Annotated in this window: 44 protein-coding genes and 1 pseudogene (1 of these 45 running past the window's edge); 18 read left to right on the forward strand and 27 right to left on the reverse strand. The window is 44.8% G+C overall.

Annotation, left to right across the window (positions count from 1 at the left end; translation table 11 throughout):
- A partial coding sequence (locus A3EU_RS30990) for a transposase domain-containing protein (protein ID WP_020537580.1) occupies positions 1-277 on the forward strand: 277 nt, incomplete at its 5' end.
- Positions 175-540, forward strand: coding sequence for a hypothetical protein (locus tag A3EU_RS34315; protein WP_156825814.1), 366 nt, complete (start codon positions 175-177; stop codon positions 538-540). The genes A3EU_RS30990 and A3EU_RS34315, both read left to right, overlap by 103 nt.
- Here the strand turns inward: A3EU_RS34315 and A3EU_RS0117970 are convergent.
- Complete coding sequence (locus A3EU_RS0117970; protein ID WP_020537581.1) at positions 512-916, reverse strand: hypothetical protein; 405 nt, start codon at positions 914-916, stop codon at positions 512-514. The two genes, A3EU_RS34315 and A3EU_RS0117970, sit on opposite strands and share 29 nt — an antisense overlap.
- Positions 917-931: 15 nt before the next feature.
- Positions 932-1,096 carry a hypothetical protein gene (locus A3EU_RS34320; protein WP_156825815.1) on the reverse strand — a complete coding sequence of 55 codons (165 nt, stop codon included), beginning with the start codon at positions 1,094-1,096 and terminating at the stop codon, positions 932-934.
- A gap of 296 nt (positions 1,097-1,392) precedes the next feature.
- On the opposite strand from A3EU_RS34320, the gene A3EU_RS0117975 reads away from it, so the two are divergent.
- Entirely contained in the window at positions 1,393-5,751 is a 4,359-nt protein-coding gene (locus A3EU_RS0117975) for a hybrid sensor histidine kinase/response regulator transcription factor (RefSeq protein ID WP_020537582.1), read from the forward strand.
- Positions 5,752-5,800: 49 nt separating this feature from the next.
- Here A3EU_RS0117975 and A3EU_RS0117980 read toward each other — a convergent pair whose 3' ends face one another.
- A complete protein-coding gene (locus tag A3EU_RS0117980) occupies positions 5,801-7,606 on the reverse strand; it encodes a hypothetical protein (protein WP_020537583.1) in 1,806 nt (601 codons plus the stop codon).
- 414 nt (positions 7,607-8,020) lie between these two features.
- Here A3EU_RS0117980 and A3EU_RS0117990 point away from each other — a divergent pair, with 414 nt between their 5' ends.
- From A3EU_RS0117990 to A3EU_RS0118010, 3 genes are all read left to right on the forward strand, one after another.
- Positions 8,021-8,452, forward strand: a complete 432-nt coding sequence (locus tag A3EU_RS0117990; RefSeq protein WP_020537585.1) for a hypothetical protein — start codon at positions 8,021-8,023, stop codon at positions 8,450-8,452.
- A 5,038-nt stretch (positions 8,453-13,490) separates the two neighbouring features.
- Complete coding sequence (locus A3EU_RS0118000) at positions 13,491-14,933, forward strand: T9SS type A sorting domain-containing protein (protein ID WP_245569373.1); 1,443 nt, start codon at positions 13,491-13,493, stop codon at positions 14,931-14,933.
- Positions 14,934-16,544: 1,611 nt separating this feature from the next.
- Positions 16,545-17,375: a hypothetical protein gene (locus A3EU_RS0118010; RefSeq protein WP_020537589.1), complete on the forward strand. Its 831-nt coding sequence runs from the start codon at positions 16,545-16,547 to the stop codon at positions 17,373-17,375.
- A 601-nt stretch (positions 17,376-17,976) separates the two neighbouring features.
- On the opposite strand, the gene A3EU_RS0118015 is transcribed toward A3EU_RS0118010, so the two are convergent.
- The 5 genes and pseudogenes from A3EU_RS0118015 to A3EU_RS31000 all read right to left on the reverse strand — a co-directional run bounded on the left by A3EU_RS0118015 (position 17,977) and on the right by A3EU_RS31000 (position 23,422).
- On the reverse strand, positions 17,977-19,011 hold the full coding sequence (locus A3EU_RS0118015) for an alpha/beta fold hydrolase (protein ID WP_020537590.1): 1,035 nt from the start codon (positions 19,009-19,011) through the stop codon (positions 17,977-17,979).
- A 28-nt stretch (positions 19,012-19,039) separates the two neighbouring features.
- Complete coding sequence (locus tag A3EU_RS0118020; protein WP_020537591.1) at positions 19,040-19,741, reverse strand: hypothetical protein; 702 nt, start codon at positions 19,739-19,741, stop codon at positions 19,040-19,042.
- 85 nt (positions 19,742-19,826) lie between these two features.
- On the reverse strand, positions 19,827-20,954 hold the full coding sequence (locus tag A3EU_RS0118025; RefSeq protein WP_020537592.1) for a helix-turn-helix domain-containing protein: 1,128 nt from the start codon (positions 20,952-20,954) through the stop codon (positions 19,827-19,829).
- 199 nt (positions 20,955-21,153) lie between these two features.
- Positions 21,154-21,840 carry a DUF6962 family protein gene (locus A3EU_RS30995; RefSeq protein WP_020537593.1) on the reverse strand — a complete coding sequence of 229 codons (687 nt, stop codon included), beginning with the start codon at positions 21,838-21,840 and terminating at the stop codon, positions 21,154-21,156.
- Between the two features lie 219 nt (positions 21,841-22,059).
- A pseudogene (locus tag A3EU_RS31000) lies at positions 22,060-23,422 on the reverse strand (cryptochrome/photolyase family protein).
- A gap of 85 nt (positions 23,423-23,507) precedes the next feature.
- Between A3EU_RS31000 and A3EU_RS0118040 the strand changes: the two are divergent.
- From A3EU_RS0118040 to A3EU_RS35555, 7 genes are all read left to right on the forward strand, one after another.
- Positions 23,508-24,254 carry a tetratricopeptide repeat protein gene (locus A3EU_RS0118040; protein ID WP_020537596.1) on the forward strand — a complete coding sequence of 249 codons (747 nt, stop codon included), beginning with the start codon at positions 23,508-23,510 and terminating at the stop codon, positions 24,252-24,254.
- On the forward strand, positions 24,220-27,060 hold the full coding sequence (locus A3EU_RS0118045; protein WP_020537597.1) for a M16 family metallopeptidase: 2,841 nt from the start codon (positions 24,220-24,222) through the stop codon (positions 27,058-27,060). Before A3EU_RS0118040 ends, A3EU_RS0118045 begins: the two co-directional genes overlap by 35 nt.
- Positions 27,061-27,167: 107 nt before the next feature.
- The gene (locus A3EU_RS0118050; RefSeq protein WP_020537598.1) at positions 27,168-27,599 is read left to right on the forward strand and encodes a DUF3592 domain-containing protein; all 432 of its coding nucleotides are present in this window, start codon (positions 27,168-27,170) and stop codon (positions 27,597-27,599) included.
- A gap of 120 nt (positions 27,600-27,719) precedes the next feature.
- Positions 27,720-27,899, forward strand: coding sequence for a hypothetical protein (locus A3EU_RS0118055; protein WP_020537599.1), 180 nt, complete (start codon positions 27,720-27,722; stop codon positions 27,897-27,899).
- A 50-nt stretch (positions 27,900-27,949) separates the two neighbouring features.
- Entirely contained in the window at positions 27,950-28,213 is a 264-nt protein-coding gene (locus tag A3EU_RS0118060) for a hypothetical protein (RefSeq protein ID WP_020537600.1), read from the forward strand.
- Positions 28,192-28,314, forward strand: a complete 123-nt coding sequence (locus A3EU_RS35295) for a hypothetical protein (protein WP_020537601.1) — start codon at positions 28,192-28,194, stop codon at positions 28,312-28,314. Before A3EU_RS0118060 ends, A3EU_RS35295 begins: the two co-directional genes overlap by 22 nt.
- Positions 28,315-28,319: 5 nt before the next feature.
- Entirely contained in the window at positions 28,320-28,517 is a 198-nt protein-coding gene (locus A3EU_RS35555) for a type II toxin-antitoxin system RelE/ParE family toxin (RefSeq protein ID WP_425412712.1), read from the forward strand.
- Between the two features lie 26 nt (positions 28,518-28,543).
- On the opposite strand, the gene A3EU_RS0118075 is transcribed toward A3EU_RS35555, so the two are convergent.
- The 12 genes from A3EU_RS0118075 to A3EU_RS0118130 all read right to left on the reverse strand — a co-directional run bounded on the left by A3EU_RS0118075 (position 28,544) and on the right by A3EU_RS0118130 (position 42,819).
- A complete protein-coding gene (locus tag A3EU_RS0118075; protein WP_020537603.1) occupies positions 28,544-29,173 on the reverse strand; it encodes an FMN-binding negative transcriptional regulator in 630 nt (209 codons plus the stop codon).
- 4 nt (positions 29,174-29,177) lie between these two features.
- On the reverse strand, positions 29,178-30,266 hold the full coding sequence (locus A3EU_RS0118080; RefSeq protein ID WP_020537604.1) for an endonuclease/exonuclease/phosphatase family protein: 1,089 nt from the start codon (positions 30,264-30,266) through the stop codon (positions 29,178-29,180).
- A 49-nt stretch (positions 30,267-30,315) separates the two neighbouring features.
- Positions 30,316-32,919, reverse strand: a complete 2,604-nt coding sequence (gene mutS / locus A3EU_RS0118085; protein WP_044086192.1) for a DNA mismatch repair protein MutS — start codon at positions 32,917-32,919, stop codon at positions 30,316-30,318.
- 103 nt (positions 32,920-33,022) lie between these two features.
- On the reverse strand, positions 33,023-33,895 hold the full coding sequence (locus tag A3EU_RS33060; RefSeq protein ID WP_020537606.1) for a glycosyltransferase family 2 protein: 873 nt from the start codon (positions 33,893-33,895) through the stop codon (positions 33,023-33,025).
- A 116-nt stretch (positions 33,896-34,011) separates the two neighbouring features.
- Complete coding sequence (locus A3EU_RS0118095; protein WP_026211454.1) at positions 34,012-34,482, reverse strand: ribonuclease H-like YkuK family protein; 471 nt, start codon at positions 34,480-34,482, stop codon at positions 34,012-34,014.
- 210 nt (positions 34,483-34,692) lie between these two features.
- Positions 34,693-35,421: a 3-keto-disaccharide hydrolase gene (locus tag A3EU_RS0118100; RefSeq protein WP_020537608.1), complete on the reverse strand. Its 729-nt coding sequence runs from the start codon at positions 35,419-35,421 to the stop codon at positions 34,693-34,695.
- Between the two features lie 69 nt (positions 35,422-35,490).
- The gene (locus tag A3EU_RS34845; RefSeq protein WP_020537609.1) at positions 35,491-36,285 is read right to left on the reverse strand and encodes a creatininase family protein; all 795 of its coding nucleotides are present in this window, start codon (positions 36,283-36,285) and stop codon (positions 35,491-35,493) included.
- Positions 36,272-37,804: a hypothetical protein gene (locus A3EU_RS0118110; protein WP_020537610.1), complete on the reverse strand. Its 1,533-nt coding sequence runs from the start codon at positions 37,802-37,804 to the stop codon at positions 36,272-36,274. Before A3EU_RS0118110 ends, A3EU_RS34845 begins: the two co-directional genes overlap by 14 nt.
- Positions 37,805-37,836: 32 nt before the next feature.
- The gene (locus tag A3EU_RS0118115; RefSeq protein ID WP_020537611.1) at positions 37,837-38,904 is read right to left on the reverse strand and encodes a pyridoxal-phosphate dependent enzyme; all 1,068 of its coding nucleotides are present in this window, start codon (positions 38,902-38,904) and stop codon (positions 37,837-37,839) included.
- Between the two features lie 234 nt (positions 38,905-39,138).
- Entirely contained in the window at positions 39,139-40,068 is a 930-nt protein-coding gene (locus tag A3EU_RS31010; RefSeq protein WP_020537612.1) for a DUF4846 domain-containing protein, read from the reverse strand.
- The gene (locus A3EU_RS0118125; RefSeq protein WP_020537613.1) at positions 40,058-40,408 is read right to left on the reverse strand and encodes a translation initiation factor; all 351 of its coding nucleotides are present in this window, start codon (positions 40,406-40,408) and stop codon (positions 40,058-40,060) included. The genes A3EU_RS31010 and A3EU_RS0118125 overlap by 11 nt, the downstream gene beginning before the upstream one ends.
- A gap of 29 nt (positions 40,409-40,437) precedes the next feature.
- Positions 40,438-42,819: an endonuclease MutS2 gene (locus A3EU_RS0118130; RefSeq protein ID WP_020537614.1), complete on the reverse strand. Its 2,382-nt coding sequence runs from the start codon at positions 42,817-42,819 to the stop codon at positions 40,438-40,440.
- A 204-nt stretch (positions 42,820-43,023) separates the two neighbouring features.
- Here A3EU_RS0118130 and aroC point away from each other — a divergent pair, with 204 nt between their 5' ends.
- Complete coding sequence (gene aroC / locus A3EU_RS0118135; RefSeq protein ID WP_020537615.1) at positions 43,024-44,103, forward strand: chorismate synthase; 1,080 nt, start codon at positions 43,024-43,026, stop codon at positions 44,101-44,103.
- A gap of 43 nt (positions 44,104-44,146) precedes the next feature.
- On the opposite strand, the gene A3EU_RS0118140 is transcribed toward aroC, so the two are convergent.
- Both A3EU_RS0118140 and A3EU_RS0118145 read right to left on the reverse strand, forming a co-directional pair.
- The gene (locus A3EU_RS0118140; RefSeq protein ID WP_020537616.1) at positions 44,147-44,743 is read right to left on the reverse strand and encodes a hypothetical protein; all 597 of its coding nucleotides are present in this window, start codon (positions 44,741-44,743) and stop codon (positions 44,147-44,149) included.
- Positions 44,744-44,759: 16 nt separating this feature from the next.
- Positions 44,760-45,260 (reverse strand): KdsC family phosphatase, encoded by a 501-nt coding sequence (locus A3EU_RS0118145; protein WP_020537617.1) that lies wholly within the window; start codon positions 45,258-45,260, stop codon positions 44,760-44,762.
- A 248-nt stretch (positions 45,261-45,508) separates the two neighbouring features.
- On the opposite strand from A3EU_RS0118145, the gene A3EU_RS0118150 reads away from it, so the two are divergent.
- Positions 45,509-49,090: a DUF4397 domain-containing protein gene (locus A3EU_RS0118150; RefSeq protein ID WP_020537618.1), complete on the forward strand. Its 3,582-nt coding sequence runs from the start codon at positions 45,509-45,511 to the stop codon at positions 49,088-49,090.
- A 156-nt stretch (positions 49,091-49,246) separates the two neighbouring features.
- Entirely contained in the window at positions 49,247-51,865 is a 2,619-nt protein-coding gene (locus tag A3EU_RS0118155; protein WP_020537619.1) for an AAA family ATPase, read from the forward strand.
- Here the strand turns inward: A3EU_RS0118155 and A3EU_RS0118160 are convergent.
- The 3 genes from A3EU_RS0118160 to A3EU_RS0118170 are packed head-to-tail and all read right to left on the reverse strand — an operon-like array spanning position 51,846 to position 53,677.
- A complete protein-coding gene (locus A3EU_RS0118160) occupies positions 51,846-52,832 on the reverse strand; it encodes a CdaR family protein (protein WP_020537620.1) in 987 nt (328 codons plus the stop codon). The genes A3EU_RS0118155 and A3EU_RS0118160 overlap by 20 nt on opposite strands.
- Positions 52,813-53,133 carry a preprotein translocase subunit YajC gene (yajC, locus tag A3EU_RS0118165; protein WP_020537621.1) on the reverse strand — a complete coding sequence of 107 codons (321 nt, stop codon included), beginning with the start codon at positions 53,131-53,133 and terminating at the stop codon, positions 52,813-52,815. Before yajC ends, A3EU_RS0118160 begins: the two co-directional genes overlap by 20 nt.
- Positions 53,134-53,188: 55 nt before the next feature.
- Positions 53,189-53,677, reverse strand: a complete 489-nt coding sequence (locus A3EU_RS0118170; protein WP_020537622.1) for a DUF1573 domain-containing protein — start codon at positions 53,675-53,677, stop codon at positions 53,189-53,191.
- 177 nt (positions 53,678-53,854) lie between these two features.
- On the opposite strand from A3EU_RS0118170, the gene A3EU_RS0118175 reads away from it, so the two are divergent.
- The gene (locus A3EU_RS0118175) at positions 53,855-54,382 is read left to right on the forward strand and encodes a shikimate kinase (RefSeq protein ID WP_020537623.1); all 528 of its coding nucleotides are present in this window, start codon (positions 53,855-53,857) and stop codon (positions 54,380-54,382) included.
- Between the two features lie 11 nt (positions 54,383-54,393).
- Here A3EU_RS0118175 and folE read toward each other — a convergent pair whose 3' ends face one another.
- Positions 54,394-55,035 carry a GTP cyclohydrolase I FolE gene (gene folE / locus A3EU_RS0118180; RefSeq protein WP_044086196.1) on the reverse strand — a complete coding sequence of 214 codons (642 nt, stop codon included), beginning with the start codon at positions 55,033-55,035 and terminating at the stop codon, positions 54,394-54,396.
- Positions 55,036-55,735: 700 nt separating this feature from the next.
- On the opposite strand from folE, the gene lpdA reads away from it, so the two are divergent.
- Positions 55,736-57,133, forward strand: coding sequence for a dihydrolipoyl dehydrogenase (gene lpdA / locus A3EU_RS0118190; RefSeq protein ID WP_020537626.1), 1,398 nt, complete (start codon positions 55,736-55,738; stop codon positions 57,131-57,133).
- Between the two features lie 172 nt (positions 57,134-57,305).
- Here lpdA and prfB read toward each other — a convergent pair.
- The gene (gene prfB, locus A3EU_RS0118195; RefSeq protein WP_156825816.1) for a peptide chain release factor 2 occupies positions 57,306-57,671 on the reverse strand; it runs 718 nt beyond the window's last position. Within the gene, positions 57,306-57,671 belong to an annotated coding region that runs on past the window's edge; the region does not span the whole gene.

Below are 57,671 nucleotides of genomic sequence, written 5' to 3' on the forward strand. Positions count from 1 at the left end.
CTTCGCCGACGGCCGCCTACTAATCGACAATAATCATATCGAAAACAAGATTCGCCCCCTGGCCCTGGGGCGCAAGAATTACCTTTTCGCCGGCAGTCACCAAGCCGCCCAGCGAGCAGCCATGATATACAGCTTTGTAGCTTCGTGCAAGGAACAAAACATCAACCCCTACGAGTGGCTGACCGATACGCTGAACCGCATCGCGGAGACGAAAATGTCGGAACTACCGCTGCTACTACCGTCGGCGGTGTGGGAATCGCAGGGGAAGGACCTGTAGTTGGTCGGACGTTTACCAGCTGGGAAAGAATTTACTTTCATGTCAACGTCGCGCTCAGTGCCGTGTCACTGGCCAAAGCGGCCCACCATTTAGATCAGCCCGTGGAGCAGCGAGGAGCCTTTTCCATTGCCGACATCAGAACCCGCTATACCAATGCGTATCAGGCCAAAAGAATATTTTCGATTTGTGGGATCGACCCACAAGAAGCAAAAATTAAATCACTGTGGGAAAAGATCACGAGCTTTGGTAGAAAGGCCGCTTAAACCGTGGCGCACCATTGCAATTGAGGTACTCTACAATAAAGTCAGCATCAATATAGCCTTCGTTGTACATCGAATAAACCTGATTGGTGGCGGTGTCATACGCACCGTAGACATTGATTCGGTAACGACCATGGCCAATGGGAGCATAACGTTGTGTTTTTGCCCAGCGGTAGTTGCTAAATTTGCCGTAGACAAAATGTGCAGCGTCCCCAAAAACCAGATCAAGCTCCTCTTTTTCAGCTCTCTGTATCAAGCCCTCCAGTTTTTCGATACACTGACTTTGTTTTTCTTGCCAAGTATCGAAGTTATCGATTTTTCCTGGAAAAGTCCCCGTCTTTCTGCGTTTGAAGCTGAGGTGAACAAGAAGTTGGCGCACTGCTTCTTTACTGCGTTAGTAATCGAAACGTCGGCATAATAAATCACGGACATCCTCCAGGGTGTTACAAGATGATTGTTCTATGGTCTGCTCCACTTCCTGATAGACTGACGAGAGCTCGTGGCGAGAATTACCGTAATTAGTTTTGCGTACCGCATCCAATCCTCCTTTATCGTACATCTTTACAGTAAGTGGTCACACTATTTACGTGGCAGCCCACTATCTGTGCGCACCTACCTTTACGATACCCTAAAGGCAGCAAGTGTAATACGTACATTCTGTCTCGTATTAATCTACTCTTGTGAGTTTTTCTTGCGATATTTACGCTATCGGCGTCGGCTTGACTGAGGCGGAAGGAGGGCATATGTTTTGTCGTGTGAGAACCACAAAAATAATGCTCTCTGTTTTTTCACAAATCTAACTTTGTCGGACTATATATCCGCTGCAAAATCTTTATTTGATTTATTTTAACCTGTATGACCGTCCGCAAAGTTATCAATATTACCTTTTGTTGTATGCTGGTCCTTGTGGCGAACGCGCAGAAAGCAAACTGGGCGTTTTATGCCACAAAGGATAGCTTATCGGGCAGCGCCTCCCGTAAGTTTTGTGGAAACAAAGGCTTGGTTTCGGCGTATTACTGGGCGTCTTTTCGATGCCTGTTTTTTCTTGCCCTGGCACTCCTTTTTTTATCAGGCACCGCTAATGCCCAGCCGCCTGCCCATTTCATCCAACTAGACCGTATTGGGGAAAAGCAGGGGCTTGGCAGCCAGTATAGTACCCGAATTTATCAGGACCGTAAAGGGTTCCTTTGGTTATGCAGTATCAATGCCTTGCAGCGGTACGATGGGGTCGAACTGAAATCCTATCCAAGAACCGACAACGATTCCCTTGGTATCACGGAAAGCTACCCCTCTTATTTGACCGAAGACCGAAGCGGGAACCTCTGGGCCATTACCGCCTCCGGGAAGCTGTTTCGCTACGATGAAGCCATTGACAATTTCAGGGAACTCCCGCTGCTCCCAAAGTGGGCTCACGATGGAGTCTCCCCCTTGGCGCACTGTCTTTTGGAAGACCGCTGGGGCGTATACTGGATGGGGATAGGGAGAGCCGGCTTGTGTCAGCTTAATGTGGAAACAGGTGAGCTGACCCAATTTTCACCAGCCCAAGGCGAGGAAGTTCCCCTGACGGTCAATGTCATAGAAGAGGACGCTGAGGGCAACATCTGGACAGTAGATAGTGATTTGTTCTGCCTAATGCCTCCCAGCGGACAAAAGGGGGAACGCCATATCCAACGCTATTCGATAGACAGGGCCGACGATGCTTGGCTCTATGCGCTTGAGATAGGTAAGAGTGGTTTGATTTGGGCTGGAGGACGTGGTGATAAGATCTATGCTTTTAACCCCAAGACCAAAGAAACGAAACCCTTTCAATTCATCGCCAAGACGGAGGTTTTCGAAAACCTCATCCGGCGCATCAACCGCATCCGGGAAGATTCCCGTGGCCTTGTATGGGTAGCCGTTAACGGAGGCGGGCTGGTCATCATTGACCCCATCATTGGTGGCCGGACAAATTTGACGCTCAAGCGGGAAGAGCCCTATGGATTTAGCGTAAATTCTACTAACGATGTGCTGGAAGACAATACGGGGCAAATTTGGCTCAGTTCGTGGCCTGGTGGGATTTTTCGTTACTCCCCCCAAGCGGCCCAATTTGGACACGTCCGCTCCGTACCGGTCAACCCCAAAACCCTTAGTAACCCGGTGGTTAACGTCATTACTGAAACGCCCGATGGTACTATTTGGGCAGGCACGATGGACGGCCTGAACCGTTTTGACCCGAAAACCAAAGAAGTCCAGCGCTATAAAATACCCCATCCCGACAAAGACAGGCAAGGCAATGAGATTCATGCGCTGGCCGCAATAAGAGCGGCTGACAATTTACCACCCGATCTGCTCTGGGTAGGTACCGAAAAGGGCCTGAAACAATTTAATCCGCAAAACGGCCAGTTTTCTGATTGGCGTTCCCCCGGCCCAAAGGGCAAAGTCCTGGAAAAAAATTACATCATAGAAATGACCAGGAGTAGTGACGGCCATCTTTTCGTGAGGGCCTTCCCTGATTTTAATACTTGGCTTTATTGGGACAGCTCACGGCGAGATTTTTTGACGGTTGATTTACCCGCTGAATTCAAGGAAGTATCCAATATCTTCCTTGACGGTAATGCCACTTTTTGGGCGCAGACCAACGACGGAAATTTGTTGAAGTATGACTGGAACAAGGAGGTTTTGCAGCGGATCGAAATTGCGGAAGAAGACAAAAAGGGGGTCTCTTTACAATCAAATCTATACGTGCTTACCCGGGCCAAGGGAAAATATTGGATACTTACTAATCAAGGATTTTTCTCTTTCGTTGAAACGGAGAATCCAGCTTCTTTTCGCTTGCAGCGCATCCATCTCGAAAAGTGGCTGCTCCCTGATGAAGTCAGGAGTATGCTGGAAGATTCGGATGGTAATTTATGGATCAGTACGGCTGCGGGGCTAGCCTGCTTCCGGCCAGATGTTGAAACGTTCGATAATTATTCAACCGAAGATGGGGTCCAGGGCAACGAATTCATTGATGGTGCAAGTTTCAAAAGTCCCGGTTCCGGATACCTTTATTTCGGTGGGGTCAATGGATTTAATTTCTTCCATCCAGATAGCATTCGAGAGGACACTATCGCGCCTCCCGTTGCTATCACTTCCATCAAGGTGTTGCGGGATAATGCCATGGAACGGGTTTTCCCAAAACCAAAAGGCAAGGATAGTACACCGTTTATCGAAATAAAACACGCGGAGCGGGTGCTGAGAATCAAGTACGCTGCGCTTCATTTCGCGAACCCTCAGCAGAACCAGTACGCCTACCAACTGGAAGGTTTCGACAATGACTGGCGCTATGTAAGTAATGAGCACGAAGTCACTTACACCAATCTCGACCCGGGAACGTATCTTTTCAGCGTAAAAGCCGCCAATAAGGATGGTCTGTGGAACGAGGTTGGTGCCGGGCTCACCATTCGAATACTCTCCCCTTGGTGGCAGACGTGGTGGGCCTATCTCGCATACGCCCTCCTGGTCGGAGGCATGGCCTTTGGCATCTCCTATTTTTTGAAAAAACGCTGGCAACTGCAAAATGACCTGAAACTGAAACAAGCCGAAGCGACCCGCCTCAAAGAACTCGACCACTTCAAAAGCCGCCTCTACACTAACCTAACGCATGAGTTCCGTACCCCGCTCACCGTCATCCTCGGCATGACGGGGCAAATCAAAAATAACCCCTCAAAGTACCTCGAAGCGGGCTCGCAGCTCATCGAAACCAACGGCAAAAACCTACTCCGGCTCATCAATCAGCTGCTCGATCTATCGAAACTGGAGAACAAGTCCTTCCAGCTCCACCTCCAGCAGGGCGACATCATCCCTTACCTGCGCTACGTCACCGAGTCGTTTCAGACCTATATCAACAGCCACAACCTTTCGTTGCGTTTTTTCACCACTTTGGAAAATCTGGAAATGGATTTCGACCCCGAACAGATTAAACAGGTGATGACCAATCTCCTCTCCAATGCGGTGAAATTTACCCCGTCGGGTGGCGAGGTTCGCATCAATGTCCTTCCGAGTGATCGTTCGGGCGACCTCCACGAGGCTGAAGGAACGTTCGGGAACGCGTTGGTCATCACCGTCACTGATACGGGAATCGGCATCCCTGACAAAGATCTCCCCCATATTTTTGACCGCTTTTACCAAGTGGATGGCTCGCATACCCGGGAAGGTAAAGGTACGGGTATTGGCCTCGCCCACACGCAAGAATTGGTGAAACTGATGGGCGGGAAAATCATCGTAAAAAGCCAACCGGGCAAAGGAACAGCGTTCACCATGGTTTTGCCCATCACCAATAATGCAACAAGGGTGGAGAGCGAACAGGGTCCTGAGCCATTGCCAGGCCTATTTACCCCTTCCTCTCAGTACTCCAACGGCACCATCCCAAGTACCAAGCCCACCAATCAAAACGCCCCTAGACTCCTTCTTATCGAGGACAACCCCGATGTGGTCGTATATCTCAAGTCCTGCCTCGAAGGACTGTACCAAATCGACGTGGCCTACAACGGAAAAATCGGCATTAAAAAAGCCCTCGAATACATCCCCGACCTCATCATTAGCGACGTGATGATGCCCGAGAAAAACGGCTATCAGGTTTGTGATACCCTGAAAAATGATACCCGTACCAGCCACATCCCCATTGTGCTGCTAACGGCGAAGGCCGATGCCGCCTCCAGGATAGCGGGCCTGCGCCGGGGGGCGGATGCTTATCTGTCTAAACCCTTCAACAAGGATGAACTCCTCATCCGATTGGAAATGTTGATGGAGCGGCAACGCCGGATGGCAGCTTATTTTGTTCAAAAAATAAAGGATGGAAACGTAGCCGTCCCACCTGAACCAGCCATCGAAGAGGCCATTGAAATAGAGGATGCTTTTATTCGAAAAGTTCGGGAGGTAGTAGCTGAAAATTCTGCCGACGAAAATTTTGCCTTGCCACAACTTTGCCAGAAAATCGGCATGAGCCGCTCGCAGCTGTTCCGCAAAATGAAGGCCCTGATTGCCGAATCGCCCTCCAGTTTTATCCGCAACCACCGCCTGAACGAGGCCAAAAAACTGCTGGAGACGACTGAAATGAACGTATCGGAAGTAGCGTGGAAGGTAGGGTACAAAGACCCCGCCCATTTTTCAAAATCTTTCCAGGAGGTGTTTGGGGTGCTGCCGAGTCAGGTACTCCAGGACTCCCGTCCAGGAGGTTTCCCGAAAGAGCGTTAGGAGAAAGAACGTGAGTTACTTTCCAGGAACGTATACAGACAACCTTTGACTATCCCTGCGGTGCCACAAAATCATCAAAAGGTTCATAGCCCTGGAGTGGAGCAAACATGATGTCGTTGGCATAGTTGGCTGGATCATAAGGCAGGGCTTTTTCGAAGGCTGCTTTAATGAGTCTTACGGCGGCTTCCCGATCATTGAGCAGGGTGTAGATATGTGCTTGGGCAATGAGGTAGCCCCCATCCTGGGTCTTGGTGTACCACGCTTCCATCTGTTGGAGGTATTGTTTGGCCTTGGCGGGCTTTTGCAGGTGGAAATAGCAACTGGCCAGCCGGGACAATTGCAGCCAACCGGGGCCTTCTTTAGTCATCTGTAGCCAGCTTGGGCCTGCTTCCGTGATGGCTTTTTGCAGCAATGGAAGCGCTTTGTTATATTGTTCGGCCAAAAAATAAATATCCCCCAACACGTAGCTATTCATGGAAGAACGCTCAGCTTGGTCGTTTGCCCAGGCGATGGCCTTTTCAGCCCATGCTATCTGTTGTTCTTTTTTTTGGGCTGCGCCAAATCTTTCGGCAATGAACAGGAAAGTGCTGAGCTTTTCGGTAGCAGGCCATTCATTACTGAGCATTTCTTCGACCAGTTGCTGGAGTTCATGGGGCTGGTTTTGGGCGACGTGTATTTCCGCCATTCGGTCGAAATAGTTCCAATGTCGGCGCAGTTTTGGCGGGATATAGCTCAGGATGTTCACCGCCTCGTCATACCTGCCAAGCCGGTACAAGTTGTGGGCATAGTGGCGATGCCACCAAGTATGGGAATCAAATTCCGGCTTGACGTGGCGAGGGTCTATATTGCTCATGATGCGTATTGCTTCCACGGGCCTGTTCAAATCGTTGGCCATGATGCCGGCTTCCATGTTGGAGAGAAATTGCTTGGGGTCCATTTCAACGACCTTGAGCATGGTTTCCAGAGCGGTACGGAGGTCTTTGTTCAGGATGGCCTGCCAATGGAGGTACCACTGTTTTTCCACCCGGGGCAGATTGTCCAGATCTACCCTTTTTGCAATGAGCGCAAAAACCGAATCAGCATTGTTTTTTTCACCATCCATAAAATAGGCACCGGCCACAAAGATATACGGCCAGAAAAAACTGCTGTCTGCCGCAATGGCCTGGTTCTGCAAGGCTATACTTTTCGCAAAATCCTCGCTGTAGATATCAGCTCCTTCCCGGTACAGTTGGTAGGCTTCGTAGACTGGGGGGTTATGAGCCACGCCGAGAGAGTAACTATGCCCTTTGGCCGAAAAGGCCGTGGCGTACTTCTCTTGTAGTTGGCTCACCAAAGCGGAATAATCCTGCCGGGGGCCTTGTATGGTTGGCAACCTAAGCTCCACCCGCCCGGTGTTCGTGTCCACCAGCTGGCTTTGGAAAATCAAGTCATTGCCGCTCAGGTAATACCTTCCCTTGACGATTTTCTCGGCCCCGGTTCGGGCCGTAAAACTGTCGGAGAACCCCCTCGCCTTCTGTTTGATATTGCCCTGGATCGTCTCAAAACTCACTAGTTGTATATCGTCCACAAACATCAGCCCCTGGATAATCCAATCGGCGGCCATATCGCCCAGTGCATTCAGGTTCCTGTCCCCTGTTTTGTTTTCGAAAGGTAAAATGGCAATTCTGGCCTCCCGTATTTCGTCCGTTACTACAGTGTTTGGTGTGGGGCTTTTCTGCTTTTCTGGTTGATTGCTGAACAAGAAGGCCACCACGATCAAAGTGGCGCACCCTGCCAAGATAATACTCAGTTTCTTTTGCTTTGCACCCTTTGGAACAAGCTTGAGGGTATTGGGTTTTCGAGTGGTGTCTTGCATAGTATAGTTAAAGCTCTCGGACAACGCTAATGCCCGGTTCTCAAATAATCATGTATGTACAAACAAAGATAGTTAAGAGTTTTCGCACTCGTCTTTTTATCCTTAAAAAAAATAGGGCAAGCGTGCTGTTCATCGGAGCTTGAGTAAATTGTCGGATACACAACCAGCAAATAATTGATTTTGAGTTTACTACAAATCAGGAACACGTCCAAATGCAACCGTTTGACAAATTTTTTTATAACTCTGTGCGACCATTCGACAAAGCATTGCACCCATTTGACAAGGTGTTCGGAATGGGGATAGACCATCTTTGTGGCATCAGGTTCCTGAAAGAGCAAACACCTAAAGCTCGTATGAAATCGGAACTTCTTTTATTAATCTGTTTGCTGTAACGCAAGTACAAATTCTTGAGAAATGAATTCAACCAAACTTTTTAAAGTAGTTTGTTTTTTTAGCTTATTTTTCTTTGCGACGACGATGATTGCTCAGGATCAAGAAATCCAATTAGGGGAAAACCCTTCCTCCGCGCTAAGTTGGACGTATGGTATCAACTTTGATGCACAGGTCACACAATTTACAACGGACTTTCTTTTAGACCTTAATACTTCTGGTCCAGATCCAGAGGGATTGAGGGAGTTTATGCAGGCTTATTGTTATACAATGCCTGCCCAAGATTCTGATAAATCGATTGTTCCAGGTTATGAGCAATACGGATTCCAAGAGAACGTTGGTCAGTGTGTGTCGGACAAGCATCTAATAGTACTTGACTGGTGTGTAGTAGCGGGAGAGGGTGTTCCTTCGGCATATCTGTTTGAGGCTAAACCCTGTACCGATCTTAAGGATTAATATACTGACGTCAAAGAGGTTTGGGCGGCCAAACCTTCTTCAAGTACACTATATACTGACCGAAGCGGTTTGGGATTTTCCCAAACCACTTCGCGTCATGTATAGATATTTTTTTGCGTTAATCATAAATATTTACGAACTAGGTAACAATAAATCTACCTTACTGACTTTATACTTGGCTCAGCCTCTCTAGGTGATTTTGACTACCTCTTCTTGCACCCTGTGTCAAGAGAATAACGTCGGCATATTTTCACCTCAAGTGACCGCGCCAAGTACAGCTGTCTTTTCTTTCACCGCCCAAACCCAAATTGGGCCAACACTCCGAGGAGCTGTCTTTCAAGGTTTTTAGGCGGTGCCGTTGACCTCGCTGTGCTCAGGCCCTCCGTCAACAGTAGTCCAATGCAAAGGAATATGGTAATTGCATGTAATTGTTTTGGATCATAATGGGACTCCATTCATCGCAGAGGTTCTTTTCGCTTGATAAGTGGTTTGGGGGAATCCCAAGCCACTTCGATTCCCCTACACAACGGAATGACAAATCTTTGCAACCAAATCACAAAGCCGTTTTAGCGCGAACGCTCATCTTTAGGGCACTACTTTTTATCAATACAACGCAACAAGAAGAGTAAGAGCGTGTTTGGGACTCGTAAACTTACCCTTAGCATAAATCAACACTCACTATGCGGCAGCTTAAACCCTTATTATTTGTATCTGTCATCGCTATTTCTCTTGGTTCCACTCCGCTCACGGGCCAGCGGTCTTTGTACCAGGATGCACTGGCATTGAGGGAGTACGTTGCTCATAACGAAGTCATTCCCGAATTAAAGGTCACCATTAAGCATCTGGACGGAGTACCTACAAACGTACAGGTGTTCTCTCTATATTATCAAGAAGGCAGTGGCGCTGTGGATACAGTCGATATTTCTGCGAATTTGAACGATTTTGAGTTTCCGAAAGGCCAACCCTTTAGTCTGTATTTCAGCAACTTCAGCATTCACGATTCGATTGTGGTGCGCTTTGGGCATGGGGAGGAAACCTTTTCTCCACAGGAATATTACCGCAGGGTGTTAACGGATTTAGAGCCAGATGAATTTGTTGAAAGTGAGGTGCCGGCATTCAGTCTCTACTTCGACCCCGATGCCATCGAGGTTGAAAAAGAAGGTTGGTCAGGGACTATTGTCAACAGCATGACTGTCAGCTTTTATTTGAACGGCTATGCCGTTATATCCAACGCCCCCTCCTTTTCAGTGGCCAGTTATGATCAGTCTACGTTAGATGAATTTGTCCTTAGGCTGGAGCAGCACGCAAAACTCACGGAAGGGAATATTTTCTATTTGTTAGATGAGTTTGAGCTAAAGCAAGCCTACGCGGATAATCCTTTTATCAATATTGAGGAACTACTTCCGGAGCTAAGACTTTTCAAGACGTACGAACCTCAAGTTTGGCGTGCTTCTTACGCGGATTTTCCTTACCAAAGAGTCCTTTACGGCGACTCCTCCCTGGTGGATAATACGCTCGCCATTGGCGTTGATGAGTTTTCCAGCTATCGGCAAAGAATAGTTACCGCCCAAAATCGTCTCGAACAGGCCAATGATGCCTTTGAGCGCCAACGAAAAAAGGGAGGATTACTGGACGCAAACACCGTAGCGGTCGGCCTTTCCGACTTCATTGCTGAGCGTGCTCAGGAAGAACTCAACCTGACATTTTTCAACCGGTTTAAAGAAAACCTTGCCAAGGAATCGGAACTCACCGTTTTATTTCCGACTACCCGTGATTTATTGAACAAGTTTGAAATCTCGAACTACAAGGTCTTTCTGGCTCACGCTAAGGAGCGCTTCAAGGCCGATCTGGATAATTTGGGCGTTAATCTTTCGGGTATCCTGAATCTACCCCGATACCAGCAGTTCAAGAACGACCCCAATGTGTTCAATCTGGCCCTAATTTACGACATCGCCAACGCGGCCTACGAAGAAAAAACGGTGGAAGAGATCATTCTAACTACCCATCAGGAACTCGTTGAGCGGGAAATTAATCTAAGTGAAAGTATTAACCTGGCTATCGCGGATTCTCTTTTCTCCAAAGTAACGTCCCCCGGTAGTCCTGACGTACTCACTTTTGCGTTTCAGCAGCATATCCAAACCTACCTGGAGGAGGTACGCAGGGTCTCGCTGAGCCTGAACAACACCTGCGCCGCTTTTCGAGAGCCAACGGGATATCCCTTATTCTCCATCTTTCAGGATAATGCTACAACTGTAGAAGACTTACTCTCTACTATCAGAAACGGTTATAGGTTATCAGAAGAAGACCGGGCCGAAATGCAAAAAATCGTTGATGATGAAGAATTACGCTTTGAGGCAGAACGCCTGAATCAGTTGTTATTTAAGTTAGCGAATGCCGGAGGGTACAATGGAGCTTATGCCCACGGTGATCCAGGTCAGAAGACGGAGGTGGTTCATCACGGGGAGTATGTCGGTGGGTCATACGTAGATCACAGTTTAGCGGTCATTCCGGCTTATTTGGAGGGGCATGATTATTATGGTTATTATTTAGAAGAGAATCCTGTACTACAAAGAATGGGCTTAAAAAATATTCCATTAGAAGAGCCAAACGGCTACGTAGCCAAGGGACTGGAGCGAGCGCGAAATTTTCTTGACATCCCTTTCGATAAACTAACGCTCAACCACTACCAGGAAATTGTTCGCTCTAAATTGGAACTCGAAGCGGCACAGCGTAAGGCTGAGGACGATATTAACGAGATATTTGAAGTGTCGGTGAAGGGGGCGTTGAAAATAGCTCAAGCAGGATTGCTGCGGCAAATGGAGGCCGAGCTAACAGCTTTACAGCGGGCAATTGATAAACAACCCAATACCGATCGATATTTAGTGGAATTGGAGCTGCTGCGTCAAGAATTAGTTGCTAAAAGTACAGGGGGTGATGATGAACTCTACGTAGGAGAAGACTACCATTATTATGTTACCAAAACAAGTATGGTAGACGGCGCTAACCGGATACTGGATACCTATCAATTGGAATGGGAACAAACAATCAACGCAGCCATTGACTTTCACGGTAAGCGTGTGTCAGCCGTTGGTCGTGTGGAGCTTAATCCGGCTTATTCAGCTCCCGAAGTGCCGGATTATCATACGTATCCGTATACCGAAGATCTCAGGGATACAATACCCTATTTTAAATTTAGTCCCGATAATCCCGCGAGGCTCACCGTAGCGGAAGTACTCGCTCCCCACTTGAAGCAGGCGATGCCGGATTACCAGGAGGCCCGGGAGTTCATCAATGGCCTGAAAACGGAGAAGACCTTAGGATTTGAGCGTATTGATGAATTGCTGAATAACAACGAGCAAGAGATCATCGCGCTGGGCCAAAGGCGTAAGGCTTTAATCGAACAACTAGACTCCTTGGAAAACGCCGCGGCCNCCAAACTTGTCAAATCTCGCCGTAATGCCAAAGAGCTGGCCAAAGCCATTGAGATCTCGGCCCATATTCTTTTCGCCTTCCGCGATTACCGCCAGATCTATGACACCCTGTATTACCTCGATACCCAGCGCGTGGAGATTACCGTCCAAAACACCGACATCAACACCGGCCTGGTGCATACCTTTAAAAAGGACTCCTCCCTGGTGGTACGCACGCCGGTTCCCAGTACTACCGATCCCATACCCGTCGCCAAATGGATCACCCGCAAGCAATTTGATGAGCTGCGCCGCGATCCACAAACCTGGGATATATTTCTCGGCTTGCTGTACCAGCGCCTAAATGCCATTGAGGGTTCTCCAAGTTTTTCGCCCCGGGCCGTCGCCACCTTGGCTACCCAATTCCTGACCGTTGCCAATGAAATTCAGGAGTCACAGGATAAGTTGCGCTTCAAAAAAGGAACGAACCCAGATCAGGTTGGCCTCAAGGAGTATTTTCCCTTCATTCGCTCCACCGTCGACCTGCTCAACATTGTACTCACTACTCCGATCACAGGTGATTCCACGGTGGTCAGCGAGCGTGCCCGGGCACTCGGAAGGATCACCCAAATCTCCAACGAGACGCTTTCGCTCTACGAAAATATCGAGGTCGGCGAATACGGTAACGCCATCCTCAATGCAACGGATTTACTCCGAATCATTACCAGCCGGGAAGACACTCAGGAAGCGTTGGATGCCATGACTAAGGAGGAGCGCAGGCGCCGCAAGCGTAACCAGCAGCAGGTAGCCGCTATCTTCAAGTATGGTACCTTCATGGCGGAAATGATCAACGCACAGTCTTCGGAACAGGTACAGACCATCTTGAAATCGACGACCCTGCCCCCGGGTAGCTCCCGCATCAAACGAGAAGTAGTATCCAACTTTACGATCAACTCCTACCTCGGGGCGGGGGTAGGCCGTGACCGATTGCTTGATGCTCCAACGGGGATTACCCCAGATGCCTTTGGGGCCGCCTTGTCGGTTCCCATCGGGATGACCTACAGTTTCAGTCCCTCTTTTCTCAATAACAACAGCTCTTTCTCTATTCATGTGCCGCTACTCGACTTAGGAGCAATTACTGCTTATCGCTCAAATCCTAATGGAGCAACCGCTAATGTAAATGCGCTGCCCGAGCTAGAGTGGAAGAATCTCTTTTCGCCAGGTGCATATCTGGTTTATAACTTTGCGAACTCGCCGTTTTCGGTTGGGGTAGGCGGGCAGTATGGACCGCAGCTCCGGCAGCTTGAACCGGCGAATGGTGAACCACTTTTCCTTAACTCCTGGCGCTTCCCGATGCTCTTCCTATCGATTGATGTGCCGTTTTATAACCTGTTTACGGGTCCACGGAAGATAGTAGTGGATTAACGTAAAGTTTGCTCTCATCATAAAATATATCATTTTCAATATAAATATGGCTATTGAGAATTATGAAGAAGCATATAAAGACACAGAGAATTACTACCAAACAGCCCCAAATAGCAGCGTAAATCGTCGACTACTGCGCCGTCGCCGAACCGTTGATGGCAACCAAAAAAAACAAAACGATTCATTCACAAAAAAAACAAATCAAAATGAAATTAAATTTACTCTTTGGATTACTAATCCTAACCCGGACACTTTTTGCTCAAACTTTTACAGAAGTGCCTGTCGACCCGCCCTTCGACGGCGTTTCTGACGGTTCGATCGCCTTTTCGGATGTCAACGGCGACGGTCACGAGGATGTCCTCATTACGGGTCAGAACGGTTCAGTAGAGCGAGTTTCGAAACTGTACACCAACGACGGGCTGGGCAATTTCACCGAAATGATGGGCACGCCCTTCGACGGCGTTTCTGACGGTTCGATCGCCTTTTCGGATGTCAATGGCGACGGTCACGAGGATGTCCTCATTACGGGTCAGAACGGTTCAGTAGAGCGAGTTTCGAAACTGTACACCAACGATGGGGGCAGCTTTACCGAAGTCATGGGCACGCCCTTCGACGGCGTTTATGCTAGTTCGATCGCCTTTTCGGATGTCAACGGCGACGGTCACGAGGATGTCCTCATTACGGGTGAGAACGATTCAGGAGAGCGAATTTCGAAACTGTACACCAACGATGGGGGCAGCTTTACCGAAGTCATGGGCACGCCCTTCGACGGTGTTGCTGGAAGTTCGATCGCCTTTTCGGATGTCAACGGCGACGGTCAAGANGATGTCCTCATTACGGGTCAGAACGNTTCAGGAGAGCGAATTTCGAAACTGTACACCAACGATGGGGGCAGCTTTACCGAAGTCATGGGGACACCCTTCGACGGTGTTGCAGGAAGTTCGATCGCCTTTTCAGACGTGGACGGCGACGGCGACAATGATCTGCTGATTACGGGTGTGAAAGCTTCAAACGAGCGAATTTCGAAACTATATACCAACGATGGAGGCAGCTTTACCGAAGTAACGGGCACGCCCTTCGACAGTGTTGCGGAAAGTTCGATCGCCTTTTCGGACGTGGACGGCGACGGCGACAATGATCTGCTGATTACGGGTCGGAAGGCTTCAGACGAGCGAATTTCGAAACTATATACCAACGATGAGGGCAGCTTTACCGAAGTTATCGGTACACCCTTCGACGGCGTGAGGGGAAGTTCGATCGCCTTTTCGGACGTGGACGGCGACGGGGACAATGACCTGCTAATTACGGGTCAGAAGACTTTTGGAGAGCGAATTTCGAAACTGTACACCAATGATGGAATGATTTCTTCATCCGATGATTTATTAGTCAATTTAAGCCAGCGTCTAACGCTCTTCCCCAACCCTGCGATCTCAGATAAGTTGAATATCCGTTTCAATTCGACGGTGAGCAATTCTATCATTATACGATTGTATGATGTGAACGGACGGCTGATCATTCAGCAAAAAGAATTTGTGGGAACCGGAGAGCAAACCCTTGTGGTTGATGTTACTTCTTTGCCGACAGGCAGTTATTCCCTCCAATTGGAGAACGGCAAAAAAACAGGTGTTGCTACGTTTCTGGTTCAGTAGAAAGGGAATAAGGCAGCCACCAACAAAGTATACCTGTCAAGTTTCGCTATTCGCGCCACCTGCAGGTATACTGATCGTTAGCGGAAATTCCAATTATAAGGATTTCCCCAAAAGAGCTCCTGGCGTGATAGGTATTTTCGCGTGTTACGTGCTCTAGTATTCGGCCCTCACGACTTAATAACACGCGACGCTGACTTAACGGGACTTGGTATAATTAGGACAGCTCAACACGACTTGGTATATCTACTTTGAGGCGATCTTGCCAGTAATAAACCCGTCAATAGTTATGGTTATTTGACCACCAAGTCGTTCGGTATCGTATCCCTAAAAAAGAGTTAGCGTGTAAAGAATAAGATGCTCTCCNCTACTAAGAAGTAAGAAAATAAGGGCGCTGTAACGATAAGGGAGTTTAAAATATGCTGAGGAGCGAACCGCACTTGTGAGAGAGATGCTTGAAGCATATTTTAAACATTATGAGTTGAAATAAAGTTTTACGCAATTAATAATTTCACCACCGCTGTCTTTAAGGACTGGCATTGAGTATTTGCCGTTAAGAAAATAGGCAGCTGGTGAATGATTGCGAAGCTTGCGCGGAAGTTGAGCCCCAGGCATATTCCCCAAGGCTTGAAAAAACAGCAAAGCAACTGCTCCCCCACCTCTATTTAGGGTAACTGGGCGAACGGCTTCGCAAGCGTGAGGGAATCACTGCCTATTTTTAGGTAAATGCTCATAGCCTTGATTTTTGGTTCTTTTTATCAAGAAAAAGAACAGTACCACCATCAAGCCACTTGGGAATACATCAATACGGAGCTCTAGATCTGCCGCTGATAAATAAGATTTTACTAAATTTGAAGAGGTATACTGCCGCTAATCGAGTAGGGTAATGAGCAGCGATTTGCTGCTCATTATCCCTCTCACACCACTTAGCGTACGGGCCTCGTACTAAGCGGTTCGTCAGACAGCGTTAGCCGCTCTTTACACCAGCTAGGCCTTGTTCTTTTCACTGAGCCGTAATTATGGACGTACAGGAATCGGTCACCTAATCATCCATCGCCACGAATCAGATACTTCAAACGGTCTGACGTTCAGGCCTTCAGGCTACCCTCTCTGTGTAGGCAATACTCACAACACGGTTTTCTGTCCCACATCAGGTTTGGCTCCCTACTATGCCCTCGGCTGACTTCTTGATCTATAGGAATACCGAACCTAATTCAAGACCTCCCTGGGTAAGCACATCCTCCTTCCACTGATCACAGCTGCATCTACTACACGTGGATTGTTGGTTACGGCCTTTGACATGAAGTGCTGCCTCGACCTCCACGCATAGCCTCTTATGCAATTCCTGTTCGTCCGTACCAGTTTTCGTAGTCCCACTTACTTCAGACCCGGAGTCACCTCACGCGCCCTTGTGGCTTACTTGACGGCTTCACCAACTCGCCGCCGGTGGACTTGCACCACCAAGATTTATCGCTATCTTTATAGAGATGGATGTGCATTCCAGGCACACACTTTGGTGCAGCGTCAATAGCCTTCGCTGAGCTACGGCTACTGCGCCGCCACCAGCAGTTCTGCGCAACAGATTAATTTCTAAGGAATCAAATAATAATAAGTGTGAGTGAATTTCAATACTATGAATTCCATTCAATTGATAAAGCTCTGACTCCACAACAGCAAGAGTCGATTAGAGGGATGTCTAGTAGGGTAGATTTAACACCGACTAGGGCAGTATTTACCTATAGTTTCAGCGATTTTAGATATAATGAAGAGCAAATTATGTTTGAGTATTTCGACTTTATGTTTTATATGTCGAACTGGGGAGCCAAGCGTATCTTGATAAAGATTCCGGAGAGCATAGGTAACTTCAAAGAACTAAAGAAATACAACATCACTGTTGATAGCTCATACGCTCAAGAAATTCGTGTTGTGAAGCGTTCCAAGTTTATATTAATCGACATAAACTTCACCGAAGAAGAAGGCTTAGGGTGGATTGACGAAAACCAAAGCTATGGCTTTGAAAGCATTAGAAATGAAATAATTGAAGGGGATTATCGAGCGCTCTTTATGATCTGGTTAAGATTTATAGAAGAGATGTACGAAACAGCTGAATTCGATGAAAATTACTCCTTTGAAGTTGCTTTTATTCCAGCAAACCTAGAAACTCTACCTTCGAGTGTGTTGCGTTACAAGGATTTTTTTGGTGTGAGCGATACTTGGATTAATGCGTTTTTACCGTACAGTAAGAATGACTTAGGAATAGATTATAAAACTCTAGTGCAAAGCTTGCCAAAAGAAAAAATGACAGCATATTTGCATATGATACTTGATAATGAACCCAATATTCGAGCAAGGCTTGTTAAAGAATTGAAGTTATCCACTAGGCAAGAAGGAACGGAGACAGAAGCTGATACAAGAATGCTAAGATTGGTTGATCTGGGAAAATAGAAAGAGCCTTATGGGCAGTTATGATGAAGGAGATGAAGAATTAATAAATAAGGGAGCGCAGAACTTTGCTTGTGCGACTATACCCGCCCGGAGTAGTATTCCACTCGGTTATATATGTGGGAAGGAACTTAGGCAGCGGTTTTCTTGCTCGGTCTGCGGTGCAGAGGGGCATGTACATCGCAGTAGCCGGAGTTAGCGGAAATTCCAATTATAAGGATTTCCCCAAAAGAGCTTCTAACGTGACAGGTATTTTTCGCGTGTTACGTGCTCTAGTATTCGGCCCTCACGACTTATAATACGCGGCATGACTCAACGGGACTCAGTATAAGTAGGACCGCTCAACACGACTTGGTATATCTACTTTGAAGCGATCTCGCTCGTAATAAGCCCGTCAATAATTATGGTTATTTGACCACCAAGTCGTTCGGTACCGTATCCCTAAAAAAGAGGTCGCGTGTAAAGATAAACAACACTCATATTGCATGATATCAAGATGACGCCAGCTACGTTCCTTATAACCATTGATCGTATGGAACGAGCTGGGTCGATAGTCATTGCCCACTGGCAGCCCCTTCAAAGTTTCTAAACTGAAATAATCACCTTATCGATATTCATTAATAAACGCGATGACCTTTTCGGCAAAAAGATCGGGCTCCGATTCCAGCGGACTATGCCCAGAACGTTCAAAAATGAAAAGCTCTTTGTGAGTAGAACCTAAGTGATCAAAAGCTTCTTGAGCAAACTTAGTAGGAACAACAAGGTCATGCTTACCCCAAAGAACCAATGAAGGTATGGTAATATTGGGTAGGTCGTCGGTGAATGACAGATCTCTCCAAAGGCCTTTTTGAGTTAGAATTAGACCTACCTCTCCATTATTTCTAGCAACAAATGTTATTTCTTCCCCATTCTCATCAACCTTCTGAGGTTTATTGATCACTAGGTCGTCGGCCAGTACCCCTTCCGATTCGTGTGCTTTGCCATTCATATTGCTACCATCCTCTTCATTGTAAATTGGATTTACATTTTGAATGAGTTCAAGAACACCCTCCCAATGAGGGATACTGTTCCCCAACGCAATTTGTTCATTAGCTTTTTCCATTAATCTAATCGGGTATTCGTAGTACAAATCTTTAGGGCTATGCGCACCAGCAATGTCGATCCACCCTAGGAAGTTTTCCTGCCCTTTCAGCAAGGTGGCCGGGCCAAGAGCACCTCCCCAGCTTGCGCCCATTAGAAAAAATTTGATGTCGCTACCGTACCTGGTCCGTAAGACTTTTACTAGTGCCAGAACATCCTCTGCCATTGCGTCGATGTTCATGTCTTCTTCCGAATAGTTTCCTTGTGCATTTCCTGATCCTCGCTGATCAAAATAAACAACGGCGTTATTCTCTTCCACTTCGGTGATCATGGTGTTTATCCGAGCTTCTAGCCCCAGCCCACCAGGGCCACCATGCAGATAAATCAGAAATGTTTTATCAGAAGCGTTGCCATGTACATGAGCGGGCATATCAGCCTGTCGATGTCTTAGGTAGATGGTTTCATTCAGGTTGTCAAGGTTGATCTCGTCTTTCGAACAAGAGAAAATATTTAGTAGTATAAATAGGACAACTACTGTTTTAAGCTTTATAATATTCATTGTATATAAGGTTTCTTAGTTGTTAAAATTAAAATCTACGTCCGAAGTGCAATGAGCGGATGTGTAGCGTGGCTGCATTGTAGTTAGTCAGTACAGTGTACTGGAGGTTTAAGTACCAACCAGATCGTTTTGTCTCTTTACGGAATCGCCCTATTCCAACAGCCACAGACGGTGCGTAGTAGCTTCTGCCAGGAAACGAAACCTTCGTTACATCTTCACCTTCTACGTGGTAGGTTGTGGGTAGTACTGAACGGTAAAGGCCCAATGGGTTTAGTTCTACGGAAAGTTCTCTGCTTTTAGTGTTGACCCTGCGGAAAGTGAAGCCCGAATAGGCGAATATTCCATTCTGAGTTTGGGTAGCAAAATTAGTAGAGTAACCCAGGCTTCCGTTCAACAACAATTGGTGCTTAATCGTTTTTTGCTGATCCCTTCTCTCTCTTATCTTGACATTCTCTTTCCAGAGGTATTCCGCACCGAGGTTGATACCTTGGTTGGCGGATATGTTGCCAAAGTACCCCACTTTAAAATCGGTTCTTTCTCGGAAAGAGGAACATTCGGTTGCGTGTTGAGCCGAAAGTTTAACGGTAAGTAATAGTAGGATAACCGCAAGGTAGGTTTTAGGTAAAGCTAAACGTAGTAAATAGTTTACGCTTAGTTTTTTCTGCCCTCGTTCTATAGTAATAAGAGAATAATGGATTAAAAATCTTAAAAGACTTTTTGTTAAATTCATGATTTCATTTGATTGTTTCTATGGCAATAGTAGGCGAAATGCTACTGCCAGGAGTTCCGAAACCTTGAATTTCAATAAATCCGAACTACTTGTGTGTTTTTCGGTACACATTTGGAGTCATTCCCGTTATTTTTTTGAAAGCTGTATGAAAAGTGGTTTTTGAAGAGAACCCTGCTTCTAGCCCTATTGCCAGTAAACTGTAGTTGCTAAACTCAGCGTCAGCGATCATTAATTTAACGGATTCAACTCGGTAGCGATTAATATAGGTCGAAAAATTGTCCCCCGTAATGGTGTTGACGATTTGAGAAACATAACCTGGACTTATCCCTAATATTTCAGCTACTTGCACTCTATCCAGCGTATTGTCGAGGTAGATCCGTTCATTGGTACAAAGCGCTTCTAATTTTTTGAAATATGAATTTTCGGCGGTTAAAGATACTGTTCGTTTTTCATCACCTACCGAATCCTGTGGAGGCAAGGGGATGGCTGGCTTAACCGAACCTGACTTCCACTTCTTGACCAAAGCCCTGATTTCTTCCTGGTCTTTGGATAACCTGAACTTAAAAATACCGACGTAGGTTATCCAGTGAATCAGAAAGGCAGCACCTAGCGCAATTGTTCTTAGCACCGAAGCAAATTCGATGAAGGAAAACATGGCTAAGACCATGGATGAGACATAGGAAGTCATGAGCACAGCAACCCAGAACCAAAGCTGGGTTAGCCATCGTTTTTCTCGTCGGCCATCGGCGTACTTGATGAAGGTGTAGGCGTATATTAAAACAGATGGAATGAATACAAGTATTAGCAGAAATAGAAGCCCTCCGGTGATGTCGAAAAAAACTTGAATTATCGGAGAATCGATAACAGCATCCAGCCCGCTATGGAGAATCCATAATAAATGTGGAACAAATAGCCACCACCTTTGGGGAGAATTCCGAAACGGATGATCTACTTGGTTGACGATGAACAGCAATATTAGCACAGGAAACAGCGCTCCTGAACTAAAAATGTCGATGATACGCAATGATAAGCTTTGTTCGTAAGATTCAGTGAGCTCTAAACCTAGGATAAGCAACGAAAAGGAAAGTCCAATTACGGCGTAGGCCAAATATTTATTAGCGGCGCTCTTGAAAATGGGTGACCTCAGAATAATCACTCCCAACAAGATTCCCAGAAAAATAGCAATATTAAAAAGGGCTGATAGTAGTGACACTGTTGTGAGTTTTAAGTGAAGCAGTATGGGCAAGATGTATGGATAATTTTCAAATACACGTAGTCCATTAAGTTAGCTCCTTTTATCAATTTTTCTTAAAGGCTATGACAGGAATAAAAAAGTCAATAGACGGAAGAGACCTATTTTAGTGGATACTCTTGGCTTATTTTTAGGCGTACACAACTGCTTTTTTCTCTTTTCAACTGGTTTCATCTTGATTTTTAGAATCAAAATTGAGCCCCCCATGCATAAAAAAGATAGTCGTAATAATCATCAAGACATGTGCAAAATCATGATGATTAAACCATTTGCTCAACACTATTGGATAGTTGAAAATGACTGCGGCAATGGCCAAAACACCTACGCCGTACAGCATGTATAGACTTCCTTTATTTCTGGTTTTACGATAAGTGTACAGATGAAAGGGGAAAATAACCGCCAATACCCCATAAGCAAGATGAATTTGAACAAACAAGAAATTAAGGGTGTAGGCAGCTACTATCATCAGTAGTCCTAATTCAATAATGTTAGCTGCAAGGAAAAATTTAGCTAGTCGAGGTGGTAAAAGACTTTGACTATGTTCTATCGAGGATCGCTCAATCAGCATCACCGAGAACATGCTAATAAACCAACCTGGGATTTTCCATTCAGGTGATAGCAAATACAAAAAACCATGGCCTACCAGTCCGCCAAACAACATGGCAATTGCCAGCACGATGAAATACAATTTTAAATAACGGAGTGCATTTCCTTCGTTTTTTATGTTCCGTAATCGCCAATAGGCATATAAACAAGCAAGTGCTACCAGTACATCTGTGGCAGTAGTGACGGGTTCTTGGATACGAATGCCAAGAAGGTGAATATCAGGTTGGAGAAGTTCTTCCATTTTCCATGATAGGCATTTATCGTCCAATCTACAAATCAAATAATTAAACCCTAGGGCAAATTCATGAATTTGCCCTAGGGTGCCTTTGGTGGTTCAAAAAAAAAATCCCATATCGGTTAAATTCGTGAATTTAACCTAGCAGGCATCCCCTTTAAATGCCCTTACAATTCCTTAAATGGTTCAAAAATCTTCGGTCGGGTGGCCCCTTCGTAGTTCAAACTAGCCCCTGCCCCTATTTAGTCCTTCCTTGTAGGTGGCCAGACAACGTTCGCGGGCCATCTTGTGATCAACGATAGGCTCAAGGTAATCAGCCGTGCCATATTCTGGCACCCAACGTTTGATGTAAACCTTCTGCTTGTCAAACTTTTCCATCTGACTGGTAGGATTGAAGATGCGAAAATAGGGCGCAGCATCCGTCCCGCAGCCTGCCGCCCATTGCCAGCCGCCATTGTTGGAGGCAAGGTCAAAATCCAGTAGCTTTTCCGCAAAATAAGCTTCCCCCCAGCGCCAATCGATCAAGAGGTGCTTCGTCAGTAAGCTGGCGGTAATCATACGCACCCGGTTATGCATAAAGCCGGTAGCGTTTAGCTCGCGCATCCCGGCATCAACGATGGGGTAACCGGTTTCACCTTTGCACCAAGCTGCAAATTCTTCTTCATTATTACGCCACTCAATAAAATCGTATTCCGGGCGGAAACTATTTTCGGCAACGTGTGGGAAATTCGCTAAAATCTGTGCGTAAAAATCTCGCCAAATCAGCTCATTGAGGAAGGTTTCATTCAATTGACGAGCACGGCGGGCTTTCTCCCGAATAGAGATGGTCCCAAACCTAAAATGAATCCCCAGGCGGCTAGTACCGGCCAGTGCAGGAAAATTCCGGGTGTCGTCATAGTTTTTGATGAGGCCACGGCTAACTGTCTTGGAAGGAATATCCGTATCCGTGGCTTCAAAATCCATCTCTGCTAGTGTCGGAAATGAGAATGCTTCGTCTGTCTGGTGAAAATTATGAAAATACTTTTCGGTAGGATAAGGCTTCAGATAATAGGAAAGTTTGACTTGCTGGCCATTCTCCTCAATGGTATCTTCTTTTTCATCCAACTTGGCTTTCCAGGTCTTGCTGTAAGGCGTAAATACAGTATAGACACCACCGGCCTTTTTGGTAATCTCTTCTTTTTCAAAAATGACATGATCCTTGAAGGTGTGAAGAGGAATCTGTTGTTTTTCTAAAAGCACGGATACCTTTTCATCCCTTTGACAAGCGTACGGCTCGTAATCATGGTTGGTATAAACGGCCTTGACCTCAAATTGCGCTAAAACCTCCGGCCATACGTCTTCCGGTGTACCGTATTTTACCAAAAGATCACTGTTTTGATCTTTCAACTCCTTCTTTATCTCCGCTAAAGCGTTATGAATAAACTCGACACGCGCATCTGCACGATTAGACAATTTATCCAAAATGTTACGATCAAAAAATGAAAAGGGGAAGCACCGGCCATTCACTCTTTAGTGCTTGATAGAGCGCCGCATTATCTTCTAATCGCAAATCACGGCGAAACCAAAAAATAGAAATTCCTTTACTCATGGGTTTGTAACAGTAAGGTTAATGCTTAGTTCAAGAAATATTTTACTTTTGACAGGTATTTCTTCACCAATTTGCTATTATAGATATGAGTACCAATTACGTTCTACTAATTGCTTTGCTATTTACCTTTTTTGCCTGTAGCACTCCGGAGCCCAAGGATGAGCTGACACTAATGGAAGAAAGCTTCTATCAGCAACCTGACAAAGAAAAAGGCCAGGCGCTCGTTGCTGCTTTCGAGACGAAATTGGACACGATGCAAGGAGAACCCTCAGAGAAAATAAACCTGTTGAGCAAGACTGCCACTGTTTATTTCCGCATGGGAGCCAACGAAGGATTACAAGCTAATTTTGCGCGCTTGCTCAATGAGTTCAAGGATCAACCTATTGCCACCAAAGCTACCCAGAATATTCTTGACACACTGTTGCATAGTATCACTGACCCTACGACACAGCGTTTGGTGCCTAATGTTGCCAAGCAATACATCGCATTAACAGAGCTTTACGCTAAAGCGAAACCCGATGCCCCTGAAAGTCCTGAGCAACTCTACAAAGCAGGAGAAATAGCTCGCTCTATTGGCGCTTACCAGCAAGCCTTGGGCATCTACGCCACCATCGAAGGGTATTTCCCACAGTATGAAAAAGCGCCAAAAGCCTTATTTATGCAAGGGTTCACCTACGCTGAAGACCTTGGAGACGAAGAAAAAGCAAGGGAGCTTTACGAAGCTTTCATCGCAAAATACCCCAACGATGATTTTGTCGATGATGCTCAAATTTTACTAGAAACATTAGGAAAAACGGATGAAGAAATCTTCCAACAACTGGAGAATCAATAGTAGTCTTGTACTGCTTGTATGCTGTGGGGTTTTGTCTGTATTGAACGGGCAAAACCCTTCCAGCTATTGGCAACAAGAGCTCCTTGTTGACAGCGCGATACAGCAGGGTGTTTTAGCCAATGGCCTCTGCTATTTTATCCGCCCAAACAATGAGCCTCAGCAGCGAGCAGAACTACGACTGGTCATCAAAGCAGGCTCGCTGCAAGAAGAGGAAGACCAACTAGGCGTAGCCCACTTTGTAGAGCACATGGCCTTCAATGGTACGGAGAAATTTGCGCAAAACACGCTCATCGACTTTATCGAAAGAAATGGTTCTCGCTTTGGTGCAGACCTTAATGCTTATACTTCTTTTGCGGAAACCGTCTACCAGCTACAAGTGCAAACGGATAGCCTGGCACTGGTCGATACTGCGCTGCAAGTACTGTCAGAATGGAGTAGTAAAATCACTTTCGATCCGGAAGAGGTAGACAAAGAGCGCGGGGTAATCATTTCCGAGTGGCGCAGCCGCTTGAGTTCCAACCAACGCTTACAAATGCAGGCTTACCAAACTTTGCTGGCGGGATCACGTTATGCACAACGCTTACCTATTGGTAGCCCTGAGTTGATTGACACCGTTTCGGCACAGCGCTTAATTGACTTTTACCAACGATGGTATCAGCCAGAAAACATGGCCCTCATTGTAGTCGGTGATGTTGATCCTGCTTGGATAACAACCAAGATTGAAGACTATTTTTCTGGATTGAGCAACGACGGCTTTCAGCCTGCGGAAAACTACCCACTAGATACCAATCAAGTTCAACGATTTCTCCTGGCCACCGATGACGAAGCGGCTTTTACGCGATGGGAGCTAACATTTCAGCTGGAACCACAGAAAAGCGACCTCACACGGGGAACCCTTAAATACCAGTTGCAACGCTCCCTATTTGGTAGCTTGATAAACAAACGGCTGGCTAAACTCAAGGAAACAGCCATTCCTCCTTTTACTTTTGCCTATTCTGGTTTTGCTTCTCTGCCAGGGAATTACCACAGTTATCGGCTGAGTGCTTTAGGGCCAGCAGAGCAACTTAATGAGGCGCTTTATACCGTTATGAATGAAACTCGTCGGGTAATTCTACATGGTTTTAGTGACGATGAGTTGGCTGTTGAAAAAAAGGCTATGCTTGACCAGTATGAACAGATGGTCAAAGAATTAGATAAAAGATCCAGCAGTAGTATTGCCGGCAGTATCAGAAACGCTTTTCTGGAAGATACCAAGATGGTAGACTTCAATGCACTCCCCTCTTTCGCGGCAGATTGTTTAGGAGAAATCACTTCTGCAGAGTTGCAAAGTTTAGCTCAAAAGGCACTGACTTCCGAAGTTCGTAATGCAATTATCACCACCAATTCGGAGCTGGCCCCTACCCTTCCTGACAGCACTGCGTTTTATCAATTATTAGATCAACTGCTTTTGCTTCAGCCGGAGGCTCCTGTTGCCCCCTCGCAGCAAGGCCCTCTCCTCAGTGAGCAGTTGCCTGCTCAAAAGGCTGTATTAGCCAGTTATGACAGCGTTCTCCAGGTAAGTAGCTATGAGCTGCCCAATGGCGTAAAGGTGATACTTAAGCCTACGGATTTCAAAAATGATCAAATCAGATTTCGGGGCTTCAGCCCAGGTGGTATAAGTCTTTATGAAGACGAAGATTACCCGAGTGCCCGCCACGCCTTGTCTATCCTTGATCAATCCGGCTTGGATACTTTTCGCGAAAGCGAATTGTTACAATTGTTAAGTGATCAAAATGTGAGCGTCAATCCATATCTAGGGTCTTACGAAGAGGGTATCTCTGGCAGTAGCAATCAGGAGGACATTGAAACGATGTTCCAGCTGATTTACCTTTATTTTACCCGCCCTCGGTTTGATAGCCTCGCTTTAGCGGCTTATCAGAAGCGACAAATAGATATCTACGACCGATTGGATGAAGATCCGCGTACTGCCTTTGGCCGAATGGTCATAGACAAGAAATACGGCGACCATCCCCGGCGTCCCAACTTCTCCATTGAAGAGTTTGAGACGATCAACTTGGACCGTGCAGCAGCCATTTATTACGAACGCTTTGCCAATGCCGCAGATTTTAGTTTTGTTTTTGTGGGAAACTTCGCTCCCGACAGCTTAATGCAACTTGCGGCCCAATACTTAGGGAACTTACCTCTAACCAATCAAGCTACCGAGCAGTGGAAAGACCGTGGACTTCGGCTCAGCAACGCACCTTTGGATACCACCGTCATTGCCGGGCAAACGCCTAAAGCAGAAGTCATCTTGGAGTGGCACGGCGATTTCCCTTACAGTAACCGGGATACTCGTTTGCATTTCTCAGCCTTGCGGGAAATACTTTCTTTCCGTTTACGGGAAAAGCTACGCGAAGAAATGGGTGGCGTCTATGGTGTGAGAGTGAACATGAGAATGCAGTCTATCCCCGATTCTTTACACCACACGACGATTCGCTTCAATGCCTCACCCGAAGAAGTAGATACGCTTATCGCAATGGTTTACGAAGAAATAGCCTCGCTTGCAGCGGGAAATACCCGCCAAAGTGACTTGGACAAAATAAAGGCCAGTAGACTGAAATCCTACGAAGAAGCTTTACGCAATAATGGATTCTGGCTGGGCCAAATAGCCCAATGCATCCGCATGAAATACGATCTTGAACGACTTTATCCCGATCGTTACAGGCAACGGCTAGATTCGATCGACGCCGATAAATTTGGTCCTATTACTAAGCGGTATTTGATGAATGCTACCCATTTTAAGTTTGTATTGCTGCCGGAGGAGTAGGGAGAAGGGGCTTACGAATTGGAGTTTTGGGGTGGTCTCGGCGTAGGTAAAACCAACGCCGAACAGAGAGCAAGCTACCTCTAATACTGCTAAAGAAACCTTATCAGATGAAAATAATTAAGTCTAAAACGGCCTACATCAATGTTGTTATCCTGGTAATATTCTTTTCTGTACTAGCTTTTTCTTTGTTAAAAGAAAAGCGAACTGTGAATTCTCTAAAAGAGAATTATGTAGTCACAGTTGCGAGGGGTGTATCTAATGAAAAACCTGAAGGAAAATATTTGTCAAAACTGGAGATAGAGTATATGTATCGGCATAAAACATACAGAAACTACACTCTTCCGTTCTATAGATCAATAAAGACCCCTGAACCAGGAGGTACGTGTATAGTTGCCTATGATAAGGATAATCCTAAAACTGTAGCTATAATAACAGGGGTCTTCCTAGACGAGTATAAATTTGGTGAAGAGCTAAATTCCATAATCGATACTACTCATCTAGAGTTCAATTGGCTAGGAACAGGATATTTAAGGAAATAATCCCCCCCACTAGCTAGCTATGCGACTTGTGCGTTAACATGGACATATAGCGTCCAGTGGGCACTGACGCAGTCCAGCTGAAGAATGCCTTCTACAAGCAGCCAGATTAAATCACTATTTATGTCGATTCAGGAAATTATTCCTACGAGAAAATTTGTAACTGAATTACTTCAAAATATTGACATTGAAGAAGATCAGACTAAAATAGAACAATTCACTATTGCTTTAAAAGCTTGTCAAACCACCGATTATCAAGTGCTAAAAAAAAGCGACAACCAGAAAAATCGCCCTTCGCAATGAATTATTTAACCTGATAAAACGTTATATTTAGGATTGTAAAACAAATGCTTATGAGTGCTGTAGAAATGCGCGAACAAGTCCACCAGCTGGTGGATGAAATAGATGAAAGACTTTTAAAGGCAGTCTTTCTTATGATGAGTTCTTACCAAAACGAGGAAGTACCAATTGGCTACGAAATGAATGGTAGTCCTATTTATGGCAGCGAACTTGGTGAACTACTCGATCAGGAAGTGGAAGCTGCAAAGCAGGGAAATTACATTACCGTTGAAGAACTAGCAAAACGCTCCCAGAAATGGCTGACACGTACAAAGTAGTTGTTACTCCTCGTGCCGAAGCCAGCCTGGAAAAGATCATTAATTATCTTATTGAAGAGGTCTCTTATGAAACAGCGGAACATGTTGAAAAGAAGCTTTAGCTGTTATTAATGATCTTGCAAAGATGCCTACTAGAAATGCTCCAGCAAAGGAGATAATCAGCAAAGCAAATATTACTTATCGGCGAGCATTATCAATGTCATATAGGATAATTTATAAAGTTGAAGAAGATCAACTTATGGTTCTGGTTGTTGAAATTTATCACACAAAAAGAGGAGAACCAACTATAAAAGACATAGAATAAGCTACTTACAGAGTAGTAAAACAGTATTACACCACCTCCCCCTTCCCAATATTCCTCACCATCGCCTCTCCCAAATCACGAATAACGCTATCTGTCGATTGACTCAACTCAGCGGCAATGCGTTCTTGCTCGGAAGTCGTTTTATTTTGACTCAATTTGGCTTTCGCCTGAACTTCGGCCACCTCTAATTCAAAGGCTACAATTCCTGACAGCATGGCTTGCTTGTACCCATCCGAAAGGTCTGCCCATTGTGCTTGGTAATCTTGTTCGAAAGTAGCAATCAAACGTTCTAAATGAGCGAAAGCTTCTGCTTCATTTGTCAAAAGGCGGGCCTTACCATATACATGAACGGCTTGATAGTTCCAAGTGGGTACATTTTGGGCCTTATCGTAATGACGGGGCGAAATATAGGCGTGTGGTTCCGCAAAGATAACAAGAGCCTCTTGCCCATCTTCCAAAAGCTTCCACTGTGGATTAGCGCGGGCAAAATGGGCTTCCAATAACAGCTTGTCATCCACCTGCCTGACAACAAAAGGCAAATGAGTAGCCACCGGACGTTTGCCCTCCTGATTTACGATAGCTGCAAAACTATACGCATGAAGAAAGGATAGAATCTCCTCCTGATCATCTACATTATAGTGAGAAGGAATGTACATAAGCTTACAGTAATTCCAACTGAACCCACACCGGCTGGTGATCACTAAACCGGAATTGCTGGTCCAATGTCTTCACTTTCAAAGCCTTGATATTCGGAGAAATCAGAAAGAAATCGATAACGGTACGGAAGGTGTTTTCGGTGTCGTAAACGCTCCGAAGTTTGCGGTTGCTAGGCACGGTGGGATCGTAGAGCCATTGCCAATCCTCTCCCACAAAATCTGCGGCGATATTGCTCTGGGTGTATCCATCTGTTTCTCCTGGCGAAAAGGTATCGAAGGGAAAGAAAGGCGGGCATTGGTTCCAGTCGGCACCAACGATGACGTAATTTCCTTTATCGTATTCTGTCGTCACCAATTGCTGAAGAAAGACCATCTGCTGCTTTTTGAGCACCCCACCTTTATCATAAGCAGAAAGGTGGGCATTGATCACCACCAGTTCCTTGCCGGAAGATGTGGGGAAACGGCTAATGAGTAAACAACGATCGAGCTGAAAAATTCGGGTTGGCCAATCAAAGCTACCAGGAAGTTGTAGCCTACGTTCAGCTGTGGGTTGCCAACGACTTAGTGACGCGATACCTGCTTCTACTTTTCCGTAAGCGCGCCAAGGCTCCAATATCGGGATAGGCACCCGTGTTACGCGATAATTAGCAGCATAGCTAGCGGCATAATCAGGGCGTTGTGCCCGAAGGCTATCCAGTTGTTGGGTGTAATAAGAACGCCGTGAATTCAGGTCAACCTCCTGAATAAGAAAGATATCTGCTTCTGTACTTTTTACAAACAACTCTGCACCATCGAGGTTTTTCTCCACCAATTCTTCGCTTGGCCGGATCATCTTCCCATTAGACATGAAGAAGCCACCACTGTCAAAGAAAAAGTTAGACTCCTCTCCCAATCCAGCGTATCCCATATTCCAGATCGCCAGAGAAATGATGCTATCCTCGATAACATCGTTCGTGCTTTGCGCATAAACATCAACTGGCAAATCTTCATCAGGCTGCCAATCGGTGAGGGTACCATGTAGCAAAACACCGCCCACATACAGCAAGAAAATTGCTACCAACAGCAAAGATATCCTGATCGTTTTACGCATCATAGCAACTTTATTTTAGAAACGGCACGAAAATAAAACGCAATATTTATGGTTATTCCTCCAACAACTTTTTCAGCTCATTGAGCTTCATCATACACTCGATGGGGGTCATGTTATTGATCTGCAAATCCAGCAATGTGGCCTTCAATTGCCCAGCTACCGGGTCAACGGTTTCGAAGATGCTCAACTGCATAGCCTCTGTACTGATCGATTCTGTAGCAGGGCGTGCAACTTTAGGTTCTCCCTTTGTTTCTACGTCTCCCTCAATATGCTTTTGCTCCAATTGGGTGAGGATCTGCGTAGCCCGATCTACGATAGAGTGAGGCATACCGGCCATTCTCGCAACATGAATACCGAAGCTATGGTGGCTACCTCCTTCAGCAAGTTTACGCAAAAAGATGACCTTTTTGCCCAATTCTTTCACCGAAACATTGAAATTCTTGATTCGGGGAAATTTTGTTGCCAGCTCGTTCAGTTCGTGATAATGCGTAGCAAAGAGCGTCTTGGGATAAGATTTTCCATTGCTGTGAAGGTACTCCGCAATCGACCAAGCAATACTGATTCCGTCATAAGTACTGGTACCTCGCCCAATTTCATCCAACAGGATGAGCGAACGATCCGAGACATTATTCATAATGCTGGCGGTCTCGTTCATCTCCACCATGAAGGTAGACTCGCCGCTGGAGATGTTGTCACTGGCTCCTACACGAGTGAAGACCTTATCCACTATGCCCAGTCGGGCGGCTTTCGCCGGAACAAAGCTTCCCATTTGGGCCATCAAACAAATCAGAGCAGTCTGCCGCAAGAGGGCTGATTTACCCGACATGTTAGGGCCTGTGATCATCATGATTTGTTGTTCGTCACGATCCAGAAAAACATCATTGGGAACATACGCTTCGCCTAGCGGCAAGTGCTTCTCGATCACAGGGTGGCGCCCTTCCTTAATATCAATCACGAAGCTATCGTCTATCTGCGGTCGTACGTAATAATTTTTCACCGCGACCTTACTAAAAGAGAGCAAGCAATCCAAGCGGGCAATCAGGGCAGCGTTGCGTTGCACTTGTGGAATAAAGTCTGCCAATCTAAGTACCAGCTGCTCGAAAAGGGAAGCCTCCAAGACCAAAACCTTCTCCTCAGCGCCTAGTATTTTATCTTCCAGAACCTTTAGCTCCTCTGTGATATATCGCTCTGCATTCGTTAGCGTTTGTTTGCGAGTCCACTCCTCTGGAACATCATTTTTAAATCTATTCGTGACCTCCAAGTAATAACCGAAGACATTGTTAAACCCAATTTTAAGGCTTGATATCCCAGTACGTTCTACTTCGCGGTTTTTGATTTCCACAAGGCGATTACGCCCATTCTTCATGATATCCCGAAGATCATCAAGTTCTTCCGACCAACCATCAGCGATGACGCCACCTTTTGAAAGATTGACCGGGGGGGGGTCTTCTTTGATTTGTTTACCAATCTCCTGGCACAAGGTTTCGCAAGGGTCTAGGCCATCGGCTATCTTCTGCAACATCTCCTCTTTGGTTCCTGCAAGGGAAGCCGCTATCAGTGGAATTGTTTCAAGTGACCTCTTCAGGGATGTTATCTCCCTTGGGTTGATTTTTCCTAATGGAACTTTAGCAATCAAGCGCTCCAAATCTCCCATCTGGCGGATATAACCACTCAACTCTTCTACCTGCTCTGCTGACTGCACAAAATGATCAACCACCTGCAAGCGAGCCTCAATATCATTAACATCCTTGAGTGGTAGTACGACCCATTTCTTCAGCAACCTCCCTCCCATCGGAGAAACGGTATGATCCAGGATATTGATCAACGGCACACCACTTTCATGCGGACTATAAATCAATTCAAGGTTACGAATCGTAAAGCGATCCAGCCACACATAAAGATCAGGCTGTATGCGGCCAATCGTATTAAGGTGCTGGATATTTTTATTCTCGGTCGTTTCCAGGTAGTGCAAAATAGCACCTGCCGCTACTTGCGACAACTCCATTTCCTCTACCCCAAAGCCTTTGAGTGATTGTATCTCAAAGTGGTGGAGCAATTTCTCTCTGGTATAATCCAATGAATACACCCATTCATCGAGCGAGAAGACATGAAAACGTTCTCCAAAACGTTCTTCAAAACCTTTCTTCTTGTCTTTAGAGAGGATCACTTCCGAAGGGCGGAAACTTTGCAACAGCTTATCAATGTATTCCTGGTTGCCTTCACAGACTAAAAACTCGCCGGTGGATATGTCTAGCAAAGCCAGCCCCATCTGCTGCTGCTTGCCAAAATACAAGCTCGCCAAAAAGTTATTGGTCTTATGGTCCAACAGCTTATCATCAATGGCCAGTCCTGGCGTAACGATCTCGGTAACTCCTCGCCGAACAATCTTCTTCTCTTTCGAAGGTTTCTCCAGCTGCTCGCAAATAGCTACCCGATGGCCAGCCCTGATCAATCGGGGCAGGTAAGTATCTAAAGAATGGTAGGGAAAACCAGCCAACTCGACATCACTGCCGCCATTGTTTCTGCTTGTCAAGACAATGCCTAACACCTGAGCGGCAACAACGGCATCTTCTCCAAACGTTTCGTAGAAATCACCTACTCGAAAAAGCAAGATAGCCGAAGGGTGTTTGGCTTTTACGGTAAAATACTGCTTCATCAAAGGAGTTACCTTCGTAGATTTCTTTTTTGCTTTTGCTTTTCCGGCCAAGACTTAGGAGGTATTTGGTTAGTCAGCAAATATACCTAAATCAAGGGTATTATCAACTCCGTTTTGCTCCAGTATAAAAACCCTTGCTCCAGTGCACTAGTAAATACAGGATAACAGGGGTATACAATAAAAACTTCGCCCAATATTTACTGCGGATAACCCTCGAGAAAATACTCAGGTATCGAAATTTGGCTAAAGCGAAAGCTAATATTGGAAGTTTAAAAACAAGCTGAGGTGGCATCCCGTGGGCTCGGCGTACGATGGCAGAAAATTTGCCCAGCATAGTCTGGTTACGACGAATACCAGCCAAATCTGTCTTATTGAGATGTGCAATGCGAATACCGTTGATACGAAATATTTGCCCGCCCTGATCCGTAAACTTTTTGCAGAAAAGCATATCCTCAAAAGCACGGTCATCCGTGAAGTATCCAATTTTATCGAAAACCTCTTTGCGACAAGCAAAATTGCAAGTAGCCGCCGCGTGGGCCGGTACCTTGTGTCCTGAAAAGTCCAAAAAATGGTTGAATTCTACCAGGAAAGAACACGTTCCGTAAACGCTATCTTCTGTACCATTCTCTATCACCCCCGTTAAAATCACATTGTGTTCCATGTTTTTCCAAATGTTCTCCAGCCAATTCGGCTTGGCAACACAATCGGAATCAATCAGCGCAATGACCTCCCCCTGAGCAGCCTTAATGCCTATATTTCTTGCTGATCCTGGAAAGGTTTGCTTTTCCAATGGAATAAGTTGAACCTTAGGAATAGTCGCACAAAAGGCAGCCAACTCATCCTGTTTACGCTTATCGGAGCTGTCTGCAATGATGATTTCATAGGTGCCGCCAAAATCCTGCTCCAGGATAGAGCCGATACATCTTTGTACCGTCTCTGGTTGATTATAAGAAGGGATAACGACTGATATTTGCATAGGCTTTACTCAATGATTTTGACAGTGTGCAACTTACGTTTTTAATTTATAAAAAAAGGTCAACCCGAAATGGATTGACCTCTCTTTTATCATTTTATGACAATTCAAAACAGCATTTACACCATTTTGTCGGCACAGCTGGTACTTGCAAAAGCATCAGGCTTAGCTTTGAAGACAAAGCCCATTCCCAGGATATAGCCCATGGCTTCTTTTAATGCTACGTTGCTTTCGAAGTGCGGATCGGTGTTGATATCTGCATGAACTTCCAGTTCTACATCGTATTTATCCAGCAAATCACACAGGTTATACGCGACGTTAACGGAACGTGCCACTTCAGAAATCATCCGTTCACGGATAGACATTTTCCGGAACTCCTTGTGGTTGCTGATAAACATGAAACCTCCTCGCTTTTCTCGTAGAAAAACGATGACCGTAGCATATTCAATAACACCTCCTTTCACCTGCGAATCGGAACCAATACAGACCTTCATCCGATGGCCATCTGCCAGTTCTTTTTTCAGTACTTTTTCTACGGCTACTTTTAGGTCATCCTGAATAGATTTACCGTTCAGCCTTCGCCATTTCATTACCATGTCCGATGTTTTTATTACCGGAAGATAGTCATTATCACCCTACTTAAAGGAGTCAAAATCCACCTCCACTAATATTTAATATTGCGATCAAATAAAATTTACAAATTATTGGTATTGCGCAACGGACACTTAAACATCAGTTAGGAGCGGAATGGTTCCCGCTTGGTAAAAAAGTTAATAAACGGAGGCTAGCAAGAGGTATACTTATAGCTCTCTGATCCAGATATTGCGAAAACTCACGGGGTTGCTATGGTCTTGGAGTTTAATCGGGCCTGGGCCATGTGGTTCGTTTTGAGGCAAACCAATGTAGGGTGTTGTTCCTTTGATCTCTACGTGGTTTTGCACCAAAACACCGTTGATCAAGACCGTGATGTAGCCAGAGGCCACCTTCATTCCATCATCATTAAACTGGGGAGCCTTAAAGATAATATCATAAGTATTCCATTCGCCGGTAGGCCGAAGTGGGTTCACCAACGGAATATGCTGCTTGTAAATAGCGCCAGCCTGGCCATTAGAGTAGGTTCGGTTCTGATAGCTATCTAAGATCTGAACTTCGTAGATTCCCTGGAGGAAGACGCCACTATTGCCACGTCCCTGTCCCTCGCCTTCAATCACAAGAGGAGACCTCCACTCCAGATGAAGTTGGCAGTCGCCGAATACTTTTTTGGTTTGAATATCGCCCGTCCCCTTCTCAACAGTTAGATGCTTACCTTCTTGTTTCCAGCCAACGGCTTTGCCGTTGAGGTGTTCCCATTGATCAGTATTGGTACCATCAAAAAGGATATATGCATCTGCTGGCGGGCCATTTACAGGGCCAGGGTCAACTGCGCGGGGCTCTGGCTCCCAAACTTCGGTAGCTACAGGGTCTGTAATCTGTGCCCGTAAGAAAGAGCCTGTCAGAAAAAGGAAAAGCAAGAAGAAAAGTGGTCTCATCTTTTTTTCTTGCTAATTAACAACTTTTTACCGAAAGGCTAGCTCAATTGCTATGCCAATTCTTTGTTTTTAATGACGCGACTGATAAAGCTTCTCAAGTGGCGTCTTCTTCACGAAGTCGACAAATTTCACCAATTGGTGAATCATAATTTCCCACATTTTCACCCCCTTTTCTGCGGTTGCAATTGTGGCATCTCCCATTACGCCAGAGTTGGAAATCTTGTTGGTACGAACATACCAACTTACGCTGTGGTCATCATCAAAATTCAAAAAGTCGCTACCGAAGTCAAGCGTTTCATTTACGGCCTTATCCATCTGTACGGCTTCAGGACGTAAGGCCAGGGTTGTACTGGTCTCAATCTCACCGGCGTGGATATCATTTGGCGTACTTGCCAATTTCGCGATATCTGTATCGCTCGTGTCGCCAGTATCCACACAAACAAAGATGCGAGCGTCCCGATTGATCATCTGGGCCGCATAATTCAGCGTAGGAGCATTGTCGCCATGTCCATTGATCATAATAATCTTCTTCACACCCTGCTTGGCCAAGTTCATACCAATATCATACACAAAAGCAGACAAAGCGTTATTCGTAACACTGATAGTACCAGCAAAATCCTCATGGTGATAAGAAACACCGTAAGGGATAGCAGGCAGCACAAGTGGCTTTGGATCAGAGCACATTTCTGCTACCTTACGAGCCAAGTATTTGGCATCATAATAATCAATATCCACCGGCAAATGCGGGCCGTGTTGTTCGATAGCACCACAGGGCAGCAAAACCGTATCGACGGTTTCCAGGCGTTCGTTGATTTCCTCCCAGGTCATCTCTTCCCAGAGAAAACCCTTTTTATTTCTGTTCATTGCTTCTTGTAAATTTGTAAGGCTTGTTTTCGGCCAATAAGTCCACCACGGATGTTGTATCCCATTTGTGGTGATTACGGCGTACTACTCCTTCCGAATACTCATTAAATAGTGATAAAAGTTGTTCCCGGATATTCTCCGGCATATCCTGCAAATTGCTGCGCTCCTCATCAAAACGAAGTTGCATGATTTCAGGGTTCTTTTTAGCCAGCTTACGGGTATGAGGATTATCCTCAATTAACTCTTTTTCTAATAAAAGATGATATAATTGTTGGGCATCAGAGCCCAGTTGTTTAACACTTTTCCCTTCCAAAGCCTTGAGACATTGGATGATTTGGTCTTCGCTGTAGCCGCAGCGTGCCGGATCTTCTTCTAGTGCTTTGAGCATTCCTACAATACGGCGGCATTTCTCACATTTGCCACAAGGCATCATCCGCTCCCCTTTTTTATGGGCAGCATGGCAAGAAACTTGAAGACTTTGCAAATCAGGGTAACGTTTTACCAAGATTTTTAAAATCAAAAGTTCGGAAAGCGACCTTAGAATAGAAAACTGGAAAAAATCCCAACCTTTTTTATCGTAGTAACGTGTAAGTGCATTGTCGAAATATTTGCTCTGATCGTACAGCGCAGCATAATGCGTGATTCCATCCTGCTGCAACTGCAGTGTGGTATCATACTCGTTACCGATAATGATATTTCTCACCTTACGCTTCCGCGCCAAAGGAAGTACACCAAACAAGAAAACAGAAACCGTCCACAGTCGAATGGGATAAATATCGGCGCGAATATTTTGGTAATTCTCCCGGATAAAAGGCATCTGACGAACCATCCAATTGAAAATACGGTCACAGTTGCACCACACCCGACTGGTGTTGGGCGCTATCTCCAGCATCTTGTGGTAAGCATTATAGGCAGTATACCAGTGCCTACCGGATTCATTTACATAGATAGGGTGTGCTGTCTGTAACTCATTTAGGATCCCATAACTCAGTAAACTATCCTTGCCACCACTGCTAAGAATGATATAGGCATCATTGTCCAATTCAGCGGAAGCACCTGTTTCATCCTGAACAGTCTTGGGTGCTGATTCTCCTTGAAAGGTCAACTTAGCAGCCGTGTACTTACTCTTCTTTTCAGGCGCTAAATCGCTGAATGCTGGCCGCAAAAACTCATTATTTGCCAGCAGCTTATGCACGTATACCTCGCGCGATGTATTCTCCGTTACTGCCCGCAAGAAAGATTGGTCTTTTTCATCAAAAGCACCTTCAAAAATGATCTCCTCACAGAACAAGCCATAATTTAAAGCAACCTGTGCGGCCATGGTAGAGGCCAGATTCCGATCCTCCCAACGCTTAGGGTCAAAAACCTTTTCAGTATAAGCATAGATGAGTGTATTCGACACGGTTTCACCATCTTTCTTACCCAAAGTATAGGTGGCTTTCATTCGTTTAGGCTCTACCACAATCTCATGTACCTTGAGGTAGTCAAATACGATAAAATTTGACAATTTGATTGACATCAACCCAGTTTTAAAAAACGCTAAATAAAAGATTACTTGGAATTCTTAGCCGTTAGGATAGCAACGTAGCGGTCCGGCTCTATCTCATTTTTTTCATGTTCCTTCAGCAGTCCAATCAATCCTGCTGTAGAAGCAGGGAGTATACTTTTCGACTCCTTGTTAAGAAGGTATTTAGACATGCTTTTCATCTCCTGGTCACTTACATTGTGTGCACTTCCATTACTTTCTTTCATGGCATACAAGGCCTCTTCGCCATCAAAGCTGTGCCAGTTGATTAAAGGTTCGTTGAACTTTGTTTCTTTAATGAGATCAGGGTTTAAATCGGCGCAATAATCCAATCCTTTATTAAAGGAATAAACGATAGGGTTTTTCCGTACAGAAGAAGCGCCTAGCATCTGCGGCACGCGGGATGTCTTGCCTCGCTTATAAAGAGAAACAAATCCACGATAAATTCCTGCCAGCAATGTCCCATTAGAAATTGGGACCGCACAAATGCGGGGAGCATCGCGCAGCTGATCGTAAATCTCGAAAGCAATTTGGCTATAAGCCATAATCTGCAAAGGCGTATTCGCACCACCGGGATTGGCATCGTACCAACCGTTGTCTTGTGCTAGTTTGCTGCTCTCTGTCACGCTGTCTTCATAGCTGCCACGCAGACGGAGAATCTCGCTACCTAAATCAACCATCTCTTCAATCCTGGCAGTATGATAGGATTCAGGAATGAATATTTTGCACTCGATACCTGCCAAGTGCGCCGCCAAAGCAACTGCTGATCCATAATTCCCACAAGTAGCAAGGCTGATCGTATCGTATTCACGACGCAAAGCATCGTAAACCTGTGCAAAAGCAATACGGTCCTTTTGCGTTCCTGTTGGGTTATCGCCTTCTGTTTTAAGGTAAAGTTGGCGCAGATTATAGTCACGCTCCAGAGATTTGGCCCGCATCAGGCTGGTATCCCCTACTTCGATATTTATAATATCTTCGAAAACTTCCAGCCGGTCTATCAGACTGTTGTTTTTGTTCTTAACAAATTCACTGTACTCCTTTGCTTCTTTCGATACTTTGAGTTCAATGCTATTCGTAAGATCCCGTAAATTCATAGTTGAATTTCTTATTAGTTACCCCAAAATAGGGAACTTTTAGCGAGGGCGGATTAATAACTGTCAGATTCCTTAGGAGTGATTTTGGCTTTATCCTTCGTTAAAGAACCGCCTCCCTTAGCGAAAAACGCCGCAACTTAGGGGGATTTTAAATGAGATGCAATAGGTGAGATAAAATATAGGAAAACTAACGTACGTGTTCCTAACACTCAATTTCAAAATCGAAGCGGACTGCTAAAATTTCCGCAAATCACTACCCTTGAAAGACCATTCCGGGGTTCTAAATACGCCTTCAAGTGTGGAAACTTCATACCAAGGAGAATCGGCATTGGGATTTTGTAAAACATGGATATCCTGGGCCGGCATATAGCTCTGTGCCAATAATATCCTTTTCTGATGAGTTTCAGGATGAACAACCATATCTACCACAATGATCGCATGACCAGGGCTGCCTCCCTGAATAAATACATCGCCAGCTTCAATTTGCGATAGCGATTGTTCCTTGAGTTCTTTGGCTACAGAGAGTGTACCTGCGTAAGCAAAGACCATATTGAGGTAACTGCGGAAAGCTTTGTAGGACGAATCTTCTCCCCTGCTGCTCGTCCAGCTTACTTCATTTCCATTCACCCTTATGCGTTGACCAGATCGCCATTTGGTGTATTTAGCTAGAAAGCCATTCGTAAAATGGAACTGAATCGCATCATATTCTTTTTGCTGCCATAGATATTCCGCCCGCAAGCGGATTACAGCATCCGCACACTGCTGTAAATCACGCCGCCCGACATCTATATCGACAACAGCACTGACAGCGGCTTGATTTCTTTTTAGTGAACCATCATAAAGGTAAACGGGAGAATTTGCAGATTTCAGAGGAAGCGTCCTCAAAAAATAGGCAAATGTATTATCATCGTATTCTACTCGTGAGAACCCTACAGGAACAGGAAAACGTTTCTCAATAGTATTCCCAATTGTGTCTAAGGTATAAACGGTATCTAATAGTACATTCTCTTGCGTTGAATGTGCTACGACATCCGTACTTCCTTCTGTGCTACAAGCAAGTAACAAAAGGTAAAAACTCCCAAAAAAAATGAGCTTAAGGGATGAGGAAATAAATAATTTACGCAAAGGGCGTAGATTATCTTTTGCGAATTCCCTAACCCCCACTTTTCTTGGTTTGGCCATAGCCTTTGTCTAGTAAAAACTTAAGGACTTTATCTCTTTGATCACCTTGTACAAGGATTTCACCGTCTTTGGCCGATCCGCCTACGCCACAGTACGTTTTGAGTGATTTAGCCAAGCTTTTAAGATCGTCATCATTGCCTTCGAAACCCGTAATCAGCGTTACCGCCTTTCCTTTCCGCTTTTTGCGATCCAGCCAAATACGGAGTTTTTGATCAGCCGCATCAAGCGTTTCTTCTTCCTCTTCCTGTTGATTAAGGTTGACATCAGGGTTAGTGGAAAATACGAGTCCACCTAAATTTTTCCATTCGTTATCTCTGGCCATGTCTCTTAGTATTTTCGTACTATTTCGTATTATAAATCTACTAATGTTACACCGTCACCACCAGCTTCCGCAGCGGGATGGTAAACCTCCATGGTGACATTATACTCACGGAGCTTCTTTTTAACGGCATCTCTGAGGGAACCATTGCCTTTTCCGTGGACTATTCTTAAATTGGAAACATCCGCCAAAAGTGCTTGATCTACAAAATCTTCTATCACCTTCATGGCCTCTACATAACGCATACCGCGAATATCAATTTTGCTATCAAAACGAGCGGCATAATCGATGTCAGAATGTACGCTCTGGGTGGTCTTTACGTCGAGGGGAGTTTTTGCTAACTGTAAATCACGCAGCTTTACCGTCATTCGCATCCCTCCCATTATCATGATGGCATTCTTTCGATCAATGCTCTCTATTTCTCCGGTTGCACCGCCTGTTTTTAGTTTAACAAAATCACCTACGGCTAAGGGGCGATCTTCCAATAAGGCTTTGTCTGGATGATAGATTTCTTCTCGCAGGCCACCTACTTGTTCAGATAGGTTCTCTCGTTGATACTTGATTTCAAGTGATACCTTCTTTGCTTTATCCAGGTTCTTTTCTTCTTTCAACTCCCGGATCAGGCGCTCCAATTCTTTATTTTCCTGCGCACTTTGCTGCAACTCCTGCTCCTTGCGTTCAAGCTTATGCTTTTTGCGCTTGTATTCCAGATCACGATGCAGTTGATCGTAGGTCTTTGTGAGTCGATCTAACAACTTTTGCTTGTCAGTGAGTTCATTAAGCCTTTCTTCTACTTCTTGCTTTTCTCGCTGTAAATCAACCAGTAAATCATCAACTGCTCGTTCATTACTACCAATTCGTTTGCGGGCATATTTCAAGACACGCCCCGGCAAACCACTCTTTCCTGCGATTTCAAAAGCGTAGGAGCTACCCGGTCGGCCTACTTGCAATTCATAACTCGGGGACAGATTATCCTTGTCAAAATGCATCGAGCCATTGACCAATCCTCGGGTTTTAAAAGCGAATACTTTTAGATTACTATAGTGAGTGGTAATGACTCCATAGATCTTACGGCGATTGAGCTCAAAAAGCACAGATTCTGCAATAGCACCACCAATTTTGGGATCAGTACCAGAACCAAATTCATCAATCAACACCAAGGTATTCGGATTAGCGTGCTCCAAAAACACCTTGGCGTTTTCTAACCGTGAGCTGTAGGTCGATAGATCATTTTCTAACGATTGTTGATCACCAATATCTGCAAATAGCTGTTCAAAGACCGCCATTTCTGTTTGACCATCAACCGGCAAAAGCAGTCCACACTGGAACATTAACTGTAGCAAGCCAACGGACTTCATGGTAATCGACTTACCCCCTGCATTTGGCCCACTGAGCACGAGGATACGGTTTTGACCAAAAAGAGAAAGGTCGAAAGGAATGGTTTTACGCCCAAGCCCTTTGTTTTTCAAATATAGCAGTGGATGCCTTCCTTGAATAATAGCGAGGGTCGGTTCTTTTTTGGTGCGCGGACGAACAGCATTGAGTTTCAGTGCCAACTGGGCTTTGGTCTGCACGACATCAAAGCGGATGATCAGATTCTGGTAGTCATGTAAGGAGGGTAAATACGGCCGCAGGGTAGCACTGAGTTCTTTAAGGATGCGATAAATCTCTCTTTTTTCTTCTTGCTGAAGGTCAAAAAGGTCATTATTGATATCAATAACGCCTTCCGGTTCAATGAATGCCGTACGCCCTGTGCTGGATTCATCATGGATAATACCTCTGATTTTCCTTTTGTGCTCCGAGGGCACACTCAGTACGCGGCGGGCATTACGAAAACTTTCTACGTTATCTGTAAGCCAGCCTTTCTTACGATAAGTATCAATAATGAGTCGGAATTGCCGGTCCATTTCCCGGTACTTGCTTTGAATGTGCCGGCGAATTTTCTGTAACTCAGCCGAAGCATCCGGTCGAATATTTCCCTCTTCATCGATCACCCCTTCAATGGCATGTAATAGGTCTTCATTAAAATGAATGGGGCGGATAATATTGTAAAGCGTTTCATAAGCCTCCTGACGATCCTTATTGAAAAACTTGTAAATGTCTTTAATAAAAAGCAATAAGATATTCAGCTTTTGTAACCCATCTTCGGGGAGAACGAAGCCTGCTATTTCTAACATCCGCAACTCCTCATTGATCTCTTGATAAGCACCAATGGGAAAATTATCACGCTTCTCCAAGCTACGGCGAAATTCGTCTACCTCATCTAACCCTTGCTCAATACGAGCCAAATTAGACATGGGCTGAGTTGCCCGTATTTGTTCTTTGCCTTGTTCACCAAAACAAGATTCTTCCAACAAGGAAAGAATTTTATCAAACTCCAACTTCTCATATAAATCACCTGGTTCCAGTCGCATCTTATACTTTCTTCTACTACCTGTTTATTTGCAGCCCGCAAAGATAAGACTTCAAATGATTTTGTCTATTCGAGCTGCGTACTTCTAACTACTCCTTGGTGTAAAAAGTTTCAATATGCTTAGGAGATTGTAATTTTTACCAATTTATAACTTTTACTGTAGACCCTAAATCCTACCTTAGCGCCGCATCAAATAAAAGCGATTGTGGCAGGTAGTAATTTTGGCACCTTATTTCGGATCAGTACATTTGGAGAATCCCACGGCAAGGCCCTAGGCGTAATCGTTGACGGCTGCCCAGCAGGCATAGCTATTGACGAGGATTATATTAGTACAGAATTGGCCCGCAGAAGGCCAGGGCAAAGCAAAATTGTCACCCAGCGCAAAGAAGCTGATCAGGCACAAATTCTTTCAGGGGTCTTTGAAGGTTATTCAACAGGCACTCCTATTGCAATGGTGATTTTTAACGCCGATGCTCGTTCAAAAGATTACAGCCACATCGCAGATAAGTTTCGCCCAAGTCACGCAGATTATACTTTCCACGCAAAATACGGTTCTCGCGATTACCGTGGAGGAGGCCGTTCCTCTGCGCGTGAGACAGCTGCACGTGTTGCCGGTGGTGCCATCGCCAAGCTTTTTCTCAAGCATTATGGTGTTGATGTTTTTGCTTACACATCCCAAGTAGGGAAATTACAAATGAGTAAAAACTATCAAGAAATAAGTAAGGAGTTGATTGAATCCAATCCTGTTCGATGTCCTGATCCGGCAATGGCTGCAGAGATGGAGGATTATATTAAAGAGGTCCGAAAAGACGGTGATACTGTAGGCGGTGTTGTGAGTGCAGTGGTGCAAGGCTGTCCTCCTGGGCTAGGTGAACCCGTTTTTGATAAGCTACACGCTGATTTAGCTAAGGCTATCATGAGTATCAATGCTTGTAAGGGTTTCGAATACGGCTCTGGCTTTGCGGGCGTCAGTATGCGCGGCAGTGAACACAATGATGCCTTCTATCAGGAAGGGGAAGAGGTTAAAACCCGCACAAACTACAGCGGCGGCATTCAAGGAGGCATCTCTAATGGAATGGATATCTATTTCCGGGCAGCCTTCAAACCTGTAGCCACAATAGTTGCTGATCAAGAGTCGGTCAATGAAGCAGGTGAATCTGTTACCGTTTCTGGCAAAGGACGGCATGACCCCTGTGTAGTACCACGCGCAGTACCTATCGTAGAAGCAATGGCTGCTTTGGTCATAGCGGATCATTTGCTACGGCAGCGGGCGAGCCAGGTTTGATTGAAATCAGCTCCATGAACGCCTCCAGAAAAGCGAAGGTTCTTTACCTGAAGCTTCTCAATGTTATGTATTCCGTACCTACAAACATTGACAAAAGCACAAAAATCACGATTAAGCCTACAATCAAAAGTCCTTTGAACGGGATATTTGGTTTTTCTTCAAAAGAAAGAGGCAGTAAACAAATAAGGAAACCATAAGCGGATAAAAACCTTAGCCATAACCTATTCTTATTTTTATGCTCCTCTACTTTTTCTAGATTACAATAATCTTTGTTGTTCTTTCTAAGAACGTGGATTTCGTAAGATCCTAAAAATGATTTAGAGTATTCTAAATCAACAACATCTCCAACCTTAATCTCTTCTTTGAATTGATCATGATTAAACTCTTGATAACCAATACTACTTATTTCGAATTCTCGGTCATCTCCATCAAGCTTAATACTAATTAGATGCGACCTTTTTTTTCCTTTTTTTTCTAAATACTCGAATGAATGCAGTTTCTTGTCACTCAAGCTATTAAGACCCATTGGACTTACCTTAGATGGGATTATAAAGGATAGTAAAAAAAGAACAATGCAAAATAAAAGGCCTTGAACAAACTCTACTTTTTGTTCTTCCCAAGTTTTTCTTGAAGCCTTCATTGATTCATTTTTTGAGCTAAACCTCCCACTGTCCATTCAGTTTCAGCACTTTTTCAATAACGTCGCGGGCACAGCCTTCACCGCCGTTGAAACCGGAAATATATTGTGCAATGGCTTTGATTTCGTGAGCCGCATTGGCTGGGCAAGCAGGTAGCCCTACCCTTCTCATCACCTCATAATCCGGTAGATCATCTCCCATATAGAGAATCCCAGCTTCGTCCAGATCATACATATCAACGACCTCCTCGTAAGTTTCTATTTTGTCGGAAATGCCTAAATACACATCGGGTACGCCTAGGTTCTGTAGTCGAACTCTCACCCCTTCCGATTTTCCGCCACTAATGATCACCACTCGATAGCCTTCCTCCACAGCACGCTTTAGCGCGAAGCCATCTCTGATGCTCATTTGTCGCAATAACTGACCGTCTTGCATCACTAAAACACTGCTGTTTGTAAGTACGCCATCTACGTCAAAAATAAAGGTGTGAATCTGTCCAAATACCTCCAGGTTATTCATACTACTACAAGAAAAATTATAACGATTGAAATGAAATTACAGGCAAATGTAAGCGCAATAATTCAGAAGTTCTTTTCGGTCAACATATTGATTGTTCTTTAATATGAGGAAAAACATCCTCAAAACCTGTCTTTTGTCAGGCAACTAACAAAGCTCCTATATCTGAGAACAAGATGAGTCTTTTTAAGTTTCACAAGGGAATTGCATATCAATTCTGCATTAGTAAAACTAAAAAACCTTTGAGAAACATGAAAAAGCTTTCTACGCTTTTGTGCCTATTTATGGCAATCTCCCTCAGCCTATGGAGTCAGGCTTCTGTTCAAGTTATTCACAACTCCCCTACCCCCGGTACTAATAGTGGACCAACAGTAGATATTTATGTAAACGGTGCACTGCTACCTGAATTAACAGGAGTTGCTTATCGAACAGCTACCGCTTATCTCGATGTTCCTGCTAATGCAGATATTGAAGTAGGTGTTGCTGTCAGTCCGAGTTCTGGCCCTGAAGATATTATCGCAACATTTCCTTTAGGTCAATTAGCTGACGGTGAAGCTTATACCGTCACTGCTGCCGGAATTGTTGGTGATATGGATACACCATTCAATGTATACGCTGGTGTCGGACAAACCGCTTCAAGCGATGGTGGCCAAGTAGCTATTCAAGCTTTCCACGGTTCAACCGATGCACCTGCGGTTGATGTAGATGCCCGCTTGGTAGGAAACCTTATTCCTAATCTAGCTTTCGGCAATTACTCTGGCTATCTAGAAGTCCCAGCAGGTTTGTATTACCTTGACGTTCGTGCAGCCGGTGACCCAAATATCGTAGCTACTTTCGAGGCCGACCTCAGTAGTCTTGGCGGTGGTGCTGCCAATGTTTTCGCTTCTGGTCTTTTAGGAGGCTCACCAGCCTTTGGCCTTTTTGCAGCTTTACCTGATGGTACTGTAATTGAACTTCCAGCAACTGCTATTGCGCGTTTGCAGCTTATTCACAATTCCCCAAGTCCTACCGTAGACGTATATGTAAACGGTGCGCTTTACCAAGATGACTTTGAGTTCCGTACTGCTACTGAATTCCGTACCGTACCTGCTGGTGTTGAGTTGGATATTGCTGTTGCACTAAGTACTTCAACAAGTGTCGATGATGCGCTAGTTACTTTCGAAGACATCGTACTTGACAATGGTAGTACTTACGTTGTTACTGCTAATGGAATTGTCGGAAACATGGATACACCTTTTGGCTTGGCCATCAACGGAGCAGCTCTTGAAGCTGGTGCCCCTGGCACTGTAGCTGTAGCTGCTTTCCATGGTTCTCCAGGAGCACCTAACGTAGATATTGCTGCTCGTGGTGCTGGAGATATTATCACAGACTTAGCTTACGGCACCTACACTGCAGGATATTTGGCATTGCCACCTGCTGCCTATATATTAGATGTCAAAGCTGCAGGTGATGACAACATTGTAGCTTCTTTTGGTGCAGACATTACTTCTCTTGACGGTGGTGCTGCAACTATCTTTGCCTCTGGTTTACTTGGTAGTGACCCTGCCTTCGGTCTTTTTGCGGCACTTGCTGACGGTACCGTTATTGAGTTACCTGCTGTTTCTCTGGCAACACTACAGGTTATCCATAACTCTCCGAGTCCTACCGTTGACATTTATGTAAACGGTGCACTCTATCAAGATGATTTTGCTTACCTGACAGCCACGGAAGCCCGCGAAGTACCTGCTGGTGTAGAACTGAATATTGCGATAGCTCCTGAAACCAGTACGAGTGCTGATGATGCCATTTTCACAACGACGGTCACTTTAGAAAATGGAGAAAACTACACCGCCATTGCTAACGGTATTGTTGGCGATGCTGATTTCCCATTCGGAATTGCCGTAGCAGATGGTGCTCAATTGACGGGTACCAGTGCTGATGTTATAGACATCCGTGCTTTCCACGGTATTCCTGGCGCACCAGCTGTAGATATTTATGAGATCAACAATGACGTTACTCCTTTTGTAGATCTTTCTTATGGCGACTTCTCTAATGAATATGTAGGTATTGCTCCTGGCGCAAGTTTCTTTGAAATTCGCCCTACTGGCACCGAAACTACAGTAGGTACTCTCTTTGGTAACCTTACTGGTGCTGGTGGCCTTAGTGGTGTAGTATTTGCAGGTGGTTTATTAGACGAAGCACCATTTTTCAACCTTTATTTGGTATTACCAAACGGTAATGTAATTGCACTTACACCGCTAGCACCTCTACAGATTATCCATAATTCTCCGGCCGCAGCTGCTGGCATAGTAGATGTTTATGCTGGAGTTAATCCAACTACAGGAGCAGATTATTCGCTGATCGAAGATGATTTAGCTTTCCGCACGGCTACTAGTCTGCAAACTTACTACCCTACTCGACTTCCTTTGACAATTGGTATTGCACCTGCTAATAGTACCGATGGCGATGATATTCTATTTAGCCTCCCGCCATTTACCCTCCAAGATGGTAAGTTGCACACCGCTATTGCGAATGGCATTCCAGGTGATGCTGATTTCCCATTTGGTTTGGAAATCAATGATGACGCACGTATCAATAGTAGCGACGACGCTTTGGTAGGAATTACCGCTTTCCACGGCTCTCCAGGTGCACCTAATGTAGATATTGATACCCGTAGCAATGGCGCTACAGCAATTAGCGATTTAGCTTACGGTGATTTCACGGGATACCTTGAAGTAGCTAACGTAGTTGAATTCCTGGAACTAAGAGCCGCTGGTGATCCTAATTTAGTAGCTACTTTTGATGCAACGGTATTAGAAGCTATCGGAGGAACAGCAGTTACTGTTTTTGCGTCAGGACTTTTAGGAGATGATCCTGCTTTTGGTCTTTTTGCTGCATTACCCAACGGAGATGTTGCTGAGCTAGGTTCCGTAAGTCGCCTACAGATCATTCACAACTCACCAGATCCAACCGTGGATATTTATGTAAACGGAGCTAATGCTGTACCTGGTTTAGCCTTCCGCACAGCTACAGGAATGATTGATCTTCCAACGCGTACGCCTATTGATATTGCAGTGGTTCCTGCTGGAGGAGCACTCGCTGATGCAGTAGCAACTTTAGAAGACGTAACATTAGAAGACGGCAAGGTTTATCTAGCAATGGCTAGTGGTGTCGTAGGTGACCCTACTACTCCATTCACAGTTGTCATCAATGACATGGGACGTGATCGTGCTGCTGATGCTACGCAAGTAGATTTGACCTTGTTCCACGGTTCACCAGATGCCCCAGCGGTAGATGTTGTAGTAGAGGGTGGCCCCGTATTATTTGACAATATCGAATATGGTAACTTCAGCGATTATCTTGGTGTAGCACCCGCTGCCTACGTATTAGACGTGACCCCTGCCGATGATAACAACACCGTTGTGAAAAAATACGACGCTGATGTATCTACCCTTACTGGCCAGGCAGCTGTTGTATTTGCTTCTGGTTTTCTTACCGCTGGTGAAGAGCCTGCTTTCGAAACCTGGGTAGCACTGACTGATGGTACAACGTTCCCACTAGCTGAGGTGGTAAGTACTAACGAAATTCCGAGCACACTGGACGCTTACACTGTATTCCCTAATCCTGCGCGAGAATTAACAACTGTTGAGTTTAACTTAACAAATACGACTGAAATTCTTATAAATATCGTGAACCAAGGTGGACAGGTATTGTTGAATAAGTCGTACGGACAATTGGGAGCAGGCAACTACCGCGAACAATTGGAATTGAGCAATTTACCTGCTGGCTTATACCAGCTACAATTGGTAACTCCTGAGGGACAAGCTACGCAGCCTTTGCTCATTATTAAATAGGATTTTTCAAGTTTAGATAGGTGGTTTTGAGGCGCATTCCCTTTTAGGTGAATGCGCCTTTTTATGTTCTATATTTGTATATATGAGGAAAAGATCAGACCTTCATTAGTAATAAAATTTTTCTCCTCTAAAAACGATAGCTGCTTATCTTCACTTATGGCCGAAGCGCACTCACATCCCCGCAGAGAAAATTTTAAGTTCAAAGAACTTAAGGTGTACTCCTCTACGGAATGGCTAGCGGATAATCGAAAAAAATACCGCCAGGTTTTTGATCGCTATACAACAACCTTTGTTTACGCTGAACTTTCTTTTTACAACCGGTTATTTGACGAAGAAGATTGGGACGTATCTGTTGACATGGTCTGCTACTCACTCCGAAAAGGCAAACGCGAAATTTGCCGTTTAAGCATTAGCAAAAAAATCAGCAAATACGATAATATTGCCTATATCCGGGAAGGATGGGGAAATAAGGCAGAAGGCAGTTTTTGGAAGAAAGGCACCTACTACTGGGAAGCTTTTCTTGATGGCCAAAAAGTTGGTTCTAAGTATTTTTACATTGAAGATGCTAACCAAGAACCTCACCCCGAAGAAAACCCTTACCTGGAAGTACAGAGTGTACGCTTGTATGAAGGCCCTTACGATGATGTCAATGAAGACGACCGTAAATACTTTAAAGCCTTCAATTGCGAAGAAACGCGGTATATCTACGTTGAAATACTACTAAAAAATTTGCTTCCTGAGAAGAACTGGCAATGTGAATTGTTTACCAAATTCTTCAATAACGCTCGCGAGCTAAAGGGGCAAGTCGTACGTTTACAAAAGGTAGAAAAAGGCAAAGACACCATTCAACTTACTGCCGGATGGGGTTCTAATGTACAAGGTTCCTGGCGCAAGGATCGCTACACGGTAGAACTCGTCTTTATGGACGAATTACTGGCCAGCACCCCTTTTGAGGTAGGTGTTGAATACATAGAGGGAGATCCTGCCGTATGGCTGCCAAACGGAATTACTCCTGTAGTTTTAGCGCCCGAAGATGGCGATCGCCGTACTTTCTCAGAAGTCGTTGAAAATCTTGATGACCTTATTGGGTTAAAAACCATTAAGAAACAAGTCAAGGAACACGCTCAGTATATTCAATTCCTCCAGCTGAGGCGAGATAAGGGATTTGCTGAAAAAGACGAAATTAACGTTCACTCGGTTTTCATTGGTAACCCCGGAACAGGTAAAACCACCGTCGCCAGTATGATGGGTAAGCTTTATCACAAGATGGGCTTGCTCAGTAAGGGCCATGTTCACAGTGTAGACCGAGTAGATTTGGTAGGAGAATACATTGGCCAAACTGCCCCTAAAGTCAAAGAAGCTATAGAAAAAGCCCGTGGGGGTGTACTCTTCGTAGACGAAGCTTACTCACTGGCTCGTTCCCAAGATGATTCTAAAGATTTTGGCCGCGAAGTAATAGAAATTCTCGTCAAGGAGATGAGTAACGGCCCTGGTGACCTTGCTGTTATTGCTGCAGGGTACCCTCGTGAAATGAAATATTTCCTGGATAGTAACCCTGGCTTAAAATCACGCTTCAAGCACCGCTTTGAGTTTCCAGACTACCTTCCTCAAGAACTTATCGAAATTGCCCGTTTTGCTGCGCAGCACATGGAGGTCAGCCTGGCACCTGAAGCTGCACAAAGAATTGATATCATTATTACTGAAGCTTTCAGAAATAGAGATCGTTCCTTTGGCAATGCTCGCTTCGTATTTGACCTTGTAGAAAAGGCTAAAGTCAATCTGGGATTGCGGATAATGGCACATACCAATCCCCGCCAACTATCCAATGAAGAACTGGAGTTGGTTACCGAGAACGATGTTGCCCAGATTGACCTGAAAAACATTAAGCAACTTCCTGATATTCCCGTCGACGAGGCATTGCTTGATGAAAGTTTACTGGAATTGGATCAGCTTATTGGTATGAAAAATATCAAGGCAGAAATCAGGGAGATGGTCCAATTGGTGAGGTACTACCGACTGTCAAAAAAAGATGTTCTCAACCGGTTCTTCCTTCATACCGTTTTTGTAGGCAATCCAGGAACCGGAAAAACAACGGTTGCTCGTATTCTTACCAAAATTTACAAAGCATTAGGTGTACTTGAGCGTGGCCACATGATAGAAACCGACCGCCAGGGCATGGTAGCTGGCTATGTGGGGCAAACAGCTACCAAAACGACAGAAAAAATTGATGAAGCACTAGGTGGGGTACTCTTTATTGATGAAGCTTATGCACTCACCCAACGTTCTGCTAGTAGCCAAGGGGACTTTGGCGATGAAGCTATTCAAACGCTTCTCAAACGAATGGAAGATCAGCGTGGACAGTTTTTCGTCTTTGTCGCCGGATACCCTGACAATATGGAACGCTTCCTAAAAGCCAACCCTGGCCTTAGCTCTCGCTTTGATAAGACCCTCCGATTTGAAGACTATGCCCCGGAAGAATTGGTCCAGATAGCAGAGAAAATGTTTGAAGACCAAGGGCTTCACCTTAATGGGACAGCCCATACTCATATAGCAAGGTACCTCAACTTTGTCCACAATTTGCGCGACAAGTTTTTCGGTAATGCACGTACTGTTCGCAAAATCGTAGAAGAAGTCATCAAGGCACATGACCTGAGGCTCGCTGCCGCAAACGACGATATCCTGGCCAATGAAATCACCTTGGCCGATGCACAAGTATTGAAGATGGACAAGAACAGTTTACAGTTTTCTCGGCCAGCTATTGGCTTTCGGAAGTAGGTAAGTTTTCATTTGGCTTTATGACAAAAAACTCCGTGGCGCGGGGAGTGATCAAGGCGTTATGCAAATAAGCAGGTTGTGCTACGAGTTCAAGAGGAACGGTGTTTTTCCCCTCACGGATAAACGTTTTATTCAAATCCGCAATTAACCGGAAGTTCTCTGGAGAGAGGTCATTGTAGTGACTAAGGCCAATCACACATTTTATCAATGCTTTGTCAGGAAACAATCTAATGCTATCCGCCAGAGGGTTTACAACTTCCACATTTACAAAAATGCTTTTCTCTGTATATCGCTCTACAGGGACCTTCACTTGAACGACCTCTGGCGCTATACGCAGTCCATCTTCGGGGACTCTCAAAGTTAGCTGGCCTTCGTAATCTTTACTCAAGTTATTTAACAGAAGGCTATCAGTTGCCCAATAGCTAAGTGGTGTTACCTGGCTTATTGGGCCAGTAATCCAAACCGAGTCAGGAGAAAGGACAATAGAATCTGCCAGATGATGCTCATCGGCAAAGGAGAGTTCTTGAAAAAGCCTGATAGGCAACAACACTTGTTCCTGCCCTTCTAGTGGTATTCTTACTCCGTCAAAGACCAAGTTCGTAATTTCTACTTCTTTGTCATTAACCAAGTCGTCTAAATCCGAACGAATTTGAGTAGGGCTAAGATTGAAAACCGTATGATCATTTACCTCGTAAGCCAGATCATAATGCTTACCCATAATTCCTGCTACCAAAAAATACCAGCCCTGTGCAGTAAGGTTGACTAATACCGATTCTGGCGGAGGGGTAACAAAGGCTTTGCCCTGAGGCAACTCATAATGGAGATCGACCGTACGAACGACGGTGTATTCTTTGGAAAACTTAACAAGCAACCAGAAAATAAAGGCAAAACCTAGACAAATCGCCAGAATCGTACGATCCTCCGGCGATTTGTCTGCAAGGGGGTTTCTAATTTTTAGTCGCTTCATTGAAGAAAGCGTCTGTCATTTCCTTAGAAATAGCACTTCGGGTGATAGGAATGAATACTTTTCCTGCCTCAAGTACAATTGTTTTTTCCTCAATTTTATTGATCTTACCTACTATACCGCTAGCGGTAACAACTTCATCGCCTTTGGCTAGGTTTTTCATAAACTCTCCCTGTTCGCGCTGGCGTTTTGCCTGAGGACGAATTAGAAAGAGCCAAAAGATAAGCAACATTGCTCCGAAAAAAACAAGTTGCACCATCCCTCCGCCGGAAGCGGCCTGTAATAGTAATGTGGAAAACTCCATATAAATAGCTTATTTATTGATACCCCAAAGGTAATCATCTTAGCCGAAATTCCGACTAACTACTCTCTCCATCCACCTGACCATTAAGATAAATTGTGGTTTTAGCAGGAATGGTATTTGCGGTAATAGTAATTGGCTTGTTCTGCCTCCCGCTTTTGTTCTTCGTATCAAAACGTACAGGGATCACTCCTCCCTCTCCAGGAGCAATGGCCGTCTTGGGCCAATCTGCTACCGTACAGCCACAAGTGGATCGTACATTACTGATAATAAGAGGTACTTTTCCTGTATTGACAAAAGAAAAATCATGCGAAACTACTGCACCTTCATCTACCCTGGCATACTCATAACTGAGTTCCGAGAAAGTAATTTTCGCAATATTATTAGTATCAATTTCTTCCTGATCTGCTGTTATAGGATTCCTGATAATATCAGAAATACCACCTTCAATGGCCTCTTCCTTATTCTCAGAACCGCTAGCTACCGTGGTCTCATTACAAGAAACCATCAACAACACCAGCATGCTTAAAAGCATATTCTTAACCATAAATATTCTTGTTTTTATAGCGGGCAAAGATACGGCATTTACCACAAACCTCCACCTTCAGTGAGTGAACAGCCACTGTTGTTGAGTTACTGACATCAACCATAGGTTTTCTCGCCTCGAAAATTCAATTTCCGCACAACTCACAGTAACTTAGCACCACACTGCAATCACTACCTAATGCATAAGTCGATTTTTTTGGTTGGTTTTATGGGCTCTGGCAAGTCTCATGTTGGTATCAAACTGGCAGACTACCTATATTGTCCTTTCTACGATATTGACCAAATGATAGAACGGAAAGCTGGTAAATCAATCAGCGAGATTTTTTCTCAGCACGGAGAAGCTTGGTTTAGGATTTTAGAACGCAGAGCTTTACATGACACCCTTCATAAAACACCTGGAATAATTGCTACAGGCGGTGGTGTCCCTTGTTTTTTTGACAATATAGAATGGATGAATAAGCAAGGTGTTGTCATTTTCCTTGATGCCTCGGAGGAAGTTCTCTTTCAACGCCTATGGAAAGGCCGTAGCAAAAGGCCGCTTTTGAATGGCCTGACTATAGAAAACTTGCAAATATTCATTAAGCAAAAAATGGAAGAACGCCGCCCCTTTTATGAGAAAGCCGCCGTTCATTATCTTATCCAAAGTCATGAACAAGCTACCGCCGAAGACATAAACATCCAACTTAATTCTATTACTGGGCATTAATCAAAACAGCGCTATTTGCTCCAGATGGTTTGCAAAAACTCTTGCCGAACATTTTCGTTCAAAAATTTCCCACTATAATCAGATGTTGAGGTTACTGAAGCTTCATGTTGAACACCACGAGACTGAACGCACATATGATAAGCTTCAATATACACCGCTACATCCTCTGTGCCTAAAACACTTTTCAGTTCTTCTGCGATCTGGATCGTCAATCGCTCTTGGACCTGAGGGCGTTTAGCATAATACTCAACAATACGATTGAGTTTTGACAAACCAATAACATTGCCATTGGCCATGTAGGCAATATGCGCCTTGCCGTAAATGGGCAAAAAGTGATGTTCACAAAAGGAGTGTAATTTTATATCCTTTTCTACCAACATCTGCTTATAACGATACTTGTTCTCAAACAGAGAAATATTCGGCTTTGCCTTTGGGTTAAGACCGGCGAAAATTTCTTTTACAAACATCTTAGCTACCCGTCGTGGCGTATCCTGTAGGGAATCATCGGTGAGATCAAGCCCCAGCGTATCCATTATTTCACGAAAATGGCCTTCAATAATTTCCATTTTCTCTTCGTCACTCCGCACAAATGCGTCAGTTCGCATCGGCGTACTAATGTCTATCAAATCAGGAATAACATTGGGGTTGGTCATTAGGGGTTTTTCATTGTCAGTTGTGGGGCCACTTTTACTTATACTATCAACGGCAGGAAATTCGTCCTTGCGCATTTTATTTATTTTTTGAATGAAAATCTATTTTATGATCTTGAAAGCTAATTAGAAACGTCATCTGACCGCTTTTGTTTATCCTCCTACCGCTATCTCGGTAAATAATGCCCTTCAAAACCGTTATTACAATGTTTACAACATCTTGTTGGGCATTTTTTTTTCCATTGTGTCCCATTTAGGGTTAAGCCTTGTTTTTCAAGGGCTTTACAATGTACAACAGCTTGTTTGCAAGAATATTTAATAATGTATAAAAAATTAATTATCAATAGATTAAGCAAAAAAATGATACTTTTTAACACAAGGTTTACAAGAAGGTTTTTTTGGATAATATTTGGTAGCCGAGGACAAAAACCCTAATTTTACATCGTAAAGCGAGTCTACACTACCGGTCGAACATGAATAATGATCCCGGAGAGATTTTCCAGAAGCGTAAGAAAGGGTGCGTCCGTTTTTGTTCATCAATAGTTTTCTGTTAATGATAAAGAATATCGACGGCTCTTTGCAAAATATTATTTGGTATCAGTAAGTTTTTTCGAACCCTGTCAGTTCCTGATGGGGTTCTTTTTTTGGCGAATAGTTAACTATATTTGCGCCACAGAACAGTCTAAAAAAATCAAATACCCTTATGAATTTTGATCTGATAGTAATTGGTTCCGGCCCAGGAGGATACGTTGCAGCAATTCGCGCATCACAGCTTGGACTAAAAGTAGGTGTAGTAGAACGTGAGAACCTGGGAGGTGTATGCCTTAACTGGGGTTGTATTCCTACCAAGGCACTATTAAAAAGCGCACAGGTTTTTGAATATATCCAGCATGCCGAAGACTATGGCATTTCCGTAAAAGACGCCAAGGCGGACTTTGGAGGAATGATCGGTCGCAGCCGGAGCGTAGCCGAAGGTATGAGCAAGGGTATCAATTTCCTCTTCCGCAAAAACAAAATCACGACCATTGAAGGCGAAGGCCGTCTAGTTCGTGGCAAAAAAGTAGAGGTAACAGATAAGGACGGTAAAAAAACGACCTACGAAGCAGCCCATATTATAGTTGCTACTGGTGGACGTGCTCGTCAATTGCCTAATATTCCTATCGATGGTAAAAAAATTATCGGATACCGGGAAGCCATGACGCTTGATAAGCAACCAAAGAAAATGGTAGTTGTTGGCGCAGGCGCTATCGGTGTAGAGTTTGCCTATTTCTACAGCAGCATTGGTACAGAGGTTACTATTGTAGAATTCATGGAGCAAGGCCTGGTTCCTCGTGAAGATGCCGACATCTCTAAGGAACTGACTAAGATTTATAAGAAAAAAGGTATCAGTGTAATGGCCAATAGCGCTGTTCAATCTGTAGATACCAAAGGAAGATCCTGTAAGGTGGTGGTTAAAAACCGCAAAACCGACAAAGAAGAAACCATCACTTGTGATGTTGTTCTCTCAGCAGCCGGCGTGACTCCGAATACCGAAAATATCGGTCTGGAAGAGCTAGGGATTAAAACAGATCGCGGGATGATTGAAGTAGATGCTTTCTACCAAACCAATGTCCCTGGTATCTATGCTATTGGTGATGTAGTTGCCACGCAGGCGCTTGCCCACGTAGCCAGTGCAGAAGGTATTATCTGTGTTGAGAAAATAGCAGGACACACTCCTGAGCCATTGGACTATAACAATATTCCAGGCTGTACCTACTGCTCACCTGAAGTAGCATCTGTTGGTTATACAGAAGCAGCTGCTAAGGAAGCGGGATATGAAGTTAAAGTTGGTAAATTTCCATTCACAGCTTCAGGAAAAGCTAAAGCTGCTGGTGCCAGCGAAGGTTTCGTAAAGGTTATTTTCGATGCCAAATACGGTGAATGGCTAGGCGCTCACTTCATTGGAGCAAACGTCACAGAAATGATCGCAGAGGTTGTGGTTGCCCGTAAATTGGAAACGACAGGTCATGAAATCATCAAATCAGTACACCCCCACCCTACCATGAGCGAAGCGGTGATGGAAGCTGCTGCTGCTGCCTACGGCGAAGTGATTCATATGTAAGCATCACGCTTAACAACAGGTATTAAAGAAATGCCATTTTCTGATTGATTCAGAAAATGGCATTTCTTTTTTTATCAAGAGCTAGCTATTATTCTAGCTATAGATACTTTTCAACCTTTAGTGCTTCCAAAGGATAAGTTCTTTGATAATGATTACTAAATATTTCGCGCCCCTAAGCTGTACCGTCGTACATCAGCCAAGCTTTAAGAAAACCATCAATTTGCCCATCCAACACCGCTTCTGTTTGAGGCGTCTGATGACCGGTACGGTGATCTTTGACCCTTCGGTCATCAAGTACATAGGAGCGAATTTGGGAGCCCCATTCATTCTTCATTTTCTGTGACTCTAAGTCGTCCTTCTCTTGGCGTTGTCTTTCCAGCTCTAACTCATAGAGCCTGGATTTAAGCATTTGCATGGCTTTTTCCCGGTTCATATGCTGAGAACGTTCTTCTTGGCAGGAAACCACGACACCTGAAGGTAGGTGCCTTAAACGTACAGCAGATTCCGTTTTATTAACGTGCTGCCCACCAGCTCCACT

Source organism: Lewinella cohaerens DSM 23179 (assembly GCF_000379805.1).
GTDB classification, from domain to species: Bacteria; Bacteroidota; Bacteroidia; order Chitinophagales; family Saprospiraceae; genus Lewinella; species Lewinella cohaerens.

Bases quoted from the DNA above. Each gene is read 5' to 3' on its own strand.
- A3EU_RS0118020 (WP_020537591.1), bottom strand. From the start codon at position 19,741: ATGAATTTAACAAAAAGTCTTTTAAGATTTTTAATCCATTATTCTCTT.
- mutS (WP_044086192.1), bottom strand. From the start codon at position 32,919: ATGAAGCAGTATTTTACCGTAAAAGCCAAACACCCTTCGGCTATCTTG.
- A3EU_RS35295 (WP_020537601.1), top strand. From the start codon at position 28,192: ATGGCTGACACGTACAAAGTAGTTGTTACTCCTCGTGCCGAAGCCAGC.
- A3EU_RS0118175 (WP_020537623.1), top strand. From the start codon at position 53,855: ATGCATAAGTCGATTTTTTTGGTTGGTTTTATGGGCTCTGGCAAGTCT.
- A3EU_RS0118050 (WP_020537598.1), top strand. From the start codon at position 27,168: ATGAAAATAATTAAGTCTAAAACGGCCTACATCAATGTTGTTATCCTG.
- A3EU_RS0118015 (WP_020537590.1), bottom strand. From the start codon at position 19,011: ATGAATATTATAAAGCTTAAAACAGTAGTTGTCCTATTTATACTACTA.
- A3EU_RS0118160 (WP_020537620.1), bottom strand. From the start codon at position 52,832: ATGAAGCGACTAAAAATTAGAAACCCCCTTGCAGACAAATCGCCGGAG.
- A3EU_RS0118130 (WP_020537614.1), bottom strand. From the start codon at position 42,819: ATGCGACTGGAACCAGGTGATTTATATGAGAAGTTGGAGTTTGATAAA.
- A3EU_RS0118170 (WP_020537622.1), bottom strand. From the start codon at position 53,677: ATGGTTAAGAATATGCTTTTAAGCATGCTGGTGTTGTTGATGGTTTCT.
- yajC (WP_020537621.1), bottom strand. From the start codon at position 53,133: ATGGAGTTTTCCACATTACTATTACAGGCCGCTTCCGGCGGAGGGATG.
- A3EU_RS0118055 (WP_020537599.1), top strand. From the start codon at position 27,720: ATGTCGATTCAGGAAATTATTCCTACGAGAAAATTTGTAACTGAATTA.
- folE (WP_044086196.1), bottom strand. From the start codon at position 55,035: ATGACCAACCCCAATGTTATTCCTGATTTGATAGACATTAGTACGCCG.
- A3EU_RS0117990 (WP_020537585.1), top strand. From the start codon at position 8,021: ATGAATTCAACCAAACTTTTTAAAGTAGTTTGTTTTTTTAGCTTATTT.
- A3EU_RS0118115 (WP_020537611.1), bottom strand. From the start codon at position 38,904: ATGAATTTACGGGATCTTACGAATAGCATTGAACTCAAAGTATCGAAA.
- A3EU_RS0118095 (WP_026211454.1), bottom strand. From the start codon at position 34,482: ATGAAATGGCGAAGGCTGAACGGTAAATCTATTCAGGATGACCTAAAA.
- A3EU_RS34320 (WP_156825815.1), bottom strand. From the start codon at position 1,096: ATGTACGATAAAGGAGGATTGGATGCGGTACGCAAAACTAATTACGGT.
- A3EU_RS0118155 (WP_020537619.1), top strand. From the start codon at position 49,247: ATGGCCGAAGCGCACTCACATCCCCGCAGAGAAAATTTTAAGTTCAAA.
- A3EU_RS0117980 (WP_020537583.1), bottom strand. From the start codon at position 7,606: ATGCAAGACACCACTCGAAAACCCAATACCCTCAAGCTTGTTCCAAAG.
- A3EU_RS0118040 (WP_020537596.1), top strand. From the start codon at position 23,508: ATGAGTACCAATTACGTTCTACTAATTGCTTTGCTATTTACCTTTTTT.
- A3EU_RS0118100 (WP_020537608.1), bottom strand. From the start codon at position 35,421: ATGAGACCACTTTTCTTCTTGCTTTTCCTTTTTCTGACAGGCTCTTTC.
- lpdA (WP_020537626.1), top strand. From the start codon at position 55,736: ATGAATTTTGATCTGATAGTAATTGGTTCCGGCCCAGGAGGATACGTT.
- A3EU_RS0118060 (WP_020537600.1), top strand. From the start codon at position 27,950: ATGAGTGCTGTAGAAATGCGCGAACAAGTCCACCAGCTGGTGGATGAA.
- A3EU_RS0118045 (WP_020537597.1), top strand. From the start codon at position 24,220: ATGAAGAAATCTTCCAACAACTGGAGAATCAATAGTAGTCTTGTACTG.
- A3EU_RS33060 (WP_020537606.1), bottom strand. From the start codon at position 33,895: ATGCAAATATCAGTCGTTATCCCTTCTTATAATCAACCAGAGACGGTA.
- A3EU_RS34845 (WP_020537609.1), bottom strand. From the start codon at position 36,285: ATGAACAGAAATAAAAAGGGTTTTCTCTGGGAAGAGATGACCTGGGAG.
- A3EU_RS0118110 (WP_020537610.1), bottom strand. From the start codon at position 37,804: ATGTCAATCAAATTGTCAAATTTTATCGTATTTGACTACCTCAAGGTA.
- A3EU_RS0118080 (WP_020537604.1), bottom strand. From the start codon at position 30,266: ATGATGCGTAAAACGATCAGGATATCTTTGCTGTTGGTAGCAATTTTC.
- A3EU_RS0118140 (WP_020537616.1), bottom strand. From the start codon at position 44,743: ATGAAGGCTTCAAGAAAAACTTGGGAAGAACAAAAAGTAGAGTTTGTT.
- A3EU_RS0118125 (WP_020537613.1), bottom strand. From the start codon at position 40,408: ATGGCCAGAGATAACGAATGGAAAAATTTAGGTGGACTCGTATTTTCC.
- A3EU_RS0118150 (WP_020537618.1), top strand. From the start codon at position 45,509: ATGAAAAAGCTTTCTACGCTTTTGTGCCTATTTATGGCAATCTCCCTC.
- A3EU_RS30995 (WP_020537593.1), bottom strand. From the start codon at position 21,840: ATGGAAGAACTTCTCCAACCTGATATTCACCTTCTTGGCATTCGTATC.
- A3EU_RS0118145 (WP_020537617.1), bottom strand. From the start codon at position 45,260: ATGAATAACCTGGAGGTATTTGGACAGATTCACACCTTTATTTTTGAC.
- A3EU_RS0117975 (WP_020537582.1), top strand. From the start codon at position 1,393: ATGACCGTCCGCAAAGTTATCAATATTACCTTTTGTTGTATGCTGGTC.
- A3EU_RS0118075 (WP_020537603.1), bottom strand. From the start codon at position 29,173: ATGTACATTCCTTCTCACTATAATGTAGATGATCAGGAGGAGATTCTA.